Genomic DNA, 57,671 nt, shown 5'->3' with positions numbered 1-57,671 from the left:
ATTACGTCTTTGCGAAATACGGCGAGACCCGGGCGGCTATGGTGAGCAACCAAGTGAGGCTGCAACCGCGGTCGGCGGTGCGCGAGGCGGCCAAGGTGTACGGGCTTTCCAATGAAGAAATCAACGCCATCACCAAGCGATTGGGCTATCGATCCGTTATCGGCGATAACCTGCTCGACACGGTTCGAAATGACAATCACTTTCGGAATCTGCATCTGAGCGAAACCCTGGAAAAGGTGTTGGCGCAAAGCGAACGAATCCTTGGCGTGTTCCGGCACTCATCAGTCCACTCCGGCGGCGTGGTCATCGTACCGGAAGATATCCGAAGATACGTACCAGTGCTGCGCGCCACGAAAGGCGTTCAGATCGTGGAATGGGAAAAGGATCAGGTGGAGGACGCCGGCCTGGTGAAGATCGACCTGCTGGGCAATCGCTCCCTGGCGGTGGCCCGGGACGCGTTAGAGCAGATCAATGCGAATAACGGGACGCATCTCAAATATGATGACATCAACGCTGTCGAAGACCAGCGCACGGTGGAGATGATGGAAGCCGGGCAGACCACGGGCGTGTTTTATATTGAAAGCCCGGCGACCCGCCAGCTCTTGGCCAAAGCGGCACACGTCGATTTCGAGCACGTGGTGATCTACTCGTCGGTGATCCGTCCGGCGGCGAACCGCTATATCGATGTGCTGATTGAGCGAATCCACGGTGAGCCGTGGGAGCTCATCCATCCGGATCTGGACTTTCTGAATGAGAGCTATGGAGTGATGGTCTACGAAGAGCAGGTCTCCATCACCGGCCGCGTGATGGCTGGGATGTCGTATCAGGAGTCCGACCGGCTGCGGAAAATTATGTCCAGAAATGCTCGTCCATGGGAGATTGAGGAAATCACGGATCGCTTTTATGATGGCGCACGGGAGCACGGTTATGACGAGGAACTCATCGATCAGATATGGGATATGATCAAGAGTTTCAGCGGTTACTCATTCAATAAGCCGCACTCGGCAAGTTACGCTATGCTCTCGTTCAAATGCGCCTACCTGAAGGCCCACTATCCGGCGGAATTCCTGGCGGCGGTGGTGACCAATCAGGGCGGATTTTACTCGGCCTACGCCTATCTCAGTGAGGCGAAGCGGTTAGGCGTTTCCCTTCGGTTGCCGGATATCAACGAGAGCGAGATGGGTTATCTCGGCGACGGTGATACCATCCTGATTGGATTCATGCAGATCAGCGAGATCAATCAGAAGAGCCTCGAGGCGGTGCTCGACGAGCGCGAAGCTCACGGCGATTTCACATCGCTGGGAGACTTTCTGAGTCGGGTCTCTATCCCATTGGAGGATGTAAAACTGCTGATTAAGGCCGGGTGTTTTGATCGGCTGGCTCCCGACCGCTCCCGCCCGGAACTCACCTATCAGGCGATGGAATACTATTACCGAAAATCTGCCTCGACCATCATGCAATCCGTCGGCGCCGATGCCGAGCCGCCGGCAATGCCGGAGGTGGAGGAACGGGACGCCTACCGCATGGAGATCGAGTCGTTCGGCTTTCCGGTATCCCAGCATCCGCTGGATCACTACGAGTGGTACGTCGGGCCGCGCACCATCAAAGCACGAAATATTGGAGCGTACGTGGGCAAGCGCGTCAATCTCGCGGGGATTAACATCACGCGGAAGGCTATCCGCACCCGGGGCGGCGAGCGAATGGAGTTTCTCACCTTCGAGGATCAGACGGATATTTTCGAGTGCGTCCTGTTTCCGGAGGCTTACGAGCGGTACAACGATCTGGTGCGCTGGGAGCAGCTGTTTGTGCTTCAGGGAACCGTCGAGGAAAACTTCGGTGTGTACTCAGTAACAATTCATAAGATGCAGAGTTTGGACCGGTCACTGGAGAAGTGGAAAAAGCGGAAGGGCTCGGCGGCGTTTGCCTAAATTGATGTTTGGTTTTTTTTAGCCCCAACGGGCTCCCTTCCGGGGAAAGTGTGCAAAAATCCGGCGGCTCGCCTGTATGGAACACTTGGACATTAAATTGTTTATAGAGCATTTACACCGTCTTTTTAATTACCCGTTTTGTCTTGATACAAAACGGGTAGAAAAAATCAAGGAAACTCAGAACTCGCACTTCTATACCGACAGATGGCCTTTCATAAAATTGCTGCCAGCCCAGATAATCCTTCCACTTTCTATTCGGGTGCTCAGACACTGAGTTTCCGATCAAAACAACAGAAAAACTGGCCTCGCTATGAATTATAAACATCAGCAATCAGGTAATTCTTTGTTCCGGTCGTTATGTATATTATTTTTTCTAAGAGGAGGCGACAATGAAAAATTCCTACGAAGACCATATCCATTCTGACCCCGACATCATGTTGGGAAAGCCGGTGATAAAAGGGACGAGAATCCCGGTCGAATTAATCCTGAGAAAATTAGGCGGAGGAATGGAGATAAAAGAATTGCTCCGGGCGTATCCGCATATCACCCGTGAAGATATTCTTGCCGCAATTTCCTATTCGGCGGAAGTTATTGGCACCGAAGAAATGGTTGAGCCTGCGGATAAATAAGGTGCTCAATGTTACGGTTTCTTATCGATGAAAGCGTCGATTTTCGCCTAACCACGTATTTGACTGAGTCCCCACATCTACGTTGGTCTGCAATTGTACAGGATTCCCCCGGTATTAGTGACGATGCTATATTACAACAGGCCCATGAAACCCAATCCATTCTCATCACGGAAGACAGTGATTTCGGTGAGTGGATTTTTGTCCATCGCCAACAATCAAGCGGCGTCATCTTTCTCAGATATCACCCGACAGATATTCAAAAAATTGGGCGCACTCTCAATACAGTGATCAAGGAATATGGCGACAGCTTATACCGGAAGTTCGTTGTTGTTACCACTGATAAAATTCGGATTCGGGAGATATAATCCGTAGTAATTTATTTGAGATCAAAATCGTATATATAAGCTCTGAATGGGCGATAGATGAATAGTCCCGTCAGAGCGACAGATTGTTCTTCTCTCACACTTTTTTAGAATCCCAACGGCATCCCTTCCGGGGAAAGTGTGCACCGAAACCACCTCTGGTGTGGTGGAATACTTGGTCATAAATTAGTTTCGAGGACATCCCTACCAAGGACTCCCTCCTACAAAAATCTTTTTTTAAGGTACTTTTGTCCAGCCACAAAAGTACCCAAAAAGGCCCGAAAACTCAGAACTCGCACTCCTACACCGACAGATGGTCTTTCACTCTATATTTTCTAATGGGAGGTCCACTTTTAAAATTTCTATTCGGGTGCTCAGACACTGAGTTTCCGGTTAACACCAACCAGTTGGGCTCGGAATCCCCTGTATTACTGCTTACTGGCCTTGCTATTTATTTTTTCTTCACTTTTGTCCCATAGGGATCCCTTTGGGGTATCAAGACAAAAGTGAAATAAAAGAAAGATCGAAGGCCACTCTTCCTCGTAGAGCTCCCTGTCAGACGACAAGATCAGAGTAATTATATAATTCCCCTCTTGTTTCTCACATTCCCGATTCATTACATTACGTATGTTCACTTTTTGTTCACTACGCATACTACAGGTCAGTGAACAAAAACTTCAAACAGGAATTTCCGATGAATCAGGCTGTCTTCCACATCCGGTTGCCGCGATTTCCCATCCAGGTGGAGCGAACGGACGACTCGTCTCTGGCCACCCGGCCGGTGGGGATTATTTCGTCCGGGAATTCCAACGGGACGATTATTTCGTTGTCTCCAGAAGCGGAAGAGGAAGGCTTGCGTCCCGGTATGAACGTCTCCCTGGCCCAGAAGATGTCGCCTCGCACCACCCTCCTCCCTGCGAATTCGGCGCTGTATAATCGTGCGCATCAGGCCATCTATGGAATTCTGCAGGATTTTTGTCCCATCATCGAGCCGGGGAATCCCGGTCAGTTCTACCTGGACATGCACGGCATGGAGCACCTCTACAAATCGTATCGTCGCGCCGGGGATCTGGTGACTAGGAGCATCGAGGAGAAGGCCACGCTTTACTCCCAGGTCGGGATCAGCCGCAACAAATTGATCAGCGCTATTTCAACCAGGGTTGTACCGGATCGACTGTTCACAGTGCAATCGGGCGAGGAGGTGCCGTTTCTGTCTCCGCTACCGCGGCAACACCTCCCAATCGTCGGGAAAAAGCCGGTCCAAAGCGCGTTGGATTGCCTGAACGCCAGGATGATCGAGCATATCCAGCATCTCACAGTAAACCATTACACCTCGGATGTCATCTTCGGTGAATTCGGCACACCAGTACGACAGCAATCCCATGGCATTGACACCTCGGCGGTGCGGCCGCCGGCTGTCCGGGATCATATTGTGGAGCGGGTCATCCTGGAGGCGGCTACCAATGATGAGGATGTGCTCCAGGGCGCCGTGCAACAGGTGGCGGAACAGGTGGCGTTTCAGCTGCGCCAGCAGAACCGGCTGGCGGACAAGGTCATTTTTCATGTGCACTACACCGATAGCTACGAAAACACTGCCGCCGGAGCATTTACGCACCACTCGGATCGGGCGGTCATCGAGGAATGCCGATCGCTGTATGGACGTGCAAACACCCGGCGCAACCGCATCCGTGCGGTGATGGTAGATGTCTCCGATTTTCGTCCGTATGTCCATCAGATGGATCTGTTTGAGGATGCGCCGTCTGCCAAAGATGATGCGCTGTCCAGGCAACTGGATACACTGCGGGAAAAATATGGGCAGGATGTGGTTGGGCCGGCGTCGGCATTTATTCGGGCTGCGTGAATAACTTTTATTACCCGTTTTTCCTTAATATCCCATGGGGATTCCCTCAGGGAAAAAACGGGTAGAAAAAATCAAGGAAACCAACAACTCAGGTTTTTCAATTGGGCGTGCTTCCAAACCCCTGAGGGGTGGAACCTGAATAGCCCCGGGCTTCAGCCCGGGGATGAAAGATATAAAACTATGGTGCAAGCCACAGCGGGGCGACAGAATACTTTATTCTGACACTTTTTTAAAAAAAAGTATCCAAAAATCCGGCTCACTAAATTGTTTCTATAACATCTACACCGTTCTGCCTGCCAAAACCAGAACTCCCGATGACTATTACCCGTTTTGTCTTGATACGCTTGTGTGGAAAACTTGGACACTAAAACGGGTAGAAAAAATCAAGGAAACTCAGAACTCGCACTTCCACACCGATAGAAAGTCTTTCATTCTATACTTTCGAGTGGAAAATTCGCTCTTGTAATTTCTATTTGGGTGCTCAGACACTGAGTTTCCGGTAAAAACGGCAAAACACCGTATCAAATATTCGTGTTCATTCGCGGTTTAAATATGTTTTTTTACTCCTCATCATTCCCCCGCCTCCGCACATTTTTTCTTCGAACAATATTTATTGACTGCGCCGACACCACCGAGTCAAAACCAAATTTTTTGCGGAGTTCGTCCACGGCCTTGGTCCGTTTACTAGCCTCTTCAGTTTCAGAAGCGCTCTCCTCGAATAGTCCCAGTTGTGCCTCGCCTTGATCGGTCAATTGGGAAACACCGACACCTATCAAACGAATTCCCCGCTGAATATCTGCAGAATCATCCAGCAGCTGTTCTGCTGCCGAAAAAATGACTTCATCCTGATCGGTCTCGGTGTTCATTGTATTCGCCCGGGTATGCGTCTCGAAGTCGGGATAGCGATACTTCAGGTTGATCGTCCACGCGTGCTGGTTCAGGCTCCGGAGTTTAACCGCAACCTGCTCCACCAAATAATGTAGCACGGATTTCAAATACTCCGGATCCGTGATATCATCGTGAAAGGTGACCTCTTTGCTGATGGACTTTCGCTCCCGTTCCGGTTTGACCGGGCTGTATGATATCCCTCTGGCCCGATCCCGTAATTCACCGGCCCGCTTATGTTCATGGAATTCTCGTGATAAACGATCTTCCTCGTATTCAGCCAGTTCTCCGATAGTGGTGATACCCAGTGATTTGAGTTTACCGCCGGTGCTGGGACCAATACCCGGGAGTTTGCGGATATCCATCGGTGCTAAGAAGGCCGCCTCGAAACCCGGTCTGACGTAGGTAATTGCGTCCGGCTTTCCGTAATCCGACGCGATTTTCGCAATGAGTTTGTTTGTCCCAACGCCAAATGAGGCGACCAGTCCGGTTTTATCCAGGATTCGCATACGAATAATCTCTGCGATCTCCATCGGTTGGCCGAATAGTCGTTCGGTTCCGGTGAGATCCAGGTATGCCTCATCGATGGAGGCCATCTCTACCAGCGGGGTAAATTCTTCCAAAACCGCTCTCACATCTCTGGAATACGAGGTGTAATCGCTGAAGCTCCCGCGTAAAAATATCGCCTGGGGACAAAGCTTTTTCGCGCGACCAGCTGGCATGGCAGAGTGCACGCCATATTCTCGCGCCTCATACGATGCCGAACTGATGACGCCCCTGCCCTCCGGATTGCCGCCGACTACCACCGGCTTGCCGATGAGTGACGGATCTTTCAGGCGTTCCACAGCCACGAAGAAGCAGTCCATGTCCACGTGGGCGATAAGACGGTTATGTTCATAATGTGGAGATAAGGGCATATTTCCGTCCTCACACTTCTGCTCGAAAGTGTAAAATCTAATTTATACTCACTTTTTTCTTGATAAAAAAGTGACAAAAAATCAATGCTGCGGGATTTATTTTGAGAAATTCTACGCCTTACTTCAGGCCAGAACCGAAACTCCCTTCGGTCAAACAGTCGGTTCTGGCTGTCTTCGCTCGGCAGAATTACTAGCAAAATTAATCCCGAGGCCGATCAGAACAACTGTTATAGTGGAACCTAAATGAAAACAGAAGCCAATGCAATCACCAGGGCAAGCTGCTACACCTCAATCGCCTTCCACCGTCCCTGTTGGAACCGGAAGATCATTACGCCGGCGTAAGAAATAATGTAGACACCGAACGCAATCCACGCACCAAAGAGTCCGTATTGCAGCGTGATGGAGAACAGATACGCAGTCGGCAGAAATAACCCCAGATTGATGATAATTTCCGTAATACCAACGAATGGGGTGTCGCCGGCCCCGCGGAGTGCCCCTGCCAGCGACATCCCGATGGCATCCACAAACTGAATCGCTCCAAGGATTTGCAGGGCGATTATACCTTCCCTGATAACGACCAGATCCGTGGTAAACAAGCGCAGGATATATCCCGGAATCAGGATGAACACGATGCCCATTACGCCCATGAAGACGATGGTCAAACGCATCCCGATCCAGCCGCTCTGCTCTGCTTTATCCGGATCGAGTGCACCGAGGTATTTTCCGACCATAGTGCCCGCCGCCAGACCAAATCCGTATCCCGGCATAAAGGAAAAACTCAGGATATTGAACACAATCTCACTTGCGGCCAACGCCACGGTCCCAATTTTCCCGACGATGACCAGGAAGGCGGTGAATCCGGCGTGCACCAATGCATTCTGGATTGCCACGGGAATGGAAAGCCGCACCACCTTTCGGATGATATCAGGTTTAAAACGCGCCGGAACGAGAAACGCAAACTTAGAACGAATCGGTTCCTGCAGTCCAAAGTAAGCATAACCAAGCACACTGTACGCCATCCCGATGGTCGAGGCCAGCCCAGCCCCGCTCACGCCCATCTCCGGGAGTCCCAATTTTCCGAAGATCAATAGGTAGTTCAGGAGAACGTTCAACGCATTGGCGACGACGGTCACCTTCAGGTGAATCTTGGTTTTGGCGATGCCGTTGAAGAAACCGTGGAATGCCATGCTGATAACTACAAAGCCAATCCCCATGAACCGGTACCAGATGTAATCCTGACCCAGAGCTACCACCTGCGGATCGCTGTTCAGCAGCACGATGAACTTCGTGCCGAACGCCATGCCAAGGATGGTAGCCGGTACACCAGTCAGCACGGCAATCAGGAGTGCGTTCCAGAGTACTGTGCCGGTTTCGTGATACTCCTGTTCTCCGTATCGGCGGGCAGCCACGGTTTGCACTCCTACGTCCAAGGCGGACAGGAAACTGGATATAGTGAAGAAAAATATTCCGGTCAGCCCCACTGCAGCAATTGCCGCGGCGCCAAGACGCCCCACCATGGCGATATCCACGATGTTCATAATCGTAGTGGAAATCATTCCCACGATGATGGGATATCCTATGGATAAAGCCTCTCTGGTGAGTGGTGATTTCAAACGCATAAAAATAATGTAGCTAAATTGGATGAACTGTCGAAGCAAAATTGCCAATAATCAGTGTTTTGTAACGTTTGCACACCATTGGAGTCTAAACATCGAATGTGGGAAAAAACGGATAATTGATGAAATATGGTTTGAGACATATTAACTTTTTAGGCTTTGACAAATTTTAAGACACAAATAAATCGCAATAAGGAGATGTTATGAGCGACGAGGTACGCAATGTTATTATTATCGGGTCTGGTGCTGCTGGACTGACCGCAGCCATTTATAACGCCCGGGCCGATCTGGAACCGCTGGTATTCGAGGGTGAACAACCCGGCGGCCAGTTGACCATTACCACAGATGTGGAGAACTATCCTGGGTTTCCTGAGGGCATCATGGGTCCGGATATGATGGACGCCTTCCGGAAACAGGCGCAGAAATTCGGCGCCGAGACGCATTTTAAACACGTGACGAAGGTCGATTTTTCGGAACGCCCCTTCAAAGTGTGGGTCGGCGATGATCTGTACAAATCTCATGCAGTAATCGTTGCCACGGGTGCAACGGCCAAAACCCTGAAATTGGAAAACGAAGACGAGCTAATGGGATACGGTGTCTCCGCGTGTGCCACGTGCGACGGCTTCTTTTTCAAAGATCAGGAAGTGATTGTAGTCGGCGGCGGTGATTCCGCAATGGAAGAGGGCACCTACCTCACCAAGTTCGCAAAGAAGGTCTATATTGCGCACCGCCGGGACGAACTCCGGGCCTCAAAAATCATGGCCGATAGGGCAAATAAAAACGAAAAGATCGAGTTTCTCTGGAATACTGAAGTGGCAGAACTCCACGGCAACCGCGACAACGGTGGACTGAAATCCGTCACGCTGTTAGACAACGAAAAAGACGAAACCCGGGAAATGGAGATCGACGGCCTGTTCTACGCCATTGGACACAAGCCGAATACCGACATATTTGAGGGAATGCTGGACATGGATGACAAGGGCTATCTCATTACGCAGCCCGATAATTCCTATACCAATATTGATGGTGTGTTCGCCTGTGGTGATGTGCAGGATTCGGTTTATAGACAGGCTGTCACTGCCGCGGGCAGCGGATGTAAAGCGGCTATCGACGCCGAACGGTGGCTGGCGGAGCAGGAGTAGTCACATAACTATTCGCCTTTGAACGATTGTTATTGACCCTTGCAGGGTTTTTAATCCCTGCAAGGGTCTTTTTTTTAAATTTTCTGTTTCTTACCACCGATAAATCAAACTCACCTGTGGTGAGGCCAAAATGTTCATATTTTCGCCCTGAAAGGCCAGATCCAGCCAGGCGGCATAGCCCATCTTGACGGATAACGGGAAACCCTTATATGCAAGTGCGAGTGATTGCGAAATTTCGAGTGGTAAAATCTCAGTGAACCAGGTTGTTTCACTAAAGGGGTGTGTCCAGAGTTCTTCTCTCTCTTCATTGGGGATATTGTATTCACCATGAAGATAACGCCACAGATAGAATGCCGTATTCGTCTGTAAATTAACACGTATTGCCGAAGTATAGATTGGCATGTTTACCCGAAGTGCCGGCCCTAAAGCATGGGAGAGATAGACCACATCATCATACCCTACAACCATCAAGGAGCCATAGTTCCGCTGCCACTTTATCCCGAATATGGTATTCGATTTAATACTGTATCCAACAAATGCATTATAAAAACGGAACTGGGATCTGTCCGGGAAATAGGGCCGTCGCTCCGGTTCGGCGCTGGTGAGGGATATTTCCGAGAGCCAATCACCATATTCCACCTGCAGTCGTCCGCCAAATCCCCATTCCCCGTATTCGGTAAAAGCGGGAATATTGAATCGCTGTGCCTCTATGGCCGCACCAAACGATGGATAGTAATCCACAGACAGGCTAATCTCTGGCGATTGGGCAAAGGTGCTAGAGGCAAAAATAACTATTATCAGGGAAATTATTTTACAATGCATGGTATGCATTCAACCTTATTTAAACCATTTCTGGCGGTAAAATTTCACCACAGTGAATATTTTACTCCGATGCCGCCTTCAAATCCGATAGATCGGAAATCCCTTGTTAAAATAGTTCTGGCCGTGAATTGGGAAGTAAGGGTTATCCGCTCACTAATCGGCTGTTCCAAAACGAGGGAAGCATTCGTCACCAAATCCCGCTGAATCTGTTTAAAGGTACCAGAGGTTTTAAAATAAGCCGCATTGGTATATGGCGAGGTTTCCAGACGAATCGAATATTTCATCTGTGACCACAGAGTGTTCGAATAGGAGCCGCCAAAATACACACGAAAATACGGATATGTGAATCCCCAGATGAAATTATTGCCTAATCCAGCAATGTAAGTACTTTTGGAAACATGCAGCCATTGCGATCCGCTTTCTATCATACCGTAAATACTCGTTTGAGTAAACTGTCGTTCGATAGTCAGTACGTTGTATGAGGTTTCAAGCGTATAATTGGTATGCCCTCTCAGGAGCGGAAGATCTGAATAAGGTCCCGGAGCGAAGTAGGCATTTATTCTTCCCGTGGGCTTTGTTCCATAATTATCCGGTATGGGCAAACCGGAGAGATACAGGGAATAACCTATAACCCAGTTGTCCGTACTCAATTGTAATTTACCAATGGTCCCCATGCCGGATAGTGAGGAAAATTGTACGACATCTTCTTCCATAGCATTAAAGGCATTTACCCAATCGGAATTTTGCGGACTGTTCCCCGGTAAGGCTAACGACTCAGCAACAAGAGCCTTCTGTGCGTTAATTGAGGACACTGAATATGACGGCTGTACATAGACATCAATGCGAATGTCATTCCAGTCGATTGCCAGTAGGTGAGAAAACGGCAGGCAAAGAACGAAGAACAGCGTCGCAATCTGTGAAGAATATTGTGTTTTCATCATACCCCCTAAAGCCCCGGCGCCTTTACCACCGGGGGCTTTTTGATTAAAATTATTATTAGATGAACTGGCCTACAAATAGCCAGATTATCCCCACGTACAACACAATTATTCCGATGGATTGCAGATAGTATCCTGGCCCCGTAAACCAATCCCGGTTTTCCCAAAAAAATTTCCGTTCACCTTTTTTTGGGTAAAATCGGAATCCCGGATGCTTTTCGGATCTGAAAAAGTTCGACACCAGCATCATTACGAGTCCAATAACCAGTGTAATTGCCCCATAATCAGTTAGGGTTAAATCTGGCATGGAGGCTCCTCCTTTTTATGTTTAGCCCAAATTAGTCGAATAGGAATCCCACGGTAACCGTCACCGGGTAACTATGCATACTCCACTCATCCTCTCCGCCTGTATATTCCAGGGTATATCGCGTGAAACTCCTCATTGAGATCGCCAACCGTTTCCATTGTAAGGAGAGGTCCAGATCAAGCATGGCCCCGTAACGCGTTCCCGGATGCAGAGAAATCATCAATGGCATAAGCGACGGGTAGGCTGAACCGTTCAAAGTGAGATTTCGGCCAAGGGTACGAGTAAACTCGAACGGGAGATACATCCCGAACCCATAGAAAAAATACCATCTGTTGTACCCCGTGCGGGTCTGAGGCCGATCTCCCGGATAGTAATCCCCGAAAAACACTTGGCCGTGTATAACCAACGGAAGAGCTGAGTGGTCCGTCCAAAAGTGATCTGCGTTTTCGTATCGCGTGCCCTCCATATTCACTGCCAGATCCCATTGGTCCTCTACCGCCCCGGTGGTATTCCACATTTGCTTGAGGACGACTTGGATAGAGGACCAGCTACGGCTACTTTGGACATTAAGTATCCGTTTCAATAAAGATTGCGAGTCGTGCGAATCGTAGGTATACCACCGTTCTCGTTCAAAGGCGATTGCGCTGGCTCCCGACTCATACGCACCCTCTTGATCCATATGAACCGGCAAGAAATTAAATTCCGGGGTCGCGATCCATCCGAGGGAATATGTCGTAGCGCTGATGGAAGGCGTATGTGCCTGAATTGGAAGGCCAAGTGCTATAACCAAACTAACCAAGAGGAATTTTAGTGATTTATTCATCGTTGTTCTTCTTCGCTGGTTCATCCTTGGAATACAAAAGTTGCCAGTGTTCCGCATCGAAGCCCGCATCTTCCAGTAAGCGGGGAGTGAGATACCCCGTGAGGATTCCAACGGCGGCTGATATTGGAGGGCCAGTCAAAAGTACCATTCCGACACCGATAGTAGACTGGGTTAAACCAGTATAAGCTGCAAGGGTAATTACACCGCCGGTCACAGCTCCGACTGAATTAAAATGTCGGTTGTCGCTATAATAGATCTTGGCCATCTCATCCACCGAAAACGCATGGACCGAATTACCCTCTAAATCTATGTAAACGGTATCCCCGCTCACCCGCAAATCCTTTCCAATTAATATCATTCCATTGTCTAAATGGAGTTTTCCCAAGTCTTTCTCAACCTGAATAGACTCTGCCTGTAAAACAAGGGGGACCGCACCGATCAGTATGACAGCAAAGCAGAGTATCCAGGAAGAGCGTTGAAGGAATAACATCGATTTACTCCTTTCGGTTAATTGAATAGAAATCCCACCGTTATTGTCGCCGGGTATTGGTAATTGGACCACGCATCCTCTTTGAGGGTTCCGTAACGGAGGGTATAACGTGTCAAGAAGGTTGCCGACACCACAAAATTATTCCAACGTGCGGTTGTCAATACCTGCCCCATAGCCCCGTATCGTATAGATCCAAAAGTCGGAGCAAATACGAATGGTAAGCCTGAGAGATATACCCCGACATCAACGGTCAGATCCCCGCGTGTTAAAGATCCATTCATTTTTGGCAGGTACAGTCCGATTCCCACGTCCGCATAAAAACTCTGACGATAATCGTCACGGTTACTATTTCTATATTGTGGGCGGGAGCCGGAATAATAAGAGCCGAGAAACACTTTGTAATATGATATTATCGGCGGGGCAAATCCCCCATTTTTAGACTGTCTATAATTCTCATATCCCACACTCTCAACGTTCAATCCCCAGTATGTTTTGTCTGTGTCCCGGCGCAAAATTTGTCCCGTAAACCACGAAACCTCATTATGAATTGGGTAGATTCGGAAGAATGAATCCGCCAAGTTCTGCCGTTTCGTTATTGTCGCCACAATAAATGATCCACCTGTAGCCTGATGAGATCCCTGTTGATCACTATACCACGGCAAGTAGTGAAAATCCGGTGACGCTAACCAGCCTAATGAGTAAATGCGCTGTTTCGCTGGAGATTCCTGGGCGGTCAAATTCAGCGCAAGCCCCATAACAAAAACAGCCAAGAGGAATTTTAGTGATTTATTCATCGTTGTTCTTCTTCGCTGGTTCATCCCTGGAATACAAAAGTTGCCAGTGTTCCGCATCGAAGCCCGCATCTTCCAGTAAGCGGGGAGTGAGATACCCTGTGAGGATTCCCACGGCGGCTGATATTGACGGGACAGTCATCAAAATTGTTCCTGGACTGATAGTCGGACTTAGTAAACCAGCCATCGCCGCAAATGACACCACGCCCCCAGTAACAGCTCCTACTGAGTTAAAACTCCGTTTATTACTGAAATATATCTGCTCGATTTCATCTATAAAAAACGTATAGACTTGCTCCCCAGTTACATTTAATGAAACGGTATCACCCTTCACCTGCAAATCTTGCCCGGTAATAATGAATCCTACTTTGAGGTGAATTTTCCCGAGGTCCTTTTCTATTTTTACGTTCTGTGCATTCGATTGTAACGGTAGAACACCCGTAATAATCGCGGCGTACAAAATTATCCAAAAAGAACGTCTCAGTAATAACATATTCATAGCCCTTTTCTTAGTTATCATTTCATGTAAAATATGTGTTAACCATCATTGCCAATTTTGCCGGATTAGATCTCCGTGGAAGCTGGATACATTTAAAGCAGCCACAGAGAAATGCCGAATGCGCTACCACCACAAAGTAATCCGTGCGTCACCTGCAGGATTCATGTCAGAAACAGCAGGCGTATAACTGCGGTCGCTAATCCGGGGAGCACCGCCTACATAAATTAATTCATTTTCTCCCAGCTTTTCGTCATTGCCATCATAGGTGAATTTTGCTGTATACTCGCCATATTTTATATCATCTCTTTTAATGGGGACAGTAATTTTCGTGGTATGCTCCGCAGACCAAAAGTCATCATCCATTTCCCAGATTTCTACTCCAATATACGCGCTCAACTGTTCCGTCCAGCCAAACAGATACTGATGAATTTGATGGACATCATTTTCCCAAGTCATTCTATGGTATCCATAGATGTGCCAATTGCCGTAAATATTGTCACCGTACCGATAGCAATTTAGTTTAGTTTCATAGTATTCTATAATCAGTTGGAACTCAGGATCGGCGTTATTCCAAGGTTCATACGTCAAAATTTCACCTTGATCGTCACATTTGGAATCAATGGGAGCGAGGCCTTTACCGGTTCTTCAACGTATTGAATTTCCCCGGACTCCGATCGATGACGGTCAATCGCCATACCGGTCACATTCCTGTGGTTGTACAGGTTAAACGCTCCGAACCCGAACTCCCACTCCCACCCAAACGCCTTCCAGCTGTGGGTTACGGCGATATCCATCCGGTGGTATGGTGGGAGTCGTTTGTCATTTTTTACGACATCATCCCAAAAAAGATTTGGGGTGGATGTATACGGCTGGCCGGTTCCGAAGAGCCACACCCAGCTGACCCGCCACCGGGGATTAAAGACGTACTGTCCCTGGAGGCCGATCTGATGCTCCCGATCGTACTGTGGAGGAAACCGCGTTCCGTTATTCACCGAGGGAAACCGGTGCGTGGTACGGGACCAGGTGTAGCTAGCCCAGCCCTGCAGGCGCCCCTGCGTTTTTCGGAGCAGTACCTCAAGCCCGTGGGACAAGCCGCTGCCGGATTCAAAAAATGAGCGGAACGGGTGTCTGAGGAGATCGACGATACGAGAACGTAAACCGAAACCAGTGAAACTCAGCCCTTCTTTTGTATATGACAGGTTTTCGGTGATTTTATAATACCAATTGATGGTTCCGGCGTATCCGTTCCCGCGCTGGACGCTGAGTCCAATGGTCACATCGGTTGTTCTGAGCGGTGTTTCTTCCGGGAATAGTGGTCGGAAAAACCGGAAATTCGACAATAACGGCATTTCATCAGGGACAGCATTATCCCGCCAGCCAAACTGGGATTGATGGATATACTGGTAATACCGGCCACCCGCCAAATGTAATCGCAGTGTCGGAGAAATTTGGTATTGCAATTGAATCCTGGGAGCAATCAGGAGAGATCGTGTTGGGGTAAAATAGGTCCCCCGGCCCCCATATCGCAGATCCAAGGCAGTGAACAAACGCCAGTTATGTTCAAAATACGCTGTAGCCAGAAACGGACGGGATCTATTGGAAAATTGCAAAAGCACAGACTCGTTTTGGGGTTTCTGCGCCAATGGTGCAATATGGTCATAAAACCAATTGCTCGTATCGATGTCAGTTTTAGCAAGATAACGAAAGGCATAACGCCGAAGAGTCAATCCAAGAGTAAACCTGTGCTCCTCTATCCCTTCGAATTGCAACTCTATATTACCAGTGGTGTATTGCAGGGCGCTCTGTTCCGACTCTTTCTCGTTTAAGCTAATATGTTCGATCGAGGAGTAAAACCTACTGGAAGTCAACTGGCTATTTAGAATCAAATGTGGTGAATATTCATGACGCCATCTGACCCCTCCCATTCGGTTCCCCCATTGTTCCACCACCCGTTGTTGTGAACTATTAGAGTAATACTCCCTACGGCGATCATTTCCAAAATACATGGTGGCCGTCACATAATCGCGGGGAGTCGGATGCTGGGTGGCCCGCGCGTTTAGATCTCCGAAATAATATTCCGGTAGGATGGACTCCGAACCGACAATCCAGTCAATATAGGTCCGCCGGCCGGCCGCAAACCACGATCCGGTTCCCACCGGCCCGCCAATGTGGACTTTCGAACTCACCAGGCCCAGCGATGCCGCCCCGTCATATCTGTTACGATTGCCGGACTTGGTCAACACCTCCAGCATTCCGGCAGTACCGCCGCCGTAGGAGGCCGGCAGCCCCCCCCGCACCAAACGGGCCTGCTTGATGGCATCCATGTTAAACAGGCTGTAGATCCCGTACAGGTGGGTGATATAGTACAGCTGGCCCCCGTCCAAGAGAATCAGATTCTGATACGGTACACCGCCCCGGACGTACAGGCCACCCTGAAATTCGTTCAATGTGGTGACACCCGGCAGGGTCTGCAGGGTCCGCACCAGATCTGCCTCTCCCATGAACTGCGGCACGTACTCCAGCTGTCGTGGCAGGAGGACAGTCTGGTTGGGATTCAGGGACAGGGCCGACTCTCGGACCTCCACGGTATCACCCTCCAAAGTCCGTTGGGCCAGAGTGATCTCCCAGCGGACGGGGTGTACACTGATCCGGACCGTATCCCGGACCGTGTGATATCCGATATGGCTTACCAGAATGATGTGACGACCCTCAGGAAGTGCCAGGGTAAAATGTCCGGTGCCGTTGGTAGTCGTTCCTGTACCAGTAGTCAGGCAAAGCACATTAACGAAAGTAAGCGGTTCGCCAGTGGCGGCGTCATGTATAGTACCTGAAATCATGCCCCTTTCGGAAGCATTAAGCAGCAAGGGGACTATCAATGTATGTATCAGAGGAAGAAAAAAGTATTTTTTAACTGTGCTGTTTACCATATATATCAGCAATGTTCTTTACCCGGTGGATGATCACATTTTGAAAACTACTCAGGGGGCGAGTTTTGCCCCCTGAGTAACCCATTATCCAAGGTTTTCGGCTATTACCAAACTGACACAATATCCCACTTCACTCTCCACCAACCTGCATCATCAGTGCCGGTAGACTGAGTTAAGTCTATGACAGCATAGTCAGGCATGAAGTCATAGACATTATTCGCAGCGTATGGTGGAGTATAGCTGTTTGTTACAAAATCATTGGGCATATCCTGTTCAAAGCTGAACAGATAGACTGTGCTGACTCCATCGTCAAGAAGCCGGTCCACATCATAACTCGGCCCCCAACCAAGGCTGATTATCATACCTGTTGGATCTAGAGTCTTATTGTGAGATTGCCACGAAGTATTTTTATGCCACTCATATATTTCCCAATTAGTATGATTATGATTCATCTCGTAACTGCTTGTCACACTCCAGACCTGGTCGAGAGTGTAATTATATGGATATGTACCCATACCAAACTCATACCAATATGCCACTGCATTCTCAGTGTAAATAATCCCGTCGTCCGTTGCCGGCCCGGTTGTTATATGGAAGCTAATTTCCGCATCACCGAAGGGCCAAGCTTCATAAGCACCATAATAGTGATCGAGTTTATACTCATAGATGCGGATGAACCTCGAAGCAGAACCGGAACCTCCACCACCTCCGCCGCCTCCACTGCCTCCACCTGGCATGGTTTGTTTTCCCAAGCCTATATTTGTGGTAACTTTTCCAATAACATTCCCATTCTCATCGGTGCGTTCATTGATTCCGACTACCAACACCGGTTGATCAGGCGGAGTTTTGGCATCCAGCACATGTCTTTTTCCCTGAGCATCGAAAGCGATGATGTCTTTCCACTCCGTGTCATCAATGGTCAATGGGGTGTATGCAACCCAAATGGGGGTTTCACCATTCCATTGTTCGAAGCCCACCGGATAGGCCACTTGCAGTTTCGGGACTTGTTCCACTGCTTACATGGTCGGTATGCCCCCTTTCAATTTACCCTGCACTACACGACGCAATTGACCCACTCCCTGAATCTGTTTGGATTTTACGTCGTTCCAAAGCACTTCATAATCCCCATCAAATTTCTCACCAATCCGTTCTTTCAAATAAGCTCCAACTCCATCATGCTTCTGTGCTTTCGCTAAAGCTTTGGCAAAATGCGCTAATCGGATTTCATGTGCTTTCGCTTGATTGCCCTTGGCTAAGGCTGTTTGATACTCCGTTTCACTCGGAGTATTATTCATCGTCTGTTCGGTTTCCGGGGCAACTGGCTCCTGAGTACATCCGGCCAAACTGAAAAAAATGACTGTTATTATGGTTACTGCAATACGCCCCAGTGCTTTCATTGGTAACTCTCCAATTTTTAATTATATTGGAGACGATTTCAGGTAAATCATCTCCAACGGTGTCAACTTGCGGTGTATGATTTGCCTGGTACCGGGAAGCGGTGCACCATCACTGCTTCCCGGTTTTTACTTTGAACACCATACCAATCCCCCTCCTTTCTATCTTTTTGGATCATTGACAAGTTGCCAACCACGAAATTACAATATCTAATATGAGCCAGGCCTTCAATTATAACCATAACGTACCAAATCAGACGAGCTGTATCATACACTAGCCAATCGACCCCGTAATGAAATGGAATCCGCTAATGATTCAACTACGTCCAGATTTTTTCAGTACAGCTCTTTGCCGTATAAACGAACTTTGTCAAACAAGTAAAAAACTCAAATAAAACTTCAGGAAGCCAAAACACACTGGCTTTGTAAAAAACTCCACAATTGATAAACCGTGCAAATGAGTTTTTAGACTATACAGTATATTCCTCAAAGTCAAGAGTTTTTTGTCTAAGACTTTTTGATGACTTTAATTCAAAAAATGTAAACAAAGATAAGAGACCTTCCCTGTCGAAGGCGCTGTCAGCGGTCACCGACAGGAAAAGGATTACTCCACATACTCGTCCTTAATCTCCAGGAGATACTTTTTCGCGGCATCATGTTCGTTCGGAATTTTTCCATCCAGGATGGCCTCTTCAATGGCTTCCTTCAGTTTGCCCACCATCGGCCCGGGCTCAATCTCGCAGATCTCCATAATTTCATCGCCACGGACCGGTGACTGAAATTCCGCCATCTTGTCCTTCTCTTTAACCTCGGCCATCCGCTTGACGACCCGATCAAAGTTCGCCATATAGCGTTTCACCCGGCGTGGATTTTTGGAAGTAATATCCGCGCGGCATAGTGTAATCAAATCATTCAGATCTTCGCCCACGTCGACCAGCAACCTCCGGATCGCCGAATCGGTGACGCCATCCTGCGCGAGCGATATCGGTCGGAGGTGCAATCGCGTCATCTTTTGCAGATATTTTTTCATCGAATTGGAGAGTTTCAGTCTTCTCGCAAACCCTTCGAGCATTCGGGCACCGATTTCGTCGTGGCCATAGAACGTCCAGCCCACCCCCTTGCGGAATCGCTTGGTTTGGGGCTTGGCAATGTCGTGTACCAATGCCGCGAACCGGAGTTCGGTTTTTTCCGTCATTTCGGCAATGTTGTCCACGACTTCGAAGGTGTGACGCAGTACATCCTTATGGTGGTATCCGTCCCGCTCTTCGATGCCTTCCATTTCGGAGAACTCCGGCAGGATGATATCAAGTAAGCCCGTTTCCAGCAGCAGGTAGAGTCCGATGGACGGCTTCGGCGCGTCAATAATTTTCAGGAGTTCGTTGGTGATCCGCTCCTGGGAGACGATGTCGATGCGCTCCCGCTCAGCTTTGATAGCCTCCAGTGCCTCATTTTCTATGGAAAAATCCAGCTGCGCTGCGAACCGGACTCCCCGGAGCATCCTCAAGGGATCCTCGCTGAAGGTCTCTCGCGGCTCCAGCGGCGTCCGCAACACCTGCTTTCGCATATCCTGGAGTCCGCTGAACGGGTCCCAGAGATCGCCGTAGCGCTCTTCGTTCAGCGAGATGGCCATGGCGTTGATAGTAAAATCCCGGCGCGCGGAGTCGGTCTCCACGTCCGCCTCTTCGATGGTCGGCTTCCGGCTGTCCTGTTCGTACGACTCCGACCGTGCGGTAGCGACCTCAATCTGGTAATCCCGGTACGGAATCAACGCCGTTCCGAATTTTTCATACGGGATCACCTTCTCAGTTCCAAGCGCATCCGCGATAACCCGGGCGAAAGCCACGCCGTCGCCGACCACCATCACATCGATATCGGTGGTGGTCCGGTGCATCAGCAGATCCCGAACACAGCCGCCGACGGCGTAACATTCCAGCGATTCCTGATCCGCCAGACTTCCGATCTTTTTCAGCAGATAATTGATGACCCGATGTTCGGCCAGCGCATCCGCAAGGTTTTGTGCTCTTGCCATATATCCTTTAAATTTTTTTTGCAATCAATTCAAGCCTGATAAGATACGATGTGAGTGTTTTGAGTACAACCGGACTTTCCCGGGTTTTCTCAGGGCAGGCCCTCCCGTCGCCTGAGGATTTTCTTGACTTTCACCCCCTCGGAGACCAAATTTGTTTGTATGTATTTACAGACTATGGACTCCATGAAACAACTTATTGTGCTTTTTACTGTGCTCCTGCTCCCAATCTTCGGCTCGGGGCAGGTACTCGATCCTGATATCAGCATCAATGCGGAGCGATTGGAACCAACTCAGCAATCCATTCTGCAAAACCTGGAGACCGACCTGGAAGAGTACATCACTTCGTACGATTATACCGAAGATACGTATGGCACTGTGGTGCCGTTTATTCTGCAGATTTACATCCAACAGGCCTCAGAATCCGGCTCGGATGTCACATTTACAGCCCAGCTTATGATCACCAACGGCGGCGATCAGCGGTATTTCGACAAGGGCTGGGAATTTCCGTACAACACCGGCCAGGTACTTCAACATGAAGTTTACTCCCCCCTGACCAGCGTAGTTGATTTCTATGCTTATTTAGTTCTAGCCGGGGAGGTCGACACCTACGGCAAACTCGCGGGAACTCAGTACTATAATGCTGCCAGCGAAATTGCCAACCAGGCGCGGACCTCCGGCTACAATAAAGGCTGGCGGGATCGGATCACGCGGCTGGATGATCTCAAGAATCACCGCGATTTACGGATGCTGAAATATACATTTTTTGACGCGTACTGGGATTACCAGGAATCCAAAATCAAAGATGCCAAGATAGGTTTCAATGATGCAATACGGCTGGTTCAGGAAATCCTCGGAAAAAATTTACAGGATAAATACACTAAAATGTTTCTGAATGGTCAGGCGGAAAATTTTGCGTGGCTGGCTGCGAAACTTGAGGACGCTGAAGCACTCCGGACTCTCGCTGAACTCAACCCTAAAAATAAAGAGACGTATAACTCCTACCTGCAGTAAAACGCTTAATTATTTTCATCAATTTCTAATTTTTCTTTCTCAAGACTACCAATAGCGTGCCGGCTCCTTGCCCATGTCTTTTTTCCGAAAAGTTGCGATTCCAGCGCAATACTTCCCTGATATAACCGATAATCAATCTCCGCATCCGAATGATTGCGAATCTTTGCAACTGTGCGGCGCTTTCGAACTATCAGATGCAGGTGGGCGACGATCCATATCCATGCCTTCATGACAGCCAGAGTCCGGTCAAATTCACCGGTTACCAGTGAATAGAAAAAAGCCATTCCATCCAGGAGGAGTCGCTGGAGGCCACGAATCCACATCCGGGGCCATTGGTAATTGGAAAACAACATGTAGACGCTGTTCCGGTGATTCAGGTATTTTTTAAACGGTGATTCCGGCGGCAGCGTATATCCGCTGTGATGATAGACTACCGCACCCGGGACAACCGCAACATCCCACCCGGCGAGCTGAGCTCGCCAGTTCATATCTATCTCTTCCATGTGTGCGAAAAAGGTTTCATCGAACAGTTCCACCTGCTCATATACTGATCTTCTCAGAAGGCAAGCGGTTCCGCTGGCCCAGAACGTTTGAATGGCACCATCATACTGTCCCGTATCCCGCTCTACCTGGTCGATAATCCTGCCCCTGGCGAACGGAAAAGCGTACCGATCCATGAATCCGCCAGCTGCACCGCTGTAGTCAAACAGGTCGGGATCGTTGGCATTCAGCAGCTTTGGCTGGACGACACCGACTGATGGATTTGCTTCCATAAATCTGACCAGTTTGGATATCCAGTCCGGTTCCTGTGTCGTATCGTTGTTCAGGATCAATAGGTATTCGCCGTTGGCCGCGGCGGCGCCATCGTTGCAACCGCCGGCAAAACCCCGGTTTTCCTGGTTTTTCAAGATGACGACATCCGGGAAATATTTCTCCGTGTATTCCACGCTGTCATCAGTGGAGTTGTTATCTACCACAATAATTTCCAGAGATGGGTAATCGCACCGAGCCAACGATGTCAAACAGTCCGCCAGCACGTTCCGGTGATTCCAGTGCGGAATGATTATGGAGACGAGTGGGGTGTTCATTGATTGGATTATTTAGAATCCGCGAACGGATGCCTCTCTGAGGGTAAGAAAGATTTTAAAATAGTGTTCAGGTGTTCGGGTGTCCAGGTGTTCAGTTGGAAACGTGTTAATGTGTTACGGTGTTAACGTGTTATGGTTAAAACCTGCTATGCGTCTTATGAACTAAGTTGATATTTTCCGGCCTCTGGTTTTTATACTTCTTCATTTTTCATTCTGCATTCTTTCTTGGGTGGGTTGGGGTCACTTGGAAATTGGATATTGGAAATTCGTCGGTTGGATATTCAATCCTTTTCGGTCTCCGGTCTCCAAGGTGTTTTCCCTTATACCCTATACCTCATCCCGTCGTGTCCGCTCCGGCATCCATCCGGGTTCGGTACTCTTCCAGCATGTTGCGGGCATTCTGGTCGTTGGGATGATCTTGCACCCACTGGTTTATGATCTCGTACGCCTCTCTCCATCGACCCTGGCGCTCATAAATCTGAAGCAGCGTCCCGATCACCTGACCGTTATCCGGGTTTTGCTGATAAATGGAGGTAAAGATACTGTCGGCCTTTTCGAAATCGTTAAGCGTAGTGATGTACAGCGAGGCATAGCGCATGCGTCGCTGAATATCCAGTCCCGGATTATCCAGAGCATTTTGCAGCCGTTCCCGGAGAATATCGGTCCGACCTGCCTCAGCATATAACCGGGCGATCTCGAGATAGATATCCTGGTTGGTATACGGAATAGTCTCTTCCGGAACCGCATTATTCATGGCATCCAGAATTTCCACCATCTTGTCTTGCTGATTGTTCTGGTAATAATAGAATGCCAGCTGCATAAAGGTGGAACGATAGTTCTGCAGGAGATTTTTGATGTTATCGTTAAAATACACATCCGGATTGCCCAGTTCCCGGTACTGGTAATTCTCCGTGATGTTCTCCTCCAGCACGTCCGGTGCAATCTCGCCGTCTACCCGGTGGGGCATAATTTTCATCGCCAGCCCGTCCATCCGCAGATACGGATTCAGGTTAATCTTATTTTGGGAGGAGACCGTAATGGCGAAATACATCGGCCGTTCTCTCAAATTCTGTTCCATAAGCCGCAGGATCATAATATCCTGCACTCGTATTCCCTGTCCGGCATAGGTCGGCTTCATGGTAAATTCGATTTTCCCGTCCGGGTTCTGCTCAGTCTTTGGCGCAGTTATCGCGACCTCCTGCTTCTCAAACCGCATGGGATAGAGTTGGTCAATCATAGAATCGGTGAAGCTGTCCGGGAGCACCTGTGGCTCATAATCCCGGAGCTGCTTGATGTACCAGTGGGTATTCAGCAAGCTCAGGTTTACCACCCGCACATCTTTGCGGATTCCAACAACCTCCTGTAAATACCACAGGGGAAACGTATCATTATCGCCGTTCGTAAACAGGATGGCATTGGGTTCGCAGGTCTGCAGAATATTGTACGAATAATCCCAGGCGACGTAATTACCGCTGCGATCATGGGTATAATAATTTTTTCCAATCATCTGGATAGGAATCGCCAACGTCAGTACAACGATTGCGGCATAAGTAGCGATCCGCTGCGTTGATCCCTTAAACTTGTCCATGATGAGTTCCATAATGCCGGACGCACCAATCCCAATCCAGAGGCTAAAAGCCATAAACGAAGCCACGTAGCTGTAGTCCCGCTCACGTGGCTGCGGGTCCGGTTGGTTCAGGTAGGCAACCACAGCCAGCCCTGTCATAATAAACAATGCCAGCACAACGAGTCCCCGTTTGCTATCCCGCATAAAGTGGTAGCTCATCCCAAAGAGCCCCAACAGAAATGGCAGCATATAAAATTGAGTGAAGTCGACCCTGTCCCCGATGCGCCCGATGAACTGCCAGTTGAAATACCGGAAGTACATATATTTTATCTGGTAATTCCAGACGTATCCCCACGTGGAATTGACCTGATCGGCGATATGCGCAGCCGGGTCCTTTTTGGAATCCTGCCAGACACCACGCCTGTCCAGAATGGAATGCTTTCCGTACTGCTCCCGCTCGAGATACGAGACGAATTTCGCCGGCGTGGACGGATCGTTCTCATTGATAAACGGATCCTGATTGGCCCGGATATAGATCATTGTGTAGCTGGAGTAACCGATCAAAATCAGTGAGGCGGACATCAACACCAATGCCGTGATTTCCTTGTGATTTTTCGCAGCCCACCACGATCCGGCAAAAACAGCCAGGACGATGAGTCCCACGAGATAAAACCCGAAGTATCCCCCTGCATATGTCACTGCCATCACCTTGGCGAGGCCCTTAATTATCCCAAGATAAACAGCCAGAAATGCGCCCAGTGTAATGGCCACCGTGGCAAAAAAGCTGCTCCACTGAAACTTGTACTTTTTGAAATAAATAACCAGCGCAATCACCGGAAGCGTCAGCAGGTTCAGCAGGTGGACGCCAATAGCCAACCCCATCACATACGCTATCAACAGCAGGTATCGTTCGTGACCAAGCCTATCAGAACGCTCCATCCACCGAAGAATCAACCACACCACCAACGCCGTGGCAAAGGTACTCATGGCATAGACTTCCGCTTCCACCGAGTTGAACCAGTGACTGTCCGTACCGGCAAACCCCATGGCGCCAATAAATGCCCCAACGTAGGCAATAATTTTATCTTTGGTGGATTCCAGATCTCCACCGCGCCAGATTTTGACAAATTTAACAATGATTAAAAAGACGAGCAGATTGGCCAGTGCAGCGGAGAGCGGTGATATGATATTCATCCGAAACGCCGGATCAACGCTCGTCGGCAGCAGAGTAAAAAACCGTCCGATCAGAATAAAAAGCGGACTTCCCGGAGGATGCGGGACGCCAAGCGTGTAGGCGCAGGCGATAAATTCACCGGTATCCCAAAAGGAGACCGTCGGCGCCACCGTCGCCAGGTATAATACCAGCGATGAGATAAAGACGATGGCCCCTAAAATGAGTTTTGTACGATCGTGCTGCATGTGTTCCTCGATAGTTAGGAGTTGTACAGGTGCTTTATCGGACAGAGTTGAAACAAAATAGTATACATTTTTTTTTATTGATTATCTATCGAAAACCGGTCCAGATATTCCCTAAGAATTCATTACACACCAGGGAATTCTGCTATCTTTGGAAGAACTTACGGTGTCCAGAGATTGGATTGCTTTCCGGAATCCGAATCATCTTCCTTTTTATTCCCCATTGCATCGTTTGGGGTAACAATGTTATCTGGTCTGGTCTGGCTCGATTTGCCCTCTGCGTCTTCGGCCTCTTCCCCGGAATCGCCTCCTTTTTTCTTCTCTTCCATAAAATTCATCTTCAGCTCCTTGATAGCCCGGGTCAACAGTTTGGATTCCTCGTCACTCAGGTTGCCTTCGGTTTTCTCCTTAAGCATATCCAACAGATCAATGGTAAACTCGGCCTGCTCCATATCCTTCTCAACCTTATTGGTCATCGGATTGGCCATCTTGCCCATCTGCATCCAGGCGCTGGAGTAAAAGGTCGAGACCAGATAACTAAAAAGTTCCTCTTTGTTAATTTCCTGGGGTTGCGGTTCCTCAGCCATAGGTGATCTCCTTTCTCAACTGATATGACTCAATTCCCATTGCTTTTTGTAATGTCTCACGAAGTGTGTTTTCAAATTTGCGTAGGATTCATTGCGCAATTTCGGGTCTTCCTTCACCAGATCAAATGCTGCGTTCCTTGCCAAATATAACAGGTCAGCATCATCAATAAAATCCGCAATTTTCAGATCCGGGAAGCCGCTCTGCTTCGTCCCGAACATCTCACCGGGGCCGCGGATTTTTAGATCTTCATCGGCAATTTTAAATCCGTTGGAAGTTTCTACCATAATGGACAGCCGTTGTTCCGCCGTTCCGTTGTTCGCTCCCTTATTCCGGTTCACCAGGATACAAAAACTCTGGTGTTCTCCGCGACCGACCCGACCCCGCAGCTGATGCAGCTGGGTCAGGCCGAACCGCTCGGCATTTTCGATGAGCATGATGGTCGCGTTCGGCACGTCGATTCCCACCTCAATGACCGTAGTACTCACTAACATTTGGATTTCGTTGGCCTCGAACCTGGCCATGACTTCTTCTTTTTCATCAGCCTTCATGCGTCCGTGCAACAAGCCAACTGTAAACTCCGAAAACACCTCCTGCAAGTATTCGTATCCCTGGGTCGCCGCCTGCAAATCCATCTTTTCGGATTCCTCCACCAGCGGATACACCACGTAACACTGGCGTCCCTTGGACAGCTCCTGTTTCACAAACTCGTACACCTTATCCAGCTTGGCCACAGACACTTTTCTGGTGACAATCTGCTTCCGACCCGCCGGTAGTTCGTCAATAGTGCTGACATCAAGGTCTCCATAGATGGTGAGAGCCATGGTCCGCGGTATGGGCGTGGCGGTCATCACCAGCACGTCGATGTTGTCGCCCTTCTCGCTCAGTTCCCCGCGCTGGAGCACTCCGAACCGGTGCTGCTCATCGATAATGGCCAGTCCCAGTGAATCAAAGGCCACGCCTTCCTGAATCAGCGCGTGGGTACCGACGACAATAGGAATGTCGCCATGTTTCAGCCCATTCAAAATACTCTTGCGATCTTTCCCTTTCTGTGAGCCGGTGAGAAGCGCCACCGGCACCTTGAGTTTCCGGAAGTACGATTGTACGGTGCGGTAATGTTGCTCAGCCAGGATTTCTGTTGGGGCCATAAAGGCCACCTGGTATCCGTTGCCCACAGCAATACTCGCCGCTAACATCGCCACCACCGTCTTCCCGGAACCGACATCCCCCTGAAGCAGCCGGTTCATCACATTCTTCGACTTCATATCCGCTCGGATCTCCCGCATCGCCTGCTTCTGGGCTTCTGTTAGTTCAAAAGGAAGTATCCGGTACAACGACTCGCACAACGGACCGATTTCCTCGTAACTGATCCCCTTGGGCTCCTTTTTAAAATGGTGCTTCCGCAGCGCCAGCATCAGCTGGATGAAAAACAACTCTTCGAATTTCAGCCGTTTCTTGGCTTTCCCAAGCGTCTCCTGATCTGCCGGAGCATGAATGCCCCGGAGCGCTAACTCGATCTCCTGCAGATTGTAATCGCTACGCAATTTCTGAGGTAAGTACTCCGGAAGCACCCCGTCCATCTTTGGCAGGATTCGCCCGTAAATTCGCCGGAACCGTCGGCTGTCTAACCCCACCCGTTTCAGCTTTTGACTTCCCGGATAAAGCGGAATAATCTTCCCGGTATTCACGGGATCTTCTTCACCTTTTCCCAATTTATCGTAGTCGGGATGACTCATGGAGAGACCGTTGTAGAACGCCACCTTGCCGCTCACGGCGATGGGTTCCCCGGTTTTAAAGGCGTTCTTAATCCAGCGGACGCCCCGAAACCAGCGGCACTTCAGCATGCCGGTTTTATCTTCCACCACCAGTTCAAAGTAGGAACGACGCCGCCCCTTCCGGACGCCCTTGGCCATTACCTTACCGACGACGGTGGCTTCCTGATCGACTTTGAGCTGGTTGATTGGGACGATGGTGCTGCGATCCAGATATCGTCTGGGAAAAAAGTAGAGGAGGTCTTCCAGGGTTTCGATGTCGAACGATTCCAGGGCTTCCGCCCGCTTGGGACCAACACCCTTCAAGTACTGGACTGGTGAATCTGGCTGAAGCTTACTGGTATCCGGGGACGATGAGGACATACACCCGATTAGCGATTGCGTTGGATGGTATATGTAATAGTTACCGAGCCGTCGGCCGGAACTTCCGGCGTAAATTGCAGCGTATTGGCATCCTTGGGAGTGGATGGATGAGTTTCCTTGAGGATTTCCCAGTCGCCGTAGAAATGCTCGAGCACATTTATGGTGACCGCTTCATCCTTGTGATTCCGAAGTTCGATTTCCACAGACATCTGGTCCGATGACTGGCCGCGTCGTTCGTAGTTGGTCACTCGTCGATCCCCGATAATGTCAAACGCCCGGCCGGCGGTCACGCGGATTTCTTCATCTTTGGGAGTGTGGTTGATGTTATCTTCCCCGACCAACACTTCTTTGCCGTCCTCGTCCTCCTGCATCAGCCGGACGATGCCCTCCGGCAGCGGCATCCCGAGATTGTTTTCCTCGGTGTTATCAAAAACAATATCGACGCTCACGTTTTCCTGCTGAACACTCTGTCGCTCCGAGTGCTCGAAGGTATATTTCCGGTCATAATTTATTTCCGTGGGATCCCGGAAAGTGACCTGCTTGATAGCATTTTGATATAAAGTGGTGGGAAATCCGATTTCGTACAGGTGATATTCAAAGATACCCCGTTCGGAGACCTGATCCCGTGCCATAGCAGCCATTTCCATCGCCTGAGGTTGCGGGCCGCGACCGCCTTTCTGCGCGCGGTGAATATCCCCGGCAATGAGTTTGACCGTAGCATTTTCAAAAGTCGCCCCGGCATTGTTTTCAAGGGTTATCCATGAGGAGAGCACACCGGACTCGTCATCTTCAGTTAATTGCAGAATGTACTCGGCCTCCCAGGACATCCCACTGGTGAGATACGACAACTCCACATCCTGAGCACCAGACTCCTGCGATTCCAGAATCCACTGCAGAGTCGGCTTCAGAATCAGCCCCTCCGGCAAGCTCGGCAGTGAATATTCCAGGATATGATCGGTATTGATTAGCCGAAGCGATCCATCCCTGCTCTGGATAGTGAGAATCGATCCATCTCTGGAGAGCAAGTTTCCGAAGATGCTGCCGGTCTGCTCCGTAACCACGTTGATTTTTTCACCAATATATTTGTCGAAGAGCTTTGCCGTGTTTACCAAATCGTACTGAAAATTCTGCTCCAGCAGAGAAAAATTTGCCTGAGTGCCTCCCTGGAGATGCACTGTCGCCGGCTGAATTTTAGCGGCCACATCGGTCACGGCGATCTGCTGGCGGCCTTTTTTCAATTCCAGCGTACGCGACTCTTGCACCAGGCCCAGGTTCGAATTGTAGATCGTGACCGTAGGATTTCCGGCAGCGAACAGAGTGCTCGCAAGCAGGATTAGTGCTACACTACGAATCCAGCTGAGTAAGTTTCTCATAATTGGTCTTAAGTTTTTTGAGTTCTTCCTCATATCGTGCCTTCTTTTCCCGCTCCTTCTCCACCACATTCTCAGGAGCTTTCTCGACGAAGTTCTGGTTTGCCAGTTTGGATTCGGATTTCCTCAGGCGGCCGGTTGCATCCTCTAGCTCTTTCTCCAGGCGCGCCTTTTCTTTGTCCAGATCGATGAGATCGGCCAGCGGCATAAAGATTTCCATCTCCCGGACCACCGCCGTGGCACTGGATTCCGGCTGCTCCACCGACTCCTCGATGGTAATTGCTTCCAGATTTGCAAGATTGGCAATATAGGACTGGTACGAGTCCAGCAATTCTGCCTGTCCGTTTGTGCCGCTGTTCACGAATATCTCGGCCTGACGTGACGGCGGCACATTCATCTCGCTCCGCATGGTCCGGATGGCTATAATGACATCCTGCAACAAATTCATTTCTGATTCGGCTTCGTCGTCTTCCAGAGATATCTCCGGCACGGGAAAATCACTAACCATGATGTCCGGATCCTCTTCCAGCTTCAAGTGCTGCCAGATTTCCTCGGTGATGAACGGAATAATCGGATGCAGCAGCTGGAGCGTCTCCCGCAGCACATTCACTGCGATATTCATCGCCGTCTCCCGGGCAGTCTCGTCATCGCCGTACAGGCGCGGCTTAATGAGTTCCAGGTACCAGTCGCAAAACTCACCCCAGAAGAATTTATGTACCGTTTCCTGCGCTTCGTGGATCCGAAACATCTCCAACGCTTCATTAAATTTCGTCGTTACCTTTTGGAGCCTCGAAATAATCCACCGGTCGGCGAGCTCCCAGTTTCCTTTGTCCGGCAGTTCATGCGAAATATCCCTTCCATCCCGTTGCATCTCCACGAACCGGAAGCTGTTCCAGAGCTTGTTGGAGAAATTCCGGCCAATCTCGAAGTTTTCCTCAGCCAGATTGATATCCTGACCTTCCGTAGAGAGTACGATCAGCGAGTAGCGCACCGCGTCGGCGGAGTACTCATCCACCATCTCCAGCGGATCGATGCCGTTGCCCAGCGATTTGCTCATCTTCCGGCCCTGAGCGTCCCGCACCAAACCGTTGAAATAAACCGCCTCAAACGGGATATCGTCCATAAATTCCAGTCCGGCCATGATCATCCGGGCCACCCAGAAGAAGATGATATCCTGGGCAGTTACCAGTGTATTGGTCGGGTAAAAATAGTCTAATTCCGGTGTCTTATCCGGCCAGTCCATGGTGCTGAACGGCCAGAGCCAGGAGCTGAACCAGGTGTCCAGCACATCCTCGTCCTGGCGCCATTCGTCATTACCGCAATTGTCACAGGTATCAGGCTTGTTCCTCGCCACTTCCACTTCGCCACATTCCGTGCAATAAAACGCCGGTATCCGGTGGCCCCACCAGAGCTGCCTGGAGATGCACCAGTCCCTGATATTCTCCAGCCAGTGATTGTAGGTCTTCACCCACTTTTCCGGGAAAAAGTCGATCCGGCCATCATTGACAGCATCGTAAGCCGGTTTGGCCAATGGCTCCATTTTCACGAACCACTGATCAGAGATGGACGGTTCCACAATCGTGTGGCAGCGATAACAGTGGCCGACCCTGTTCTCATACTTTTCGGTCTTGACTAAATATCCCTGCTCTTCCAGATCTTCTACCAGTTTTTCGCGGCACTCGAACCGATCCAATCCTTCGTACGGGCCGGCGTTTTCGTTCATGGTAGCGTCGTCATTCAGGATATTGACCTCTGCAAGACCGTGCCGGTTCCCCATTTCAAAATCATTGGGGTCGTGGGCCGGTGTCACTTTCACCATCCCGGTGCCAAACTCCGGATCAACGAATTCATCCGCAATAATCGGCATCTCGCGTTCCAGTATCGGCAGGATAACGGTTTTCCCGACCATGTCGGTGTAGCGTTCATCGTCAGGATTCACCGCGATGCCGGTATCGCCCAGCATAGTCTCCGGCCGTGTGGTCGCAACCTGAATATAGTCGTCCGAATCCTTGATGGGATACCGGATATGCCAGAGATTCCCCTGCTTATCCTCGTGCTCCACTTCTTCATCGGAAATCACCGTGGAACACCGGGGGCACCAGTTCACTATATAACTATCGCGGTAAATCAGTCCTTTTTCGTAGAGGGAGACAAAGACGTGTGTGACCGCTTCGGAGAGCCCTTGATCAAACGTAAACCGCTCCCGCTCCCAATCGCAGGAGCAGCCCATTTTCTTCAGCTGATTGATAATCTCGGCCCGGCGGTCCTCCGACCATTCCCAAACTAAATCGACAAATTTTTCCCGACCGACATCATGGCGGGTTTTGTCTTCCTTCATCAGCTCCCGTTCAACCACATTCTGGGTAGCGATGCCAGCATGATCCGTCCCCGGCATCCAGAGCGCCTCGTATCCCTGCATTCGTCGCCATCGGATCAGGATATCCTGAATGGCGTTGTTATAGGCGTGCCCCATATGCAGTACCGCCGTCACATTCGGCGGCGGAATAACGATAGTATAGGGTTCCTTCTCGTCGTTCGGTTCGGCGTGAAAATAATTGTTCTCCTCCCAATAGTCGTACAGGCGATCTTCCACCTGTTTGGGATCATATACCTTTGGAATCTCTTGCGTCATAAGTCCTTATCGTGGTTAGGATTTCCTAATTCGTTTAATTTAATATGATTCTTTGCCAGCAGAGATATGATTTTCCCCTCCTCCATTGCGACCCTTTCAGGGGTCGAGACCTTGAAAGGGTCTGTCCGGCGTTCTCGGATAAAATATTTTATTCACCGTCCATGCTATCATACTGCCCAAAAAAATTTTGATATATCTTCCCTACTGCTCCAATATCAACGCCAACGCCGTGGTTAGTTTCGTCACGTCATTATTGGTGTTTTTCAACCGTTCTACAAGGACCCGTGCGATGTTTTCCGTCACCGTAAGCCCAATGCCCGGATTCTCATGAGTCACAGTAAAAAAGTCCTCTTTGCTGATTCTGGCCAGCACGCATTCCGTGACAGCGCGAATATTCGCTGTTCGTGTGTCCTCCTCGGCAAAAAGTGACATTTCCCCGAAAAAGGGATGCATTTTATGATTCAGGCGAATGATCGCCTTCTCCCGGGTATCCGGAATCGGCGCCCGCGTCATCAGGAAGGTGAGCGCTTGGGTGACCTCCACTTCACCTTTAAGTAACAGGTAGATGGAGTCACCAGGATCGCCTTCCTTGATAATAATGTCGCCCTCACCGGCAGTATAATAGTTAAACTTCTCAATGTAGAGACGAATTTTATCGTCCGGTAAACCCTGAAAAATCTGGAATTTGGCCAGGTGCTTAAGATCCGGAGTATGTGTGGTATTTCTCATTGTCCTATAACGATGATCCAGTCTTTTTCCTTCAGTTCGTAATCTTTATCGGGCTTCACGTTGACCCTGACCATCTGCTCTTGTTCTGCCTTGTGTCCGGAATTTTCCAGTTTTTCCTTAATGAATGCGTCCAGCGCCGATGTATCCGCGGACAGAAAATCCATGATGCTCACGGTCTCTTCCTCCGCGAATGTTCCGATGGCAATCTCGTCATTTTCATCGTAAAAATAGCGGAAAACCTCTTCAAAATGATGGCCCACCAAATTTTTCGGGACCTGACGCCGATGCAGGTTGTGCTCCGTACCGGGATCAAGCAGTTCCCGTACGGACTGGGGCACGCCGGGTTCCACAACATTTGCTGCCAGGAGATACCCACCGAACTCATCGCTCACCACAATTTCGTCTACGTCCGCCCGACGCAGATGGCTCTGATTATCACGGTTCTGTAAAAAGGCCACCACATGAATCTGGCTGGATAAACCTTTAATGGCCAGTGTCGTCAGCACTGTACGTTCGTCTGCGGTTTTGTTGTCCATTGCCATCGTATCCGGCACCACGATCACTGATTGGGCTTTGGAAATATTGGCACGCTCCAGTACAATCTCCCTGGTCGAGTCGCCACGCACAAAGCTGATCTGGATATCCCGATACTTGTACAGGATATCGTTGATCCGCTCCTCCGGGAGATCGTTAATCAACACGACCTTCAGATCGGAAATCGGTCGCAACCGTACCAGCGAATCAATGAGTTTTTCAGCGTGGATATTCCATCCGCAGATAATAATGTGGTCAGTATACTTGATCTGTTCCAAGCCTTGTCCCTCGCGTATTTTCTGAGCTACAAAGATAGAAGAAATCGTCGCCGTTAACAACGAAACAAGTGATACCCCGGCGAACATTACCAGCACTCCGACGATACGGCCGCCGATTGTCACAGGCACTGTATCTCCGTAACCCACCGTAGTCATCGTCACGAGCGCCCACCAAAACGCGCCCCAGATGGTATCGAACCCTTCGGCATTCACCGCACGCTCGAAAACCAACACCAACGTGCCACCAATAAACATAATAGCAAAGATCCCCAGGAAGATCTTGAGGATATTATGCTCATTCAGGAATCGGAAGAATTGTCGGATGTGTTTCATGCGATCTGGCGTGAAACCTTTGCCCTGTCTGTTATTGCTACGAATTCTCTGAGTTTACAGCCCCTGATGACAAATGTCAATTCCCGCTCACTCTTCCAGCAGTTCCAGCTCTTCCTCGATCTCGGGTGAGACCTTCAGCTTGGCCACATGAACGGCAGCATCGCCGGCATTGACCAGCGGGAGATTGGTATGCCCAATTACAACGCCCTCATACGGCGCCTTCAATTCCACGGAAGTATTGCCCAGCGGATCCGTAATCACCGCAAGTGTGTCGTGTCGTTTGACCCGGTTACCAGCCTTCACGCGCAAATGAATCAATCCGCTCTGTTTCGCGCGTACCCACTGGGTTTTATCGGTCCGCACGGACTCCGTGGGTTTGGACTTGGACTTCCGCAACATTCCCAGGTGACGCATCACCCGGATAATACCCTTTACACCGAACTTGATCACGGACTCGTTTAACCGGAGCGCCTCACCGGCCTCGTAAACGATGATCGGTTTTTCCATCTCTGCCAGGGTCGCCCGGAGAGAATTGTTCCGCTGCCGGGAATGGATGATCACCGGCGTGCCGAATGCCTTGGCCATGGCAAGTGTTTCCTCGTCCTTCAGATTGGCGCGTACCTGCGGCAGATTGTATCGATGTACCGCTGCGGTGTGGATATCAATACCGTGTGTAGCATTGGATGCTATTTCTTCGATAAAAATATGCGCCAACCGACTGGCCAGTGAACCTGATTTCGATCCGGGATACGACCGGTTCAGATCCCGACGATCCGGCAGGTAGCGGGAGCTATGAATAAATCCAAATACATTTACGATGGGCACGGCTATGAGCGTCCCCTTCAGCGATTTCAGGCGCTTACTCTTCAACAGGCGACGAATAATTTCCACACCGTTAATCTCATCGCCGTGCTGTGCGGCACAAACGAAGAGTTGCGGCCCCGGCGTCTTCCCCCGAACCACCGTCACCGGCATGTGCGTCCAGTTATTGGTATAGAGGCGCGCAACGGGGAGGTTTATGGTTTTTCGCTCACCGGGAGCAATATCACTATCCCCGATTTTCAGGATATCGTTGGACATGGGTTAACCTTTAACCCGGTTGGTGGTCTTCCCCGGTTTGGCGTTTTTTTCCAGGAACCGGATAATCCTGTCAGCGATGTCCTTACCGGTCGCCTTTTCTATGCCTTCCAATCCCGGAGACGAGTTCACCTCCATCACCACCGGGCCGTGATTCGATCGCAGCAGATCCACCCCAGCGATCTTCAATCCCATTGTTTTCGCAGCCCGGACTGCCGTTGAGCGTTCCTCTGGCGTCAGTTTGACCGTCTCGGCTCTGCCGCCCCGGTGGATGTTTGAGCGGAACTCATCATCCTGGGCCACGCGCTTCATGGATGCCACGACCTTATTGTCGATCACGAACGCCCGGATGTCGGTACCTTTCGATTCTTTGATATATTCCTGCACAAGGATGTTGGATTTCAGTCCGTAAAACGCCTGAATTACCGATTCGGCGGCCTTCTTGGTCTCCGCCAGCACCACGCCCATCCCCTGGGTGCCTTCCATCAGTTTCACGATGAGCGGCGCACCACCCACCATTTCTATGAGATCGTCAATATCATGGATATTCCGGGCGAAGCCAGTCACCGGGAGACCGATTCCCTTCCTGGCCAAAAGCTGAAACGCCCTAAGTTTATCCCTGGAACGGGTAATCGCCTGGGATTCATTGGCGGAAAAAACGCCCATCACTTCGAATTGCCTGACTATGGCGGTCCCATAGAAGGTATGACTCGCGCCGATCCGGGGAATGATAGCATCGTAGCCGGTCAACGCGCTGCCGCGGTAGTGTACGCTCGGCCGATGCGAGGTAATATTCATGTAGCATCCGAGGTGATTGATGACCCGCATGTCGTGGCCGCGTTCTTTTCCTGCCTCAATAAGCCTGCTGGTGGAATAGAGACTCGGTTTCCGTGAGAGGACGCCAATCTTCATGTATTACTGTTCCTTTCTCTGAATTGCTTCTGGTTTGCCCAGTACAAATGACTTCTTCGGATTGATTACAAATCCCTTCCGCAGTGCCGATCGTCCCAGAAGCATCCGGAATCCCATGGCATCTCGGTTGGTCAATGTAATCTCAACAGGAAACTCACGATCGCCGATTTTTACTGGCGTTTCTATGACGTACCGGTGCTCCTCGTGCCCGACGGAACTCCGGACGTTCCGCTTATCGTGCGCCAGTACCTCGACCGTCACCTCGTTCTCCGACGATCGCTGTACCGGATGGATAGCAACCCGAAGTCTGTACCCGTCGTCTACTTCCTCCAAGACTTTAAGGTTATGTACGTGCAGCGCCGATGTCCGCGCGCCTGTATCGATCTTCGCCTTGATATAATCGATACCCAACTCCGGCAGGGCGATCCACTCCCGCCAGCCGAGGGACGTCGGTTCCTTTTTCGGTTTATCCGGCATAGGATTTTAAGTGAAACTCAGTTTTTTGGAATCGATTATGCCCATAGTCAATGAATGTAAGAATAATTCCGGTGGAATCGAGCTAGGAAAATGACATCACTCCAGTCATCCTGAGCGGGGTTCCGGAGTGACGTAGTCCTCCCAACGGGATCCCCTTGGGGAAGGATCTGGTATTTTTATGCTCCGGAGGTTCATTTAGGAGATTCCTCCAATCGCCCTGAACACCGGGCTCCGTCGGAATGACTCATTTTTTTAACTTTGTACGCGAAAAATACCCCACCAGTCATCCTGAGCGAGCGGAGCAAGCAACCCCACAGGGATCCCTTCGGGGAAGGATCTCGTCTGATTACTTCTGGAGATTCTTTTACCAGATTCCTCCACTCGCTCACGCTCGGTCGGAATGACTTTTCTTAAGAAGAAAGAGGACGAGGCGCTGTCAGCCATAATACAATGGCTGGCAGCGCTAATATCCTCATGACCGCTGCAACTTCGGTATCAACTTATTCCACCACAATCCGATACTCGCAAATCCCACTATGATATAAATCCACGAATATGCGATGTTCGCTGCCGGATTCGGCAGAATCAATTTCCCGAAACCAATGAGCAGTAGAAATACTGAGAGACTGGTGGTGATCGTGAGATACACACCCTCTTTGAACGCATCCATGGGACGCTCGGTATCCACCTGCAAATCCCCGGAGGTATTTCGCCAGAACCCGGGAGGATCAACGCGACGGTAGAACTCGTGGAGCACAGACTGATTCGTCGGGCGAGTCAAGAGCGTCACGGTTATTACAACAACCGTGGAAATGGACGACATCAGCAGGAGCCGGAGCCACTCGGCTTCCACGGTAAACAGGATAATCGGTGCCACAATCAGTGATACAATGATTGCGGAGATCTCCGAGTAGAGGTTGATGCGCTCCCAGAGCCATCGCAGTACCAGTACCGCACCGGTGCCTGCGCCGAACAGGAGCGTGATATACCATGCCGTTTGAATAGATTTCAGATTTGCCATAATCACCAGGGCAATCCCAAGAATCAGGGCGTTGGAGAGACGGGCTACGATCACCTGCTCTCTGTCAGACGGCTCCCGGTTCAACCACTTTCGATTAACAATTCTCAGATAGATATCGTTGCTCCAATAGCTCGCCCCCCAGGTGAGATGGGTGTCGATGGTGGAGGCCAGCGCGGCCAACATGCCGGTGAGCATGAGTCCCTTAACGCCCACCGGCAGCAGATCTTTGATTCCGGTGGCAAACAGGATCTCCCGGGCGGCGGTAAACCCCTCGCCACCTGCGGTGCCGGGATCGAATGGATAAATCACCAGGAGACCGACGCCGATAACCAGCCAGACCAGACTCCGAAGAAATATCTGAAGCCAGGTGAAGATGAATGCGGCAAACCGGGCATCGTCATCGCTTTTACAGGCCATCAGCCGCTGGGCAAAGTAGCCGGTACCGTCGCTGTTCCGCTCGAAGAACCACTGAAGGCTGATAATCACCAGGAACGGAAGTAGCGCCTCACCGGTATTCGGACTGAACGAAAGCAGTTGGCTTGCCTTGGCCTGGCCGTACAGATCTACCAGGTTGGCAATGATATCTCCGAGGCCGCCGGACTGAATAACCACGATAATCGCATAGATGATCGTCCCGACCATGGCGATGACAAATTGAACACTGTCGGTAGCGATAACGCTACGGAGCCCACCGGTGGTGGAGTAAAGCGCCGTAAACGCGATAATCACAACTATGCTGATGACGTTATTCGTGGTGGCAATGAACGTTCCCATCTCAGTGGCGCCGGACGCCAGCGGCACACCAACGTATTGTACCAAATTTAAGATAGGCTGGTAGATCGAATCCGGCAGCCATTGGTGCCAGAGAAGGAAAACCTCGCTGATCCGAGTGGCCGCTACCAGTACCATGGCCATGATGGTGCAGTTCATCACCGTCCCGTAGTAAATCGCCTTCAGTCCCCGGAGTGCCAGCACCCCACGTCCGCTGTAGCGAATTTCGGTAAGTTCGGCATCGGTGATGACCTGCGCCCGGCGCCAGGCACGTCCCAGCAGAAATCCGATCATCAGGAAGCCCAGCCCGTAGATCCAAAGCCGCCAGAGCATAAAGATACCGCCGGTAGCAATGAGTCCCGTGACCAGCAGCGGCGTATCCGCAGCGAACTGGGTGGCTGCCATGCTGAAACCGGCCTTCCACCCCTTTACCGAGCGGCCGGCCAGGAAGTACTCTTCCAGGTTTTCCGAAGCTTTGGACTGGTGACGAAATCCGTTACTAATACTGTAAACGATAAAGGCGAATATGATGAGGAGATCGATCATATTAGCAAGCACTACAGGACGTAAAATTTTAGTATTTATTCAACCCAGGCTGACCTTAAAGGGATCCTGTTGGGAAAGCCTGAGGCTATTTTTATATAGGGAGAAATTAATGTTTTTATTATCAAACACAACTCACCCCTTTGGTTCCCCTCTCTTCGAAGAGAGGGGAAATAGATATTCGGCGGATACGCGTTCTTCCTTCCTCTTCGGAAGAGGAAGGAAGCCAGCCCCAACGGGAGCCCCCTGGGAAAGGATGGAGTTGTGTGATTGGATACGGAGATCAATAAACCGTAAACAATCACAAATGGAATTTTTCCTGAGACGGTTATTGTTAATTTCCCCACGAAGGTTCATTTAACCAGATTCCTCCACTCCACTTCGCTCCTGTCGGAATGGCTACCATTAACTGTCGGTGATCACTCTCAGCGTCGCCGACAGTTATAATCAGAATATAACACCGTCACCGACGCGGCCAGCGATCGGTGATGGAATTTTCAGGCCAAATCCTGGGGCTATTCATGAAAAAATTCTTGTTTTTGACTAGCCCCGCCATTTATGGCGGGGTAAAAGTTACAACGAACTTTTAGGGCTTTAGCCCCACAATAAAAATCAGCTCTTAATCTTCCAGCCTTTGTAAAAAAGGAACACCCCGATGCCGAAGCTGAGTATCGTCAGTGCCGCCGCCATGGCGATGGAACCGAACGGCGCGGTATCGTACGTTCCCAAAGTCCCGTAACGGAGCCCATTCACCATGTAATAAAGCGGATTGAACAACGACGCACCGCGCAGCACCGGGGGGAGCATATCTATGGAATAAAACACCCCGCCAACGTACACCAACGGCGTGATAAGAAACGTTACCAGCACCATCACCTGATCGTAATTCTCGGCCCGAATGCCGAAGATGAGCCCGGTAGCGCTGAAGGCAATAGAGACGATGGCAATGAGGAGCAGCGTTATGAAAATGCTGTGAATTTGAATATCAAAAATGATTGTGCCCATGAACAGAATAATCGTGCCATTGATAAATCCACGGGCCGCGCCCCCGAGAATGTACGCCAGCGCCGCCTGGGTTGCGGAGATCGGCGCAATGAGGATATCCTCCAAAAATTTTAGCTGCTTCGCCTGAAACAGCGAAGACGCCGTATTGCTATAGGCATTGTTAATCACCGCCATCATGGCCAATCCCGGCAGGATAAAGTGCATATACGGCACACCCTTGATCTCGGAAATCCGACTACCCAGAGCATATCCGAAGATGAACAGGAAGAGTCCGGCGGTGATAATCGATGGAAGAATAGTCTGCTTATAGAGCCGCATAAACCGGCCGATTTCCCGGCGGAGTACCGTGAAGAACCCTATCCATTTACTGTTGTCCATTGGCGGCCTCCTCGGACATGGATTTCCCGGTGAGCTTCACGAACACATCCTCCAGCGAGCTCTCGCGGATGCGGACTTCGTACAGATCCAGTTCGGACACGTTGATGCCATTGATGACGTTCTGTAGCTCCTTGTTTGGCTTCTCTAATCTGATTCGTATGTAATTGTCCTCGATTTCCGCATCGTATCCGTTTAGCGATTCAGGCAGCGTTTCCACCGGATCGCTGAGATGGAGCTCTATGCAACCCATACCCATATTTTCCATAAGATCGTGTGGCGACCCATCCGCGATGATTTCGCCGTGATTGATGATGGAGACCTCCTCACAGAGCTGCTCGGCCTCCTCGATATAATGGGTCGTCAACAGGATGGTGACACCGCGATCGTTCAACTCCCGGAGGTAGTCCCAGAGCATGTGGCGCAGTTCCACGTCTACGCCGGCGGTGGGTTCGTCCAGGATCAGGATCTCCGGTTCGTGTACCAGCGCCTTGGCGATCTGCAAGCGGCGCTTCATCCCGCCGGAGAGCTTCCGGGAGTCCTGCTTCCGCTTGTCAATGAGACCGAACTGGTTTAGCAATTCCTCGGCACGCTTCGCTGCCTGTTTTTGCGGCAGACCGAAATAGCCGCCCTGGAGCGTCAGGAGTTTCTCGATGTTGAAGAACCGGTCAAAGTTGAATTCCTGCGCCGCCAGACCAATTTTGGAACGCGTAAACCGAAAGTCGCTCACCACATCTCTGCCAAAAACTCTCACATCACCCTGTTTGAAGTTGGACAATCCGGTCAGGATATGAATGGTTGTACTCTTGCCGGCGCCGTTCGGGCCGAGCAGACCGTAAAACTGTCCCTGCTCTATCTGCAAATCGATCTCTTTCAGCGCCCGGAAATCGTCGTACCACTTGGAGAGCCCGGAGATGCTGATAGCCGGTGCGCCGTAATCAGGCGTCATGAGCGCTTCTCCAGTTTGGTCACAACCTCCACGTGCGGCGTGTGCGGAAACATGTCCACCGGTTGGATGTAAGTGAGTTCATAACCCGTCCCGTCGCACAGGTTTTTCAAATCTCTGGCCAGTGTGCTGGGATTGCAGGAGACGTACACGAATTTATCCGGATGGAGCTGCTTCAACTCTTTCAACGATTTCGGATGTAAGCCCGACCGCGGCGGATCGATGATGACGATATCCGGCTTTTCGATCTCCTTGAGTTTTTCGTGAAAATCCAGGTGCCGATTCATATCCAGTCGATCGAATTGCGCATTAAATATTTCGTTGTTATAGGCGTTCCGGGTGGCGTTTTCAATGGCTTCCTGGTTAATCTCGAAGCCGTAGACTCGCTGCGCATTCTCCGCAAGATAAAGGGCAATAGTACCCGTACCGCAATAGAGGTCGTAAATGACGTCGCCTTCCTGCACATCGGCCACCTGCTCGATCTGCTCGTACAACACTTCCGCCTGCAGGGTGTTGGTCTGGAAAAATGAATTCGCCGAAATCTCGAACTCCAGTTTGCCAATTTTATCCACAATGGCATCTTCTCCGTACATGAGGTACTCAATCTCGCCGATTGCCGATTCACCGGGACTGGTATTCACGTTATTCACCACGCTGTGAATCTGGTCGTATTTCTCCACCAGATTTTCTACCAGCGGCGTCAACCGTTCCGGATCATCTTCGCCGGTGACGAAATTCAACATAATTTGACCGGTGTATTCGCCTTCCCGGATTACCAGGTATCGAAGGTAGCCTTTTTTATCCTCCAGATCCCAGACGCTTATATCGTGTTCTAACACGTGCTGCTTGACGTGCGCAAAGATCTCGTTGCGGATGTCGCTCTGCAGGTAACAGAGGTCCAGATCCAGCACCTTGTCCCAGCGACCGGGCGCGTGCAGACCGAACGCAAAGTCAGCCGGCGTCCCGGGATCGTCCTCCTCCAGAATCCAGCGATTATTGCCGAAGGAAAACTCCATCTTGTTACGATAATGAAATTTTTTCTCCGAACCGAGGGTAGGCTTTACGTCAATATTTTCAAATTTGCCGACCCGCTCCAACAGGTCCCGTACCTGCTCCCGCTTGTTCTCCAGCTGCACCTGGTAATCCAGATCCTGGAACTTACAGCCGCCGCATTCGGGATAGTGTGGACACGGCCAATCCACCTTGTGGGGCGAATCCTCCAGGACTTCCAGGGGAATCGCTTCGCCGTAGCTGCTCTTACGTTTCACCAGCTTCGCCTTCACCTTTGCCCCCGGGAGCACATTCCGAACGAATACTACGTAATCGTCAATCCGGGTAATGCCGTTCCCGCCAAAGGCCAGCGTTGGTTCGATCTCCGCCTCGAATTCCTCGCCCTTCTTTATCGGATATTCAGCCATAATTCTCCTCTTCTTGAAATAGCTCAAAAGTGTACGAAATCAAGGGTACGAATTCAATGGAAGTATCAAGAGTGTTAAAGTATTCTTGTCAAAAATGTGCTACTGCGTTAGAGTGTTATGGCGTTATAGTTTTTAACCCGCAGTATTCAAGGAAACAGCCTTCTACTGTATTTGACAGAGCTGTTGGTAGTAACGGCTTTAGCCGTTTACAAGAAATCCGGAGATCACGCTTCACCTCGCAATGAGATTGCGAGGCGAAACCGGGAAGCCTTGGAATCTCATTCCAAGGCGAGCTTTTTTCAGCGGCAGTGATGGAAGGGCCACAAAAAACAACACAACTCACCCTCTAAAGAGGGAACTACCAACAAGAACTGTAGACTGTTTCTTCATCCACCTTGCGCCGCCCTTTCCCACCTCTAACCTCTCTCACAGAGCGGGATTAATAGCATCTCCTTCTAAGCCCGTATCATTGATTAGAAAGAGGGAATAAGTAGGAGATCAAACATGACAATACGGAGCTACATTGTATTATTGAATTCCTGGTATCATTGCCTTAAATGGTTTTATTCACGCTCAGGAACCTTCGTGCTGCAGCGGTACCACAAAGTTCACACCCAGGTTGATATCGGTATCAGCTATTCCCTCAAATGTACTGAGATACCGGACCCCCACATCCAGTGAAATCCACTCCCACATAAAGAAGCGGAGGCCTCCGATGCCGATCCAGGTATCACTAATGTCGATTCGCCTGGCTTCGACATTGTACTCCAGATTCGGAACGGTACTTACTTCACCGATAATCTGTGTCGACTCGTTTGCATTGAGGGTTATGCCCCCGAACGGGCGAATGAGATTCTTCTGTTGTTCAGGGATTTCATAATGATCAACCGTATCAGTGGTCTTGTTGTAAATCCATTGTCCGCCGCCACGGGTGCGGACATCAGTTAAACTCACTCCACTATAGATCGCACCCAGCGATCCGGTCGTACCCACGATAAAATGTAACGACGTGAACCGGCTCTGGAGCGCCAGTCCTGTTAAGCCGTAACCCTGGTTTTCTGCTGCAAAAGACAATTCCAGCGTTTTTGATAGCGCCCGACCCTTCCTGGCGTTGGTGCCCCAGGATGTTGTCTTTAACGCCAGGGCAATATCCGGCATATACCGATAATGCCTGAACTGGTCGGGGACGAGATGGATTTTAAACGTCCGGGCGGGCAACCGCTCTCCCTGTCCGGTTAGCTGGTTGGTAATATGCGCACTACTCATTTCTATTTCTCCGACTCCCCCGAGTCCAAGTGATATTCTTCTCGCGAATCCCCCGGCCTCATATCCACCGAAGGTGCTGCCACCAAACAGTCCTACTTCCATAGATTTTAATACCCGGGCAGTCGGCGTATAGAAAAATTTCGGTGGCTGGCTTGCAGTTTTCATCTGGTCTGAGATATCCGGCAACAGATCCCGGGAGGCTCCCTCTCCATTTGCTGCGTAAATTTTAGTGAGGCTGCAGACCAAAATAACTATAACAATTGTCAGTATGAGATTCATTGAGCACCTCATGACGGACTCCTTTCTACATTTGTGTAAATAGTTTCCCCATGAGAAATATCTGGACTAGGGCTTGAAGCGATTATCGTACTAGCTAGTGACAAAGACGGTGCCAATGAATCGTGCTCCGGTTCCTCATGCCATACACCAAGGAGTTACCTGTTGTAATTAGAGGATTTACGTACTTTCTCGCTCAATCACGAAGGATCGAGGCCGAAATGGTGGTGTCAGAAATCTGAAAGTATTTCAGAATATTGAAGATTTGAATTGATGGAAAATAGAGAACGGAGACCGGAAGCTGGAGACAGGAAAAAAACCTGTCGGTGGATCGTTGTTCGTTGTTCGTTGTAAGGTAGACATCTTTGATAAAGCCTTGAAAAATGAAAAGTGGTAAGCAATATCTACAAACAACGATCCGCAAACAACAAATAAAAACCGCTGAAGCGGGGACTACCAACAAGACCTGCATCCTGTTTTACGATCGTCTGGATCGCGTCTCACCTCCCACATCGCCGCGGTGAAGCATTCCAGTTTGTTCCTTGTTTAATGACGGGAACGAAACGGGAACTCAAAAAAATACAACTCACCCTCTTGATCTCCCTCTCTTCGGAAGAGAGGGAGAAAAACAATTGCGATGGTTTGAGGATGGGTTCCCTAAGGGAGGGATGGAGTTGTGTTGTTGAGGAAAAAACAGAAAAAACCTACTAAAGCAGCGACTACCAACTCCCAGGCTACAACAGACACCGGACTGAGGATGCATGATTCAGGACGGTTTTAACCTGAACGCGTGAACACCCGAACGCTATAACACTTTATAAAAACAGCAATTAACCTGGTTTATTCATAAAATAGGGGGAATTTTTATAACACACGAAAAAAATAATAGGTTATACTTTTTGAATTCCTCTAAGATAGTTCTAAAATTTTTCAGTAGAGACGTGCCATGGCACGTCTCTACACCATTGAAAATATTGATCTTATGACACATCGAAACTGTCCATTTATTCCGATTTATGAATTATGCAGGTTAAGAGTAATTCGCCACGGCGAATAGGATTAAGATTAAGAAACAACATAAACGTAAAATGCCGCTACTTGAACACATGAACACTCGAACACTGCCGTTAACCTTTTTTGAGAATCACCCGCGACATCACGTACAGGATCAGCCCGATAGCGGCAGCAGAAATAACGGTGCCAAGCACCGGCGAATACTCGAGGCCAAGTCCCTGGATGCGTTCCCCGCCCTTGGCAGCAACCCAGGCGGCTAATCCGACGCCAAGTAATCCCTCACCGCCGACCAAACCTGATCCGAACAGCACACCCTGTTCCCTGCGACGCTCCGCTTCTTCTTCCGGCTGATTCCGGGTGAGCAGGTAGCGCAGGAATCCCCCGAGGAAAACCGGCGCCATAGTACTCAGCGGAAGATAAACGCCTACGGCAAACGCCAGTACCGGCAGTTTCAAGGCATAAGCGACCAGTGCAATTCCGACGCCGATAAATATCAAAGTCCACGGAAGATTCTGTTCCAAAACACCGTCGATGACCAGCTGCATAAGCACACCTTGCGGCGCAGGCAACTCCGCGCTGCCCACCCCGAAACTCTGGTCCAGTAAAATGATCGTGAGGCAGACGAATCCCGCCGAGGTCACTACGCCGATGAGTTCGCCGATCTGCTGACGGGCCGGTGTGGCGCCGAGGACGAATCCGGTTTTCAGATCCTGGGAAGCATCCCCGGCGATAGAGGCTGCGATACAGACGCCGGTGCCGACCATGAGCGCAGTGGCTTTGCCTGCCAGGTCTGTCCATCCCATGAGATAAAAAATGAAACTCGTCCCCAGCAGCGTGGCAATGGTCATCCCGGAGGTGGGATTGGAGGTCACGCCCACCATTCCGACAATCCGCGAAGAGACGGTCACGAAGAAAAAGGCAAAAACAGCGATGAGCAGCGCTGAAATGCCGCGCACAATAATCGAATCCAGGTAGCCGAGAATACCGGGCACAAAGGTCAGCACCAGCAGCACAATCGCGACAATAGCTCCAATAACTTTAATGGAGAGATCTTTATCGATACGCGCCTGTTCCTCGTCCTCCAATTTTTTGCCGATCTGCGCCACCCCGAGTTTAAACGATTCAATCATCGTCGGAATGGATTTAATCAGGGTAATGAATCCGCCCGTGGCAACAGCGCCTGCGCCGATATACCGGACGTACCGGTTCCAAATCTCGGCGGCGGACATATTCCGGATGAGCATCTCCGTCTCCGGATAAAACGGCACGGTAAGTCCGCTGCCCCACCAGTTGATGACCGGGATAATTACAAATGCCGAGAGTGCCGCGCCGGCCACCATCACCGAAGCAATCCGGACACCAAGTATGTAGCCGACACCCATGAGTGCGGGTGAAACACCGATGGAGAGCTTTGCCTTGAATCCCAGTAGTGTCTCAAACTTCCCGCCGACGAGTTTGAGTCCGTCGGTAATCCACTTGACCAGCATACCGAAGCCGAGGCCCCAAAAGACGCCTGAAGCTTGTTTTCCGCCGCTTTCGGAAGCGACCAGAACCTCAGCGCACGCCATCCCTTCGGGATACGGCAAATTACCGTGCTCCCGCTTAATGAGATACCGGCGGAGCGGAATCATGGAAAGGATTCCGAGCACACCACCCACCATGGCTAACAAGGTCAGCTGCGCCAGGCTCGGTTTCAGGTTCCAGAGAAAGAGCGCCGGAATGGTAAACAGCACACCGGACGCTACAGATGAACTGGCTGAGCCGATGGTCTGAGACATATTGGCTTCGAGAATGGAATGATCGGTACCGAACACTTTAAGGAACCGGAAAGCCACAACCGTTAACACCGCCACAGGAATGGATGTACTTATCGTCAGGCCGGCTTTGAGGCCAAGATAGGTATTCGCCGCTCCGAACAGAATGCCCAGCAAAATACCCGAGATCGCGGCCTTAAGGGTAAACTCCGGAAGACGCTTTCCGTGGACATACGGAACGTATTCTTCCCCTTCATTTATTTTGTAGGCGTTTGGCGGCAGGCCTTTTTTCTCCATATCATCTCCAGGCTGGCGATTGATTTACCGAATCTAAATAATGGGACAGAAAAGATAATATGGATGAAGAACATTCACATGGAAAAAAATTGGGGAATCAGGAGTTGTCGTATTTCCACTCGAAGCCGGTGAGGTCATCAGCGGGTTTCAGCGGACTTAACGGCGCCTCTGTTCCGGTCACTTCCGGCATATTATAGACGCCGGGGGCCACATCGTTGGGTGAATCCGGATAGAATAACGATGCCAGTCCCTGGATTTGGTCCCGGCCGACACTCAGCTCGAACTGCCCGCCGCCGTACATGGTAATCTCATGTTTCCGGCAGTAGTCAATGGTATCAAGCAGCGCTTTCAGGGATCCGAAGCGGGACGGCTTGATATTCAGCCACCGGGGCGAAAACGGTAATTCTTCAATACTCTGAATATGCTTCACAGGATAATCCCAGGAAAGGCGTTCCTTCTCCGGCGCGATAATTTTCCGAATTTCCTCCGTATCGGCCGGATCTTCGATGACGGCATCCGGAAACCGTGCGATGAGTTCCCTATATAGCCACGGCTCCGGCGGATTGTCGACAATCGTATTTTCGTAGAGCCCCTTGAAGTCCAAAATACGGACAGTGTCCGTAGCAGCGATTTGGTCCATGAGGTCGGGAGTCCACTCCGGCGTGGGATCGAGCTTAAATTTGAGTTCCGAATTAGCTTTCAGGAGTTGCTCTAATCTCTCCATAGACGGCGAATCGCCGAGCCGCGTACTCACTACGAACTCTACAGGGTTGTATTGCAATCCGAACACTTTCGCCAGATTTGTTCCGGCCTGTTTTAACGCCAGATCCAGAGCAGCACTCTCGAATCCCCAGCGCCGGTAATTGCAAAATGCTTTATGCCCCGGATCCCGGCCGAAAAACAGATCCATTTCTTCCAGCAATTCCGAGAAATCACCAAGCGTGAAAGCTCCCGCCAAGGGAAAGTCCGGCTGCTGCTCATCGACGGCATCATGCTCATCCGCCTCATAGGTGACGTCTTCCCCACGGCCGGATTTCCCCTTCCCCGACAAAATAATTTCCGTGGTTTTCCGCGTAAAGTCGCTGGAGGTGTCTTGCTCATGTTTAATAAAATCGATAGTCTCAATTTGTACAGGAAACTCTGCAATCCTGGAAAACAGTGTCATACCTTCTCCGTTACTTACTTATCTTCAGTGCATTCTAAGTAAATGACCGCAAACCTGCAATTATTCTGCTGCTTCCACCTACCGGTAGCGACGTTTTATGAAACGTCGCTACCGGGTAATACTTCCACTGGTTAAACGGGAAATAAAAAAATGCCCTCCGGCAAAACCGAAGGGCATTTTCGTGACGCGTTTTGGAAATTTACTTACGTCAGTTCTCCGGAGGTTTGCGTGCTGGCAAAATAGAACGATGCCGCCATCAGTGCGAAATCCTTCAGCAAGCCGGACATGGACTGCATGGGATTGCTGAACATCCCCGGCAGGTGGATAGTGAGTACAAACACCAACAGTAACGCTGCCAGTGCATATCCGGCGATGTCCACCCACTTATTAATTACAATACTCACGCCGGTGAGAACCAGCACGAGACCGGTGACATACACCCAGAAAATTCCTCCGGGGATGAATCCGGGGACGACCCCCTGGAGCATACCTGCGTTAAAAAAGTGATTGACTCCAAAGATTACGAATGGGAGTCCAAACAGGACCCTTGCGACGTTTTTCAGTTGTTCATTCATCTGTCTCTCCTTTTTTATTGGTTGGATTATTCACTCATTTTCACATCGATCATGATGAATTGTGTTTCCTGTTTTGCTTCGATGACTATTTTACTCTCTTCCGAAACCCTGGCCTGATCCTTCGTTGAAAATGTTGTCCCGTTGATGTCCAGTTCCCCGTCAGTGACATAGAGAAATACGCCACGGTTTTCTTCAATGGGATACTCAAACGTCTGTCCCGGATCAGCGATGGAACGATAGATCGTGATGCTGGCGTTGATATCCAGCGCCCCGTTTTGGGAATCGCTTGAGACGACTGGCGTCAGACTGTTTCGATAGGCTTCCGTAGCAAATTTTTTCTGACCGTAATCCGGCTCCAATCCTTTTTCATCCGGAATAAACCAGATTTGGTAAAACTTCAGCGGATCATCGCCGTCGTTCATCTCCGAATGCCGGACGCCGGTGCCGGCAGTCATCCGCTGGATTTCTCCCGGGCTAATGGAAATTTCATTGCCCATTGAATCCTTGTGGGTGATTGTTCCGGACATCACAATAGTCACAATCTCCATCTCCGAGTGCGGATGGGTCTGGAATCCGGAGTGTGGCTCCACATAATCATCGTTAAATACCCGCAGGTTGCCAAACTGGACATTCTCCGGATCGAAGTAGTTGGAAAATGAAAACAGCCAATGGGTCTTCAGCCATCCCATCTCCTGGTAATGACGGTCCTCTGCTGGAATTTTTCTTATCATACCTACTCCTCTCGATTCCACTTTGCGCTATCCTTTGCCAGATAGTGTTCGATCGACCGACTCCATTCCCCGGCATAGGCGATGTCCGCCAGCGCTCGTCTCGATCGCGGCGATCGTTCCCGGGCCTGAAATGTCGGTGGCAATTCACCCGGCTCCCCGGGATAGCCTATTGCAACGATCGTCATCGGCTGGTAGTCATCCGGGAGTTCCAGCGATTCACGGACCTGTTCTTTGGAAAACCCACCCATCTGATGAAGATTCAGCCCCAGTGTCGTCGCCTGGATCGTGAGATGCGCCACCGCCTGGCCGGTATCGTATTCCGCATAGCTCTTCGGACCGTATCCGCCATCCATTTCGGTCTTCGCAACCGCCAGGATGAGTACCGGCGCTTTGCCCGCCCACTGTTGATTTTTTTCGCTCAGGCTGGCAAAGAGACGATTGTAATTTTTAGGTTCATCCTTGGTTGCCACCACAAACCGCCAGGGCTGTGCATTCATACTGGAGGGCGTCCACCGGGCTGCCTCCAGCAAACTTCCAATGATTTCAGGGTTTACCGGCTCCCCTGAAAATGCCCGGCTGCTCCAGCGCTCTTTCAGTGGCTGATGCAGCGGGTAGGCCGTTTCTGCCGGTTTAACTATTGGCGATGTTTTGGTTTTTATCTGTCCGCTCATTTTATCTCCATGTTAATTAGTTTAATATTGAATTATATGGGTAAAAAATATGTTCTGTATCTTACATCCTATGATTCCTGTACAGTTTTTCCGAGTTTTTTCGTTAAACGCCCCAGTTCCATCTGTTCCTTCGGCGTGAGATTATTCATCATTTCGACGATGGCTCTCACATGCGGTGGAAGGATTTTCTCAATTTTCTCCCGGCCTTTATCAGTTAATACGATTCGGATATACCGGCGGTCCGTTTTGTCCCGTTCCCTGGTAACCAGGCCTTTCTTTTCCAGGTTATCCAGCACCATCGTGATATTTCCGCTGCTTTTGAGGATTTTCTGACAGATGTCCTTCTGATACATCGGTCCCAGATGATACAAGGACTCCAAAGTGCCGAACTGACTCATGGACAAGTCATCCAGGGTTTTCAGCTCATTCAGCCGCCCCGTAATAGTATCTGCCGCGCGTATCAGTTTAATGTAGGTATTCAGAGCTCGTTTCTCTTCTTTGGTTCCCTTGTAATGTGTTGGCATTTTCCGCCCCATTAGTTTAATGTCAAACTATTTCGTCGTTAATATGAAAATTTTCGCCGGTTGTGTCAAGCTAAAAGATTAATGTTAAACTATTATTGGTCTTCAGGAAAAGGTTCTACTCATCTTTGGAAGGCGGGGTATCCTGTCGCTTTTCGTACGGGATCAAATTATTCACCGTATACGTCAGCAGGGAGGCCAGGAAAATGACCCCCAATGTCATTAGAGATTTCCATACGAATTCCGTGTCGATGACTACCCGCCAGATGGCCAAAATGGAAATTGTGGTGGCGATTACTATACAAAGCAGTGAGATATACAACGAAATGCGATTTAATTGTTTCATAGGCTGTCGGTGATTCGATTTGTTCCGGTTAGCGCAATACTGAATATAAATGTATGCATCCGGATGGGAGAATACAATCTCATATACTGTCCCGGTGAAAAGCGTATTATTGTGCTATAGGCGCGTGTTTTCCTAATCCTCTCAGAGGGATCCCTGTGGGATAATCTTATTCTTACCCGGTTTTAATAGTAGGAGTTCGTTGTTAGTGGTCTGTTGTTAGTTGTAGTGGCCAAACCCTCCATTCCCTTTTAATGCCGATATTTCTTTCGCAACGAACAACCAACCGGTTTTTCCCTATTTCCCTATTCCTCTATACCCTCATTCTCCATCCCCTTCCCGGCGTAGTAAAAATTCCATCAAATCCGAGATATGATACTCGGCAGGCTCCTCTCCTTTCCTAAACACACGGGCCGGCTTCTCCCCGATCAGCGAAATGGAATCACCCTCCACCCGAAGCATGCTCCCCTCCCGCAGGCCCACGACGTAGATATCAGGATTGGCCTCAATAAATTCCTCAATCCGGCGCTCGCGGGTCTCTCCCTGGTGTTCCTTCGGATGCTCATCCAGATAGTGCGGGTTAATTTGGAACGGTACCAGATTGAACGTATGGAAGCTGGGTGGTTCGACAATCGGCATATCATTGGTAGTCTTAAGGCTGGGGCACGCCACATTTGCGCCTGCACTCCAACCAATGTACGGGATGCCGTTACGCAAAACCCGCCGCCGCACTTCGTCAATGATGCCAATTCGATAGAGGTGCGTCACGAGATGAAACGTATTGCCCCCGCCAACCGCTATGGCTTCTGCATTCCTGACGGCTTCTTTGGGACGTTCCGCCTCATGAATTGACCGCACCTGATATCCCAACTTTCCGAACTTCTCCCGCGCCAGGCTTGTATATTCATCATAGGAAAATGTGACAGCGGCATACGGAACGAACAGAACCTCATCAACTGTCCTCCCCAGGAATTCTCGTATGCCCTCTTCGGCGTGGTCAAGCCATTCCTGGCCAAAATTGGTCGAATTACTTAAAAGTAGCAGGCGGCGATTTGCTGCATCCATTAGTGACTCCTCTGAGTTTCGATCCAGGAATTATTCATTTGCCATCCAGGTACGATACCTGTCAATGTCGATACATAAGGCCAGGGCACATTTCACCTGATACCCTTTGTCTGATCGCTCTGTTTTCGCGATAATTTGTTCCACATATTCGTGGTTTTCCGGATTCTGAATTGCAATAGTTTCCTGTGTTGCCTCGGTATCGATTCGAATGGTTTCATCAAGGTAAAACCGGCGGGTTTCCTGCCCGATTATTACACGTAATCCGTATTCCAGAGCAAATTGCCGTAACAACTCTATTGGAGAGACAGTGATCAAATTTTTTCCCAGTGATGGGGAGAGCTTCCAGGCCATTCGTACCTGTAACTGATCATGAAGCTGTTGTCCGTATGCCAGGATAAAATACGGGGCCGGCGTTTGCGGAATGAACTTGGTGGCAAAGGTAAGCTGCAACGTATCTACCTTGAGCGTTTCCGACTGATCGGGCTGATGCAGTGTGTCTGTGACATCTTCCGGGAGAATACCCAGCTTCTCCGACAGTTCATCCTGAAACGCTTTCGGGAAGTTAATTTCCATGGCGTATCCAATCTGTTATTCAGAGAACCGAATAAATAACATACAAAATTTTCCTCTGGAAACAGGGTATAATTTCTCCCGACATTGCTGAAAAAGATTAAAAAAATCGCTAAAGAATTTCGTTCAATGGTCGACAATATGATCACTGAAACGAGAATGTCTCCGGACAAATAGTCTGCAGGCATCCTTATATATTGTTGTGACTGACGCTTTGCTGTGTGGTCTCGTGGCTATTATTGTTGCGAATTTAATGTGCTGAAAAATACTAATTCAGGTAGTCCGCATGGACGGCCGGGAAACAATGGGGGAGGATAATATTAATGAGCAGAAAAACTGTCATTGCGCTCCTGACTTGTATTATGATCGTATTTTCGACCGGTCTCAGGGCAGCCGATGATGTCCCGGTAAAGGATGTCATTGATACGATAAAGAATTTTAATTTCATAACATTACGCCTGGGTATAATCAGCACCGGCGTATCTGAGGAAACTATTGAGGAATTGACGGCGCTCCAGAGTGCACTTCCCCGAAGCATGGAAATTTTTATTACCCAGTCCAAATATATCGGGGATATGTTTGAAGATTTTACCTTTCTGGTTAATAGAAAACAGGTAGATGCGGTATTGATCTGGCCTTCGAAAGGCACCAAGAACGTGACACTGATAAAAAAAGTCTGCAAGATGAGTAAAATGAAAAAGGTGCCGGTCATTACGCTGTATGAGCCGTGGCTTAATGAAGGCGCGGCGGCATTTATTCAGGCAAGTCCTGACGGAATTAAAGTGATTGAGAATAGCGTAATTACGAATGCGATGAAATTTCCCATCGCCGAAAAACCTTTATATGCCATAGAACAACGCTAAGTATTCTAGTAGCAAACGAGCAAAAATCACCGAAGTGAATTCTAAGGTTCCCAGATAATTAATCGCTACCGGGATTGATTGTCCGGGATATTTTTATCTTTGGTATTCACAAATATAAAGTAAATCAACGCAGGGATCGTCAGCAGGAACAGAATCGGGATCATCACGAAAAAGAGCGGACCGAGAAAGGGCAACCCGATAAGCATCAGTGAGGCAATTATCACCAGGGCATAAGCCCAGCTCGCCCTCGATTGATTTCGTTGTTGGTTCTGCTTCGCAGTTGGATTTCCTACCATCCTGGACTCCTTTCATATTAACAGATTCGCGGCAACTGTTCCCCCGGCAGCATATCGATGATGGTTTCGCCGCCGATGCCGGTCATCATGCTGACCCGCCCGTCGTCACCATCAATAACTTCTCCAATGATGGCGGCATGCGTTCCGTATTCGTGATTTTGCATCGCTTTCAGAAGATCCGGTGCTGCTTCCGGTGAAACCACGGCCAGCAATTTTCCCTCGTTGGCCACGTACAGGGGATCAAGTCCCAGGATTTCGCACGCGCTTTCAACAGCAGGGCGAACAGGAATTTTGCCGCTCTCCATCCTGATCCGGACCTGTCCACTGTCAGCAAACTCATTCAGCGACGTGGCCACACCGCCACGGGTGGGATCGCGCATCACCCGGATATGATTTCCTGTCGCCTCCATCATTGTATCCACAAGACCGTTCAGTGCAACTGAGTCGGTTTCCACCGGATTTTCCAGCGCCAGCCCTTCTCTGCTGGAGAGAATCGTGATGCCATGATCGCCGACATATCCGGAGACGATCACCTTGTCACCGGTCTGTATTTTTTGCGGGGCGAATTCAATATCGGATTCATAAATGCCAATGCCGGTGGTGTTGATAAACAGTTTATCCACGCTTCCTTTATTTACAACCTTGGTATCGCCGGTTACAATAGAAACTCCGGCCTTCTTTGCCGCCACTTCCATGGACAGTAAAATCCGGTGCAGATCATCGATAGGCATCCCTTCCTCAATAATAAATCCGACACTCAGATAGAGTGGTTTTGCACCACCGACCGCCAGATCGTTCACCGTTCCGTTAATGGCGAGGTCACCGATATTCCCGCCGGGGAAAAACAAAGGATCCACAACAAACGAGTCGGTGGAGTAGGCAATCCGGTTCCCGTCTAACTCCAACCGCGCCTGATCGCCCAGTTGATTCAGCGTCTCATTGCCGAATCGGGGTAAAAACAGTTTCTCCAGCAGATCGCGGGACATCTTTCCGCCGCTGCCGTGTCCCAGCTGGATCGTCTTGTGGTTCATAATCGGCACCGGACAGCTCAAAATGCCGTTGAAGTCATCACTCATTTATATTCCCCGGGGTGTCACTGTTTTAGTCGTTTCTTAATCCTAATCTTAATCTTACTCTTAATCGCGGTTTTTAAACAGTGTTATAGTGTTCAAGTGTTCAGGATAAAACCGTATTATTAAAAACTGTCGCCGAACTCGAGTCAAGAATCCCGCGTCCATTACCAACCTGTTTGGGGTTCTAACTCTAGTGGGTCGTCAGTTGCTAGTCGTTGGAAATTTGCTGTAATTGTTCCAGTGTCTTTCGGTGTTATTCAGTGTTTAATCGGTTTTATTCACGATTTTTCTCAGCTATCTTTGCGTCCTCTGCGGTAAACTCTTTTATCCGCGGCTATCCGTTGTTTCTGCGTTTATCTGCGTGCTATTATTTCTACTATCAAATCGCTGATACCGATAATACGCCGCACAGGCCCCCTCGCTGGAGACCATGGTTGCTCCCAGCGGGGTTTCCGGCGTGCAGGCGGCTCCGAAGGCCGGACAATCGCTGGGACGCTTGAGTCCCTGCAGTACGATACCGCTGATGCACTCATCCGACTCCTGCGTTTGGATCTCTCCCACCGAAAACTTACGCGATGCATCGTAATCCCGGTACTCCTCCTTCAGGGAATAGCCGCTCTCCGGCAGTTCACCGATGCCCCGCCACTTCCGGTCGGTAACGTCAAACACCTTTTCAATAATATCCTGGCTCGGCCGGTTGCCATCCCGGGAGACTGACCGGGCATACTTATTCCGCACGCCCGCTTCGCCCGATTCCAGCATAGTCACCGTTTCGAGAATACCTTCCAGAATATCGATCGGTTCGAATCCGGTCACGACGATTGGGATACCGTACTTCCGGGCAATCGGTTCATACTCCCAGTAGCCCATCACGGTGCAGACGTGTCCCGCCGCGAGATACCCTTGCACCCGGTTTTCCGGCGATTCCAGCAGCGCCTTCATGGCGCCCGGCACCGTCACGTGTGAAACGAGGATGGAGTAGTTCGTAATCCCTTCCCGTTTCGCCTGGTAGACCGACATGGCGTTGGCCGGTGCCGTGGTTTCGAAGCCCACCGCAAAGAAGACCACCTCCTTGTCCGGATTTTCCCGGGCGATTTTCAGCGCTTCCAGTGGCGAATACACCACTCGAACATCACCACCTTCGGACTTCACCATGAAAAGGTCTTTCTCAGAGCCCGGCACCCGGAGCATATCGCCGAAGGAGCAAAAAATCACGTCGGGGCGTGATGCAATCTCCAGCGCCTGGTCGATCATCTCCAGCGGCGTCACACAGACCGGACATCCCGGACCGTGCACCAGCTGGATCTCCTCCGGAATCACCTGATCAATTCCGTTCTTGATGATGCTGTGCGTCTGCCCGCCGCAGACCTCCATCAGCACCCAATCCCGGGTGGTTATTTTGTGGAGTTTATCTATGATTTTTTTCGCGATCTCAGGATCGCGGAATTCGTTTAAATATTTCATTTTAATCGTGTTAAAGTGTAACCGTGTTAATGTGTTATAGTTAAAACAGTCACGCGACTGAAGTCCTCAGTCCTGTGTCTATTGTGACTGGGTTGTTGGTAGGCCCCGCTTCAGCGGGATTTTGTTTTAGTTCGCTGATTTTCCCATAAATCTCATTGAAGATCGTATGCGGCCTTGTTTCGCACATCTATTTACACAACTCCATCCCTTCCCAAGGGGATCCCGTTGGGGCTGGCTCCCTTCCTCTTCGAAAGGGGAAGGGATAACAAGTGAGTGAGTTGTGTTTAAAAAAAATGCATTCCCTACTTTGCTAATTCTCAACTCTAAACTTGTTTCTTATCAGTGGTGATCCGTTGTTTCTGTGTCATCTGCGTGCTATTCTTTTTCAATGTTTAAAACCCGTATCCTGATCCGGATTATTCAGCGTATCGCCGTACATCTCCTTCTCGGCCTCCTCCAGTTCCTTCCAGGCTTCCAGGGATTTCTGCGCCTCTTCCTCATCCAGGATGGAAATAGCAAATCCGGCGTGCACAATGGCGTATTCGCCGACCTGCACCTCCGGACAGTACTCCAGGCACGCTTCCTGCACGGTGCCGCCGTAGTCGATTTTGCCCATTTTCAAACCGTTGGTATCGTAAATCTCCGTCACTTTACCCGGAACCGCAAGACACATATTATCCTCACTCGTATGTTAATTCCACTTCGGATTTCCCGGCAACAACCAACGCCTGTGCAATGGCCGCCTGTCCCAGCGATAATCCCCCGTCGTTGGTCGGCACCTGCTCAGGTGCGTAGACCGTAAATCCGTTGTCGTTTAATTCAGTAATCATCCGTTCAAACAAGTAGCTGTTTTGGAACACGCCACCACTGAGCGCTACTTTTTCCAAAGATGCCTCGGCCCGTGCCTTCTCTGCGATGTCCAAGAACATCGAAATCAACATTTCATGGAAAAGATAGCTTATCTCTCCATACGATGCCTTTTTTCCCAGCGATTTGAGTACGCTTTTTACAATCGGAGCAATCAAAAACTCGTAGTGCTCACCGCATCTTTCTATCCCGTACTCCAGAGATGGATGCTCCGTCTTTTCCATGGCATGCTGGAATTCAATAGCCGCCTGTCCCTCGAAAGTCATATGGGTGCGTC

The 57,671-nt window shown here is 49.9% G+C and carries 51 protein-coding genes (2 of these 51 cut by a window edge); 7 read left to right on the top strand and 44 right to left on the bottom strand.

Annotated elements, in window-relative coordinates; genetic code table 11:
* From K9N57_09915 to K9N57_09900, 4 genes are all read left to right on the top strand, one after another.
* Positions 1-1,928 carry the 3' portion of a DNA polymerase III subunit alpha gene (locus K9N57_09915; protein MCF7804495.1) on the top strand. 1,090 nt of this gene lie to the left of the window's left edge, so the window shows 1,928 of its 3,018 coding nt (coding positions 1,091-3,018); its start codon lies beyond the left edge, outside the window; it ends in the stop codon at positions 1,926-1,928.
* 389 nt (positions 1,929-2,317) lie between these two features.
* Positions 2,318-2,557, top strand: coding sequence for a DUF433 domain-containing protein (locus K9N57_09910; protein MCF7804494.1), 240 nt, complete (start codon positions 2,318-2,320; stop codon positions 2,555-2,557).
* Between the two features lie 8 nt (positions 2,558-2,565).
* A complete protein-coding gene (locus K9N57_09905) occupies positions 2,566-2,922 on the top strand; it encodes a DUF5615 family PIN-like protein (GenBank protein MCF7804493.1) in 357 nt (118 codons plus the stop codon).
* 691 nt (positions 2,923-3,613) lie between these two features.
* Entirely contained in the window at positions 3,614-4,780 is a 1,167-nt protein-coding gene (locus tag K9N57_09900; GenBank protein ID MCF7804492.1) for a hypothetical protein, read from the top strand.
* Positions 4,781-5,340: 560 nt separating this feature from the next.
* Here K9N57_09900 and dinB read toward each other — a convergent pair.
* Entirely contained in the window at positions 5,341-6,582 is a 1,242-nt protein-coding gene (gene dinB, locus K9N57_09895) for a DNA polymerase IV (protein ID MCF7804491.1), read from the bottom strand.
* A gap of 281 nt (positions 6,583-6,863) precedes the next feature.
* Entirely contained in the window at positions 6,864-8,201 is a 1,338-nt protein-coding gene (locus K9N57_09890; protein MCF7804490.1) for an MATE family efflux transporter, read from the bottom strand.
* 200 nt (positions 8,202-8,401) lie between these two features.
* On the opposite strand from K9N57_09890, the gene trxB reads away from it, so the two are divergent.
* Positions 8,402-9,340, top strand: a complete 939-nt coding sequence (gene trxB, locus K9N57_09885) for a thioredoxin-disulfide reductase (protein ID MCF7804489.1) — start codon at positions 8,402-8,404, stop codon at positions 9,338-9,340.
* Between the two features lie 90 nt (positions 9,341-9,430).
* Here trxB and K9N57_09880 read toward each other — a convergent pair whose 3' ends face one another.
* The 12 genes from K9N57_09880 to K9N57_09825 all read right to left on the bottom strand — a co-directional run bounded on the left by K9N57_09880 (position 9,431) and on the right by K9N57_09825 (position 20,360).
* Entirely contained in the window at positions 9,431-10,162 is a 732-nt protein-coding gene (locus K9N57_09880; GenBank protein ID MCF7804488.1) for a hypothetical protein, read from the bottom strand.
* 44 nt (positions 10,163-10,206) lie between these two features.
* Complete coding sequence (locus tag K9N57_09875) at positions 10,207-11,103, bottom strand: hypothetical protein (GenBank protein ID MCF7804487.1); 897 nt, start codon at positions 11,101-11,103, stop codon at positions 10,207-10,209.
* Between the two features lie 55 nt (positions 11,104-11,158).
* The gene (locus K9N57_09870; protein MCF7804486.1) at positions 11,159-11,407 is read right to left on the bottom strand and encodes a hypothetical protein; all 249 of its coding nucleotides are present in this window, start codon (positions 11,405-11,407) and stop codon (positions 11,159-11,161) included.
* A gap of 31 nt (positions 11,408-11,438) precedes the next feature.
* A complete protein-coding gene (locus K9N57_09865) occupies positions 11,439-12,230 on the bottom strand; it encodes a hypothetical protein (GenBank protein MCF7804485.1) in 792 nt (263 codons plus the stop codon).
* Complete coding sequence (locus tag K9N57_09860) at positions 12,223-12,720, bottom strand: hypothetical protein (GenBank protein MCF7804484.1); 498 nt, start codon at positions 12,718-12,720, stop codon at positions 12,223-12,225. Before K9N57_09860 ends, K9N57_09865 begins: the two co-directional genes overlap by 8 nt.
* 17 nt (positions 12,721-12,737) lie before the next feature.
* The gene (locus K9N57_09855) at positions 12,738-13,514 is read right to left on the bottom strand and encodes a hypothetical protein (protein MCF7804483.1); all 777 of its coding nucleotides are present in this window, start codon (positions 13,512-13,514) and stop codon (positions 12,738-12,740) included.
* Positions 13,507-14,010: a hypothetical protein gene (locus K9N57_09850; GenBank protein ID MCF7804482.1), complete on the bottom strand. Its 504-nt coding sequence runs from the start codon at positions 14,008-14,010 to the stop codon at positions 13,507-13,509. Before K9N57_09850 ends, K9N57_09855 begins: the two co-directional genes overlap by 8 nt.
* Before the next feature lie 123 nt (positions 14,011-14,133).
* Entirely contained in the window at positions 14,134-14,598 is a 465-nt protein-coding gene (locus tag K9N57_09845; GenBank protein ID MCF7804481.1) for a hypothetical protein, read from the bottom strand.
* Positions 14,595-16,847, bottom strand: coding sequence for a carboxypeptidase-like regulatory domain-containing protein (locus tag K9N57_09840; protein MCF7804480.1), 2,253 nt, complete (start codon positions 16,845-16,847; stop codon positions 14,595-14,597). The genes K9N57_09845 and K9N57_09840 overlap by 4 nt, the downstream gene beginning before the upstream one ends.
* 194 nt (positions 16,848-17,041) lie before the next feature.
* Positions 17,042-17,950: a DUF3103 domain-containing protein gene (locus tag K9N57_09835; protein ID MCF7804479.1), complete on the bottom strand. Its 909-nt coding sequence runs from the start codon at positions 17,948-17,950 to the stop codon at positions 17,042-17,044.
* A 3-nt stretch (positions 17,951-17,953) separates the two neighbouring features.
* Complete coding sequence (locus K9N57_09830) at positions 17,954-18,334, bottom strand: hypothetical protein (GenBank protein ID MCF7804478.1); 381 nt, start codon at positions 18,332-18,334, stop codon at positions 17,954-17,956.
* A gap of 601 nt (positions 18,335-18,935) precedes the next feature.
* Positions 18,936-20,360 (bottom strand): CCA tRNA nucleotidyltransferase, encoded by a 1,425-nt coding sequence (locus tag K9N57_09825; protein ID MCF7804477.1) that lies wholly within the window; start codon positions 20,358-20,360, stop codon positions 18,936-18,938.
* A 159-nt stretch (positions 20,361-20,519) separates the two neighbouring features.
* Here K9N57_09825 and K9N57_09820 point away from each other — a divergent pair, with 159 nt between their 5' ends.
* Positions 20,520-21,371 (top strand): DUF4835 family protein, encoded by an 852-nt coding sequence (locus tag K9N57_09820; GenBank protein ID MCF7804476.1) that lies wholly within the window; start codon positions 20,520-20,522, stop codon positions 21,369-21,371.
* Between the two features lie 5 nt (positions 21,372-21,376).
* On the opposite strand, the gene K9N57_09815 is transcribed toward K9N57_09820, so the two are convergent.
* From K9N57_09815 to K9N57_09695, 25 genes are all read right to left on the bottom strand, one after another.
* Complete coding sequence (locus K9N57_09815; protein MCF7804475.1) at positions 21,377-22,459, bottom strand: glycosyltransferase family 2 protein; 1,083 nt, start codon at positions 22,457-22,459, stop codon at positions 21,377-21,379.
* A 334-nt stretch (positions 22,460-22,793) separates the two neighbouring features.
* Positions 22,794-25,445, bottom strand: a complete 2,652-nt coding sequence (locus K9N57_09810) for a DUF2723 domain-containing protein (protein ID MCF7804474.1) — start codon at positions 25,443-25,445, stop codon at positions 22,794-22,796.
* A 158-nt stretch (positions 25,446-25,603) separates the two neighbouring features.
* Positions 25,604-26,029: a DUF1844 domain-containing protein gene (locus tag K9N57_09805; GenBank protein ID MCF7804473.1), complete on the bottom strand. Its 426-nt coding sequence runs from the start codon at positions 26,027-26,029 to the stop codon at positions 25,604-25,606.
* A 15-nt stretch (positions 26,030-26,044) separates the two neighbouring features.
* Positions 26,045-28,162: an ATP-dependent DNA helicase RecG gene (gene recG / locus K9N57_09800; protein ID MCF7804472.1), complete on the bottom strand. Its 2,118-nt coding sequence runs from the start codon at positions 28,160-28,162 to the stop codon at positions 26,045-26,047.
* Positions 28,163-28,170: 8 nt separating this feature from the next.
* Positions 28,171-29,535, bottom strand: coding sequence for a hypothetical protein (locus K9N57_09795; GenBank protein ID MCF7804471.1), 1,365 nt, complete (start codon positions 29,533-29,535; stop codon positions 28,171-28,173).
* Positions 29,507-32,164: a valine--tRNA ligase gene (locus K9N57_09790; protein ID MCF7804470.1), complete on the bottom strand. Its 2,658-nt coding sequence runs from the start codon at positions 32,162-32,164 to the stop codon at positions 29,507-29,509. Before K9N57_09790 ends, K9N57_09795 begins: the two co-directional genes overlap by 29 nt.
* 201 nt (positions 32,165-32,365) lie before the next feature.
* Positions 32,366-32,893, bottom strand: coding sequence for a cyclic nucleotide-binding domain-containing protein (locus K9N57_09785; protein ID MCF7804469.1), 528 nt, complete (start codon positions 32,891-32,893; stop codon positions 32,366-32,368).
* A complete protein-coding gene (locus K9N57_09780) occupies positions 32,890-34,038 on the bottom strand; it encodes an NAD-binding protein (protein ID MCF7804468.1) in 1,149 nt (382 codons plus the stop codon). The genes K9N57_09785 and K9N57_09780 overlap by 4 nt, the downstream gene beginning before the upstream one ends.
* Before the next feature lie 87 nt (positions 34,039-34,125).
* Entirely contained in the window at positions 34,126-35,118 is a 993-nt protein-coding gene (locus K9N57_09775) for a succinylglutamate desuccinylase/aspartoacylase family protein (protein ID MCF7804467.1), read from the bottom strand.
* A 3-nt stretch (positions 35,119-35,121) separates the two neighbouring features.
* Positions 35,122-36,027: a 30S ribosomal protein S6--L-glutamate ligase gene (gene rimK / locus K9N57_09770; protein MCF7804466.1), complete on the bottom strand. Its 906-nt coding sequence runs from the start codon at positions 36,025-36,027 to the stop codon at positions 35,122-35,124.
* A 3-nt stretch (positions 36,028-36,030) separates the two neighbouring features.
* Positions 36,031-36,504, bottom strand: a complete 474-nt coding sequence (locus K9N57_09765; GenBank protein MCF7804465.1) for a RimK/LysX family protein — start codon at positions 36,502-36,504, stop codon at positions 36,031-36,033.
* A 472-nt stretch (positions 36,505-36,976) separates the two neighbouring features.
* Positions 36,977-38,842: a Na+:solute symporter gene (locus tag K9N57_09760; protein MCF7804464.1), complete on the bottom strand. Its 1,866-nt coding sequence runs from the start codon at positions 38,840-38,842 to the stop codon at positions 36,977-36,979.
* Positions 38,843-39,451: 609 nt separating this feature from the next.
* Positions 39,452-40,222: an ABC transporter permease gene (locus K9N57_09755; protein ID MCF7804463.1), complete on the bottom strand. Its 771-nt coding sequence runs from the start codon at positions 40,220-40,222 to the stop codon at positions 39,452-39,454.
* Entirely contained in the window at positions 40,209-41,168 is a 960-nt protein-coding gene (locus K9N57_09750) for an ABC transporter ATP-binding protein (GenBank protein ID MCF7804462.1), read from the bottom strand. Before K9N57_09750 ends, K9N57_09755 begins: the two co-directional genes overlap by 14 nt.
* Positions 41,165-42,583, bottom strand: coding sequence for a 23S rRNA (uracil(1939)-C(5))-methyltransferase RlmD (gene rlmD / locus K9N57_09745; GenBank protein MCF7804461.1), 1,419 nt, complete (start codon positions 42,581-42,583; stop codon positions 41,165-41,167). Before rlmD ends, K9N57_09750 begins: the two co-directional genes overlap by 4 nt.
* Positions 42,584-43,156: 573 nt before the next feature.
* Positions 43,157-44,128, bottom strand: coding sequence for a hypothetical protein (locus K9N57_09740; protein MCF7804460.1), 972 nt, complete (start codon positions 44,126-44,128; stop codon positions 43,157-43,159).
* A gap of 1,124 nt (positions 44,129-45,252) precedes the next feature.
* Positions 45,253-47,190, bottom strand: a complete 1,938-nt coding sequence (locus K9N57_09735; GenBank protein MCF7804459.1) for an oligopeptide transporter, OPT family — start codon at positions 47,188-47,190, stop codon at positions 45,253-45,255.
* A gap of 97 nt (positions 47,191-47,287) precedes the next feature.
* A complete protein-coding gene (locus K9N57_09730; protein MCF7804458.1) occupies positions 47,288-48,355 on the bottom strand; it encodes a hypothetical protein in 1,068 nt (355 codons plus the stop codon).
* Between the two features lie 203 nt (positions 48,356-48,558).
* A complete protein-coding gene (locus K9N57_09725; GenBank protein MCF7804457.1) occupies positions 48,559-48,930 on the bottom strand; it encodes a DoxX family protein in 372 nt (123 codons plus the stop codon).
* Positions 48,931-48,956: 26 nt separating this feature from the next.
* Entirely contained in the window at positions 48,957-49,661 is a 705-nt protein-coding gene (locus tag K9N57_09720) for a pirin family protein (GenBank protein ID MCF7804456.1), read from the bottom strand.
* A gap of 2 nt (positions 49,662-49,663) precedes the next feature.
* Positions 49,664-50,332, bottom strand: a complete 669-nt coding sequence (locus K9N57_09715) for a nitroreductase family protein (GenBank protein ID MCF7804455.1) — start codon at positions 50,330-50,332, stop codon at positions 49,664-49,666.
* 68 nt (positions 50,333-50,400) lie between these two features.
* Entirely contained in the window at positions 50,401-50,856 is a 456-nt protein-coding gene (locus K9N57_09710) for a MarR family transcriptional regulator (protein MCF7804454.1), read from the bottom strand.
* A gap of 115 nt (positions 50,857-50,971) precedes the next feature.
* On the bottom strand, positions 50,972-51,199 hold the full coding sequence (locus K9N57_09705) for a hypothetical protein (GenBank protein ID MCF7804453.1): 228 nt from the start codon (positions 51,197-51,199) through the stop codon (positions 50,972-50,974).
* Positions 51,200-51,517: 318 nt separating this feature from the next.
* Positions 51,518-52,261 carry a dipeptidase PepE gene (pepE, locus tag K9N57_09700; GenBank protein ID MCF7804452.1) on the bottom strand — a complete coding sequence of 248 codons (744 nt, stop codon included), beginning with the start codon at positions 52,259-52,261 and terminating at the stop codon, positions 51,518-51,520.
* Between the two features lie 30 nt (positions 52,262-52,291).
* Positions 52,292-52,834, bottom strand: a complete 543-nt coding sequence (locus K9N57_09695; protein MCF7804451.1) for a hypothetical protein — start codon at positions 52,832-52,834, stop codon at positions 52,292-52,294.
* 320 nt (positions 52,835-53,154) lie between these two features.
* On the opposite strand from K9N57_09695, the gene K9N57_09690 reads away from it, so the two are divergent.
* Positions 53,155-53,694 (top strand): hypothetical protein, encoded by a 540-nt coding sequence (locus tag K9N57_09690; GenBank protein MCF7804450.1) that lies wholly within the window; start codon positions 53,155-53,157, stop codon positions 53,692-53,694.
* Positions 53,695-53,759: 65 nt separating this feature from the next.
* Here the strand turns inward: K9N57_09690 and K9N57_09685 are convergent, their stop codons facing one another.
* From K9N57_09685 to hypF, 5 genes are all read right to left on the bottom strand, one after another.
* On the bottom strand, positions 53,760-53,990 hold the full coding sequence (locus K9N57_09685; GenBank protein MCF7804449.1) for a hypothetical protein: 231 nt from the start codon (positions 53,988-53,990) through the stop codon (positions 53,760-53,762).
* 17 nt (positions 53,991-54,007) lie between these two features.
* On the bottom strand, positions 54,008-55,066 hold the full coding sequence (hypE, locus tag K9N57_09680) for a hydrogenase expression/formation protein HypE (protein ID MCF7804448.1): 1,059 nt from the start codon (positions 55,064-55,066) through the stop codon (positions 54,008-54,010).
* A 321-nt stretch (positions 55,067-55,387) separates the two neighbouring features.
* Positions 55,388-56,527: a hydrogenase formation protein HypD gene (hypD, locus tag K9N57_09675; GenBank protein ID MCF7804447.1), complete on the bottom strand. Its 1,140-nt coding sequence runs from the start codon at positions 56,525-56,527 to the stop codon at positions 55,388-55,390.
* Positions 56,528-56,912: 385 nt separating this feature from the next.
* Positions 56,913-57,200, bottom strand: coding sequence for a HypC/HybG/HupF family hydrogenase formation chaperone (locus K9N57_09670; protein MCF7804446.1), 288 nt, complete (start codon positions 57,198-57,200; stop codon positions 56,913-56,915).
* Positions 57,201-57,207: 7 nt separating this feature from the next.
* Positions 57,208-57,671, bottom strand: the 3' portion of a protein-coding gene (gene hypF, locus K9N57_09665; GenBank protein ID MCF7804445.1) for a carbamoyltransferase HypF. It continues 1,834 nt past the right edge of the window; the window shows 464 of its 2,298 coding nt (coding positions 1,835-2,298); the start codon falls outside the window, past its right edge; its stop codon occupies positions 57,208-57,210.

Source organism: Candidatus Neomarinimicrobiota bacterium, assembly GCA_021734025.1.
GTDB lineage: Bacteria > Fidelibacterota > JAANXI01 > JAANXI01 > JAANXI01 > JAANXI01.
The sequence above is the reverse complement of the archived record's forward strand: the minus strand, read 5'-3'. Positions and strand labels throughout refer to the sequence as shown.

What these genes read in the sequence shown, in the direction of transcription:
- trxB (MCF7804489.1), top strand. Translation starts at nt 8,402, where the DNA reads ATGAGCGACGAGGTACGCAATGTTATTATTATCGGGTCTGGTGCTGCT.
- K9N57_09685 (MCF7804449.1), bottom strand. Translation starts at nt 53,990, where the DNA reads ATGGTAGGAAATCCAACTGCGAAGCAGAACCAACAACGAAATCAATCG.
- K9N57_09805 (MCF7804473.1), bottom strand. Translation starts at nt 26,029, where the DNA reads ATGGCTGAGGAACCGCAACCCCAGGAAATTAACAAAGAGGAACTTTTT.
- K9N57_09695 (MCF7804451.1), bottom strand. Translation starts at nt 52,834, where the DNA reads ATGGAAATTAACTTCCCGAAAGCGTTTCAGGATGAACTGTCGGAGAAG.
- K9N57_09900 (MCF7804492.1), top strand. Translation starts at nt 3,614, where the DNA reads ATGAATCAGGCTGTCTTCCACATCCGGTTGCCGCGATTTCCCATCCAG.
- K9N57_09765 (MCF7804465.1), bottom strand. Translation starts at nt 36,504, where the DNA reads ATGCCGGATAAACCGAAAAAGGAACCGACGTCCCTCGGCTGGCGGGAG.
- K9N57_09860 (MCF7804484.1), bottom strand. Translation starts at nt 12,720, where the DNA reads ATGTTATTCCTTCAACGCTCTTCCTGGATACTCTGCTTTGCTGTCATA.
- K9N57_09875 (MCF7804487.1), bottom strand. Translation starts at nt 11,103, where the DNA reads ATGATGAAAACACAATATTCTTCACAGATTGCGACGCTGTTCTTCGTT.
- K9N57_09780 (MCF7804468.1), bottom strand. Translation starts at nt 34,038, where the DNA reads ATGAAACACATCCGACAATTCTTCCGATTCCTGAATGAGCATAATATC.
- K9N57_09795 (MCF7804471.1), bottom strand. Translation starts at nt 29,535, where the DNA reads ATGAGAAACTTACTCAGCTGGATTCGTAGTGTAGCACTAATCCTGCTT.
- K9N57_09670 (MCF7804446.1), bottom strand. Translation starts at nt 57,200, where the DNA reads ATGTGTCTTGCGGTTCCGGGTAAAGTGACGGAGATTTACGATACCAAC.
- hypD (MCF7804447.1), bottom strand. Translation starts at nt 56,527, where the DNA reads ATGAAATATTTAAACGAATTCCGCGATCCTGAGATCGCGAAAAAAATC.
- pepE (MCF7804452.1), bottom strand. Translation starts at nt 52,261, where the DNA reads ATGGATGCAGCAAATCGCCGCCTGCTACTTTTAAGTAATTCGACCAAT.
- K9N57_09740 (MCF7804460.1), bottom strand. Translation starts at nt 44,128, where the DNA reads ATGAATCTCATACTGACAATTGTTATAGTTATTTTGGTCTGCAGCCTC.
- K9N57_09720 (MCF7804456.1), bottom strand. Translation starts at nt 49,661, where the DNA reads ATGATAAGAAAAATTCCAGCAGAGGACCGTCATTACCAGGAGATGGGA.
- K9N57_09910 (MCF7804494.1), top strand. Translation starts at nt 2,318, where the DNA reads ATGAAAAATTCCTACGAAGACCATATCCATTCTGACCCCGACATCATG.
- K9N57_09750 (MCF7804462.1), bottom strand. Translation starts at nt 41,168, where the DNA reads ATGACGCCTGATTACGGCGCACCGGCTATCAGCATCTCCGGGCTCTCC.
- K9N57_09870 (MCF7804486.1), bottom strand. Translation starts at nt 11,407, where the DNA reads ATGCCAGATTTAACCCTAACTGATTATGGGGCAATTACACTGGTTATT.
- K9N57_09855 (MCF7804483.1), bottom strand. Translation starts at nt 13,514, where the DNA reads ATGAATAAATCACTAAAATTCCTCTTGGCTGTTTTTGTTATGGGGCTT.
- K9N57_09730 (MCF7804458.1), bottom strand. Translation starts at nt 48,355, where the DNA reads ATGACACTGTTTTCCAGGATTGCAGAGTTTCCTGTACAAATTGAGACT.
- K9N57_09830 (MCF7804478.1), bottom strand. Translation starts at nt 18,334, where the DNA reads ATGAAAGCACTGGGGCGTATTGCAGTAACCATAATAACAGTCATTTTT.
- K9N57_09775 (MCF7804467.1), bottom strand. Translation starts at nt 35,118, where the DNA reads ATGTCCAACGATATCCTGAAAATCGGGGATAGTGATATTGCTCCCGGT.
- rlmD (MCF7804461.1), bottom strand. Translation starts at nt 42,583, where the DNA reads ATGGCTGAATATCCGATAAAGAAGGGCGAGGAATTCGAGGCGGAGATC.
- K9N57_09890 (MCF7804490.1), bottom strand. Translation starts at nt 8,201, where the DNA reads ATGCGTTTGAAATCACCACTCACCAGAGAGGCTTTATCCATAGGATAT.
- K9N57_09840 (MCF7804480.1), bottom strand. Translation starts at nt 16,847, where the DNA reads ATGATTTCAGGTACTATACATGACGCCGCCACTGGCGAACCGCTTACT.
- K9N57_09715 (MCF7804455.1), bottom strand. Translation starts at nt 50,332, where the DNA reads ATGAGCGGACAGATAAAAACCAAAACATCGCCAATAGTTAAACCGGCA.
- rimK (MCF7804466.1), bottom strand. Translation starts at nt 36,027, where the DNA reads ATGAAGATTGGCGTCCTCTCACGGAAACCGAGTCTCTATTCCACCAGC.
- K9N57_09755 (MCF7804463.1), bottom strand. Translation starts at nt 40,222, where the DNA reads ATGGACAACAGTAAATGGATAGGGTTCTTCACGGTACTCCGCCGGGAA.
- recG (MCF7804472.1), bottom strand. Translation starts at nt 28,162, where the DNA reads ATGTCCTCATCGTCCCCGGATACCAGTAAGCTTCAGCCAGATTCACCA.
- hypE (MCF7804448.1), bottom strand. Translation starts at nt 55,066, where the DNA reads ATGAGTGATGACTTCAACGGCATTTTGAGCTGTCCGGTGCCGATTATG.
- K9N57_09815 (MCF7804475.1), bottom strand. Translation starts at nt 22,459, where the DNA reads ATGAACACCCCACTCGTCTCCATAATCATTCCGCACTGGAATCACCGG.
- K9N57_09825 (MCF7804477.1), bottom strand. Translation starts at nt 20,360, where the DNA reads ATGGCAAGAGCACAAAACCTTGCGGATGCGCTGGCCGAACATCGGGTC.
- K9N57_09905 (MCF7804493.1), top strand. Translation starts at nt 2,566, where the DNA reads ATGTTACGGTTTCTTATCGATGAAAGCGTCGATTTTCGCCTAACCACG.
- K9N57_09785 (MCF7804469.1), bottom strand. Translation starts at nt 32,893, where the DNA reads ATGAGAAATACCACACATACTCCGGATCTTAAGCACCTGGCCAAATTC.
- K9N57_09735 (MCF7804459.1), bottom strand. Translation starts at nt 47,190, where the DNA reads ATGGAGAAAAAAGGCCTGCCGCCAAACGCCTACAAAATAAATGAAGGG.
- K9N57_09820 (MCF7804476.1), top strand. Translation starts at nt 20,520, where the DNA reads ATGTATTTACAGACTATGGACTCCATGAAACAACTTATTGTGCTTTTT.
- K9N57_09880 (MCF7804488.1), bottom strand. Translation starts at nt 10,162, where the DNA reads ATGCATTGTAAAATAATTTCCCTGATAATAGTTATTTTTGCCTCTAGC.
- K9N57_09810 (MCF7804474.1), bottom strand. Translation starts at nt 25,445, where the DNA reads ATGCAGCACGATCGTACAAAACTCATTTTAGGGGCCATCGTCTTTATC.
- K9N57_09690 (MCF7804450.1), top strand. Translation starts at nt 53,155, where the DNA reads ATGAGCAGAAAAACTGTCATTGCGCTCCTGACTTGTATTATGATCGTA.
- K9N57_09790 (MCF7804470.1), bottom strand. Translation starts at nt 32,164, where the DNA reads ATGACGCAAGAGATTCCAAAGGTATATGATCCCAAACAGGTGGAAGAT.
- K9N57_09710 (MCF7804454.1), bottom strand. Translation starts at nt 50,856, where the DNA reads ATGCCAACACATTACAAGGGAACCAAAGAAGAGAAACGAGCTCTGAAT.
- K9N57_09850 (MCF7804482.1), bottom strand. Translation starts at nt 14,010, where the DNA reads ATGAATATGTTATTACTGAGACGTTCTTTTTGGATAATTTTGTACGCC.
- K9N57_09725 (MCF7804457.1), bottom strand. Translation starts at nt 48,930, where the DNA reads ATGAATGAACAACTGAAAAACGTCGCAAGGGTCCTGTTTGGACTCCCA.
- dinB (MCF7804491.1), bottom strand. Translation starts at nt 6,582, where the DNA reads ATGCCCTTATCTCCACATTATGAACATAACCGTCTTATCGCCCACGTG.
- K9N57_09760 (MCF7804464.1), bottom strand. Translation starts at nt 38,842, where the DNA reads ATGATCGATCTCCTCATCATATTCGCCTTTATCGTTTACAGTATTAGT.
- K9N57_09865 (MCF7804485.1), bottom strand. Translation starts at nt 12,230, where the DNA reads ATGAATAAATCACTAAAATTCCTCTTGGTTAGTTTGGTTATAGCACTT.
- K9N57_09705 (MCF7804453.1), bottom strand. Translation starts at nt 51,199, where the DNA reads ATGAAACAATTAAATCGCATTTCGTTGTATATCTCACTGCTTTGTATA.